The following is a 57,671-nucleotide window of genomic DNA, read 5'->3' on the forward strand; positions in this document are numbered from 1 at the left end:
CGGTCATCCGAATTCGCTTCCGGCACCGCGTATTTCTGCATGAAGAACTTCCAGTTGAAGTCCTGCATCCGGCGCCCGAAGCCGGCAGGTTCCGGGTCGTTGCGGATGACATCGGCGAGTGAGATGCGGCCGCCGGGGCGCAGCACGCGCATCGCCTCCCCGAAGAACTGTTCCCGCGTGTCGAAGTGGAAGGCGCATTCCACGCCCAGCACGGCATCCGCGCTGGCATCGGGCAGCGGCATGGCGGTGGCGGAGGCCTCCATCAGCGTGATGCGGTCCGCCATGCCCGCTTCCGCCACGCGCTTCTGGCCTGTCAGGACCTGGGATGTCGTGACGTTCAGCCCGGTGATGGACCGCGGCGCCAGGCGCTGCATCCACAGCATGTCCTGGTCCGCGAAGCCGAAGCCGACATCGACGACATCCTGGCCGGGCGCGACGCCCGCGCTTTCCGCCACCAGCATCGCCATGGCCTCGCAGGCCTCGTCGATCGTCGCCGCATCGCGCCAGTAGCCGAGGTTGAGGTAGAGGCCGCGCTTGCTGAAGGAATGGGTGGAGACGAGTTCGTAGATGTCCCGCGCGCTCATGCGCTTGAAGGGGGTGTAGAACCACAGGAGGTAGTCGAGCGCTTCGCGCAGCCTGCCGCGGGCGGGGATGGCGGTGCTCATCGGGCGGAGATCCGGAGCGCGAGGAGGGGGGCGTGGGTGGCATCGAGCGCCAGCGCGGCATCGAGCGCATTGCGGTCCCAGCCAGCGGGATCGCCGGCATCCTCCAGCGCCAGGCCTGCCTCGGCGGCCGCGTCTTCCAGCGCCGCGGTCATGTAGCCAGCCTCGAGCATGCAGAAATCCTCCGAAAGGGCGCCATAGACGGGCTCGATCGCGGCCATCCTGGCGATGAGCAGCAGCAGGGGCACGTCGCCCGCGGGATGGTCGGAGACGGGGGCGAGGGCATGGGCCTCCGGATCGTGGTAGTGGCAGCCCGGCGGCAGGCCATCCACGCCTGGCGCAGGCAGGGAGAGATAGGCCTGCACGGGATAGAGCGTGCCGGCGGAGGCATAGCGATATTTCGGCAGCACGCCTGCTCGGCTTGCCAGCACGCCGAGCAGGCGGCCGAGGCTGTCGGTGGAGAGGTCAGCCACGGCCGCCCTCCTCCATCGCCAGGGTGAATTCCTGGGCGATGAGCGCCATCATCTCATCCTCCGACATGCGCATGACGCTGGCCTCGATCTGATCGTCCGGCGGCGGCGGCGGCGGGGGCGCGCGGGGCGTAGCTTTGGGCGCGGGGGTGTCGAGGCCGAGCAGGCCGGCCAGATGCGCTTCCAGCGCCTCCACCGTCGGGTAGCTGAACAGCAGGGTGGCCGGCAGCGTCAGGCCGAGGCCATCGCCGATCCCCTTGCGGAGTTCGAGGGCCATGAGGCTGTCGAGCCCCGCATCGCTGAGGGGAAGATCGGGCGCCAGGTACTCCCCGGCACCGACGCGCAGCACGCGCGCGGCCTCCGCCGCGATGAAGGCGCCGAGCGCCGCGCGGCGGGCGCGGGGATCGGCGCCGGCCGTGGTCTGGCCAGCCTTTGCCTGGCGGGGTGGCGCGGCGCGCGGTGGTGCGACGGCGGCGAAGAAGCCGGGCACGGCGGCGCCATAGCCGGCCAGGAAGCGGGGCCAGTCGATGGCGGCGACCAGCAGGCGCGCCCTGCCGGAGGCGATGGCACGGCCCAGCGCCTGCAGGGCATCCCTCGGCGCCATCAGCGCGGCACCGGCGGCGGTCAGGCGGGCGCCTGCCGGGGTGGCGGCGACGGCACCGGCCTCCCCCCAGGCGCCCCAGTCGATGCAGAGGCCAGGCAGGCCGCGCGCCTGGCGGGCATGGGCCATGGCGCCGAGCACGGCATTGGCCGCGGCATGCGCGCCCTGGCCGGCATTGCCGATCAGGCCCGCGGAGGAGCCGAACAGCGCGAAGGCATCGAGCGGCCGGCCGATGGTCGCGGCTTCCAGGTTGAGGGCGCCATCGACCTTGGCGGCGAAGACCTTCGCGAGGTCGTCCCGCGACAGTCGCAGGATGGCGCCGTCGCTGAGGCTGCCGGCCAGGTGGAAGACGCCGCGAAGCGGGGGCAATGCCGCATCGATGGCGGCGATGATGCGCCGGACGGCGGCGGGATCCGCGACATCGCCCTGCATCACCGTGCATCCCGGCGGCAGGGCCGGGCCTTCATGCGCCCGGCGGGCCATCAGCACCACGCATTCGGCGCCCCGGTCCAGCAGCCAGGCCGCCAGCAGCGGGCCGAGGCCGCCGAGACCGCCGGTGACGAGGTGCGTGCCGGATGTGGCGAAGCCTGGCCCTGGCAGCAGCGTGACGCGTTTCAGCCGTGGCACATGCCAGGCGCCATCCCGCCAGGCGGCTTCGCGTTCGCCCTCCGGCGGGGGCGGCGGCGTGTCGCCGGGCGGGATGTCGAGCAGGCGGGCTTCGAGTTCGGGATGCTCCAGCGCGATGACGCGGCCGAGGCCGATGAGCGCGGCCTGGGCGGGTTGCGTGACGGGGCCGCCGGCGGGCTGCGCGCCATGCGTGACCATGTGCAGCGCGGGGGGCAGGGTTTCGCGGGCGGCGTCCTGCGCGGCGGCTAGGGCCTGGGTGGCGAGGGTGAGCGCATCGCTGCCGCTGGCTTCGATGGCGCGGATCGGGCGGGCGGGCCGGGGCCCGCGGGCGATGGCGACGGCCTGTGTGCCGCCCGGGGCGGGAACCAGGTCCACGGCGTCGAAGAACTCGGCCAGGATGGTCTGCCACGCATCCGGGGCCAGCAGGGGGTGATCGGTGCGCAGGCCCGTATCCCCGAAGCGCCACCAACCCGGGGTGGAGCCGAAGACAAGGTCGGCCCAGTTGCTCCGCCGGCAGGCTTCCAGCAGCAGCAGCGCGCCGCCCGGCGCCAGCAGGGACGCGGCGTGGCGCAGGCTCTCGCGGATGTCCCGCGTGGCATGCAGGACGTTGCTGGCGACGACCAGGTCGAAGCTGCCCGGCGTGAAGCCCTGCGAGTCCGGCGCGCGTTCGATGTCGAGCGGCAGCGCAGCGGCGATGGCCGCACCGAACCGCGCTGCCGCCGCATCGAGGAAACCGGCGGAAATGTCGGTGAAGGTGATGGCCAGGCGATCCGCCAGCCCGGCCTGGTGCAGCCCCGCGACCAGCGCCCCGGTGCCGGCGCCGATTTCCAGCAGGCGGAGCTTGCGGCCTTCCGGCAGCGCGGCGACCGCTTCCGCCACGGCGGCGACGAGCATGGCGTTCAGCATCCGCGCGAAGGGCGGGTCGGCGTAGATGGAGCCGCCATCGCCGAAGATTGCGGCCAGCGCATCCGCCTCCCCGCGCAGCACCGCCGGCAGGGCGGCGCCGGCGCGGCGGGCGAGGGCGATTTCCATGCGGTCGCCGTGGCGCGCGGCCAGGACGGCGGCGAGTGCGTCGGGGTCCGCCGCGGCGCCCTCGGCCATCCGGGGCAGATGCTGGTGCAGGCGGGCGAGGGCGGGGGTGACGGCGGCGGCGGGGACCTGGGTGTGCGCCCTGGCGGCGTAGCCGGCGGCGAGGGATTCCAGCGCCTCCGCGAAGCCGGGTTCCTCGGCTGGGGCGGTGGCCGCGCCGGCGCGGACGGCGGCCTCGCCGAGGGGCGGGACGCGCCATTCCGGTGATTGGGCGACCCACTCGACTTCATAGGTCCAGCGGTCGGCGGGATCGGCGGCGGGCCCGGCCTCGATGCGGCGGATGGTGAGGCCGGTGACGGTCATCACCGGATTGCCGTTGGGGTCCATGACCTCGACATCGCCGGTGGCGACGCCGCCGCCGGTGGCGGGCCGGGCGCGGACCCAGGCGCGGACGGGGCCCGCATGGTGCCGGTGGAGGGCGACGGCATCGATGGCGAGGGGCAGGAAGGCGCCGGCTTCCCCCTGGCCGCTGAAGGTGGCGCCCAGCGCCTGGAAACAGGCATCCAGCAGCGCGGGGTGCAGCGGCGCGATGGCGGGCGTGCCGTCCGGCAGGGCGACATCGACGATCGCCTCCCCCTGGCCGCGAAAGACCCGGTGGATGCCGCGGAAGGTGGGGCCGAGGGCGATGCCGCGTTCCGCCAGCATGGCGTGGAGGGAAGCGGCGCCGCCTTCCTCCTCCGTCCCGCGGGTGGCAAGGGCGTTGGGGTCCTGGGCCGCGGGGGCAGGCGGCGTGGGGGAGAGGGTGGCGGCGGCGTGGCGCGTCCAGGCGCCGCCGGCATCGGCGTGGAGGGAGACCTGGTCGCCCTCCACCAGCACCTGCACGGCGCAGCCGGTGGCGGGCAGCTTGAAGGGCGCGGCGAAGATGATGTCGCGCAGCGCGGTGCCGCCGCTAGCCGCCAGCATGGCGACGACATGGCTGGCGCCGGGTACGATGACGTCGCCCATCACGACATGATCCGCCAGGAAGGGCAGGCGCTGCGTGTCGAAGCGCGCGCGGCTGAGGCGCGTGCCGGTGGCGAGGTCGATCGTCTTGCCAAGAAGCTCTTGCGCTGTCTGCGCGAACCAGAATCGCTGGCGCTGGAACGGGTATGTTGGCGCTGATGTGGTGCGCGTCTTGTAGGGTTGGTGGAAGGCGGGCCAGTCGATCTCGGCGCCGTCCTGCCAGAGCCGGGCGAGGCTCTGCATCGCCGTCGTCCAGCCGAGTGTCGAGCCGTCCTGGCCTTGCCGCGCGCGGGCCAGCGACGGCAGCGCGACCAGCGCGGGCAGGGCGTTGCGCGCCAGGCCCGACAGCACCGGCATGGCGCCGAGTTCCACGGCATGCGTCACGCCCATCGCCGCCAGCGTGGCGAGCCCCTGCGCGAAGCGCACGGGTTGGCGGGCATGGGCGCGCCAATAGGCGGCGTCATGGCGCGGCACGACAGTACCGGCGAGGTTGCCGATGACGGGGATGGCGGGCGGCCGGTGCGGGATGGCGCGGGCCTCCGCTTCCAGCGCATCCAGCATCGGGTCGAGCAGGCGGGAATGGAAGGCGTGGGAGACGGCGAGCGGCCTCGCCTCCAGCCCCGAGGCGGTGAGCGCGGGATCGTCCAGCAGCGCGGCGATGGCGGCCTGCGGGCCGGCCACGGTGATGGCCTCCGGCCCGTTCTCGCCTGACAGTTCCAGCGCGGGATGGCGGGCGAGCGCTGCACGCGGGTTGGGCCCCAGCACAGCGGCCATGGCGCCGCCCTCGGGCAGGGCCTGGGTCAGGCGGCCGCGGGCGGCGACGAGGCGGGCGGCGTCCTCCAAGGTCAGCACGCCAGCGAGGTGCGCGGCGGCGTATTCGCCGAGGCTGTGGCCGAGCAGCGCCACGGGCTCCACCCCCCAGCTGCGCCACAGCGCGCCGAGGCCGGCGGAGAGCGCGAAGAGGGCGGGCTGGGCGATGTCGGCACGGGCCAGGGCGGCGCCATCCTCGAACAGGCGGGACAGCGGCGCGGGCAGGCCCATGACGGCGTCGCAGCGATCGAGCACGCGGTGGAAGACGGGGGCGATCTCGGCCAGGCCGCGGGCCATGCCGGGGAAGGCGGAGCCCTGGCCGGTGACGAGGAAGGCGATGCGCGGGCGGCCGGCGCTGGTGGGCTCGGCCCTGGACAGTGCCTCGGCGGCGGTGGGGGCGTCGCGGGCGGTGACGGCGATGCGGCGGGGCAGGGCGGCGCGGCCGGTGGCGGCGGTGCGGGCCAGCGCCGGCAAGTCGGCGCCGGGGGCCGCGAGCGCATTCTGCCAGCGGGCGAGGAGCGCCGTCAGCGCGGCTGGATCGCGGGCGCTGATCGGCAGGACATGCGTGGGGCGGGGGTCGGCGGCCGTCGCCGTCTCGGGCGCGGCGCCGAGGATGATGTGGGCGTTGGTGCCGGAGAAGCCGAAGGAGCTGACGCCGATATGGCGGAGCGGCGTGGGTTCGAGCCGCGTCGGCACTTCGATGCTGGCGCCGGCGAGGTCGATATGCGGGTTGAGGCGGGTGAAGTGGAGGTTGGGGGCGACCGCCTGGTGGCGGAGCATGAGGACGGCCTTGATGAGGCCGGCGATGCCGGCGGCGGCCTCGGTATGGCCGATATTGGTTTTTGCAGACCCTACCGACAAAGGCCGCGCGCGGTCGCCGGCGAAGACGCTGCGGAGCGCATGCATCTCGATGGGATCGCCAAGGGCGGTGCCGGTGCCATGGGCCTCGATGGCATCGATGTCCGATGGCGCCAGCGATGCATCGGCGAGGGCGGCGCGCAGCACGGCTTCCTGCGCGGGGCCGGAGGGAGCTGTGAGGCCGGCGCTGCGGCCATCCTGGTTCACCGCGCTGCCATGGATGACGGCGAGCACACGATCGCCGGCAGCCAGCGCATCCGACAGGCGCTTGAGGACGACGACGCCGCAGCCCTCGCCACGGACATAGCCATCGGCGGCCGCATCGAAGGGCTTGCAGCGCCCATCGCCGGCCAGCATGTGCGCCTTGGAGAAGCCGATGGTGAGTTCCGGCGACAGCGTCGCATTCACCCCCGCCGCCAGCGCCACGCGGCATTCCCCGCTGCGCAGCGCGCGCACCGCGAGATGCGTGGCCACCAGCGACGATGAACACGCCGTATCCACCACCATGGTCGGCCCCTGGGTGCCGAGCGCATAGGCGATGCGCCCCGCGGCGATGGAAGGCGCATTGCCGAGGCTGGCATAGGCGTCGATCCAGCCGAGGTCCCGCTGGCGGCCCAGCAGCGTGCCGTAATCCGCGGTGCTGAGGCCGACGAAGACGCCCATCGCCTGGCCCGAGAGGCGATCCGGCGCGATGCCGGCATCCTCCAGCGCGGCCCAGGCATTCTCCAGCAGCAGGCGGTGCTGGGGGTCCATCGCCTCGGCCTCCCGCCGGGAGATGCCGAAAAGGGCGGCGTCGAAGCGGTCGATCCCCTCGATGAAGGCGCCCCAGCGGCTGCTGGCGCGGCCGGGCGCGTCCGGATCGGCATCGAACAGGGCGGCCGCGTCCCAGCGATCGGGCGGCACTTCCGTCACGGCGTCGCGGGCGGTGGATAGAAGACGCCAGTAGGCATCAGGGCCTTCCGCGCCGCCGGGGAAGCGGCAGCCGATGCCGATCACCGCGACGGGTTCGCGCGCGGCGCGGCCGGCGGCATCCAGCTTCGCTTCCAGGTCCTGGATCATCGAAAGCGCGCGGCGGACGGCATTCGCCTCCCGCGCTGTGGGGTCAGTACCCGGCATGGGCGAGCTTCCGTTCCAGCAGCAGCAGGGCGTCGTCTTCGGTGCTGTCGGCAAGGGGCGGGGGTGGCGGGGCAGGCGGTGGGGCTTCGGCGGGGCGCGGGGCGACACCCAGGCCGAGTTCGGCGGCGAGATGCGCCACCAGCGCCTCCGCACTCGGGTGGTCGAAGACGAGGGAGGCGCGGAGCGGCTTGCCGATGGCGGCGGAGAGGGTGTTGCGGAGTTCGACGGCCATCAGGCTGTCCAGGCCGAGTTCCGCCAGGGGCCGCGCGCTGTCCAGCGGCATGTCGCCGAGGCCGAGGATGCGGCTGACGGCCTCCGCCACCGCATCCGCCAGCGCATCCCGCTTCGCGCTGCCGATGGCGGCGGCCAGCTTCTCCTGCAACGCCAGGCGGGGCGGGGGGGCGCCGGCGGCGGCGGCGGAGATCGCGACCTCTGCCAGGCCGGCGGAGAGGGCGGAATCCAGCGCGGCCAGGGCGGTGTCTGGCGACAGGCCGGCGCGGCCAACGCCCCCCTGGGCCATGCCGTCCCCCTGCCAGGCCCCCCAATGGACCAGCAGTGCCGGTTCGCCCCGGGCGCGGCGACGCTGCGCGATGGCGGCAAGGGCGGCGTTGGCGGCGGCGTAGTTGGCTTGGCCGGCGGAGCCATGCAGGGCGGCAAGCGATCCGAACATCACGAAATGCTCGATGGGATGGGCGGATGCGATGCGGTCCAGCGCCTCCGCCCCCGCCACCTTGGCCGGGAAGGCGGTGGCGAGCCGTTCGCGGTCCAGCCGTTCCGCCGTGGCGTCATGCAGCGCGCCGGCGAGGTGGAAGATGCCGCGCAGCGGGTGCTTGAGACCGGAGAGTGCGCGCCGCAGCCCGGCGGCATCGGCGATGTCGGCCGCGATTGTGCGGATGGTCGCACCGTCGATCGTCACCTCCGCCGGGCGGCGCGCCAGCAGCACCAGGTGGCGGGCGCCATTCGCCACCAGCCAGCGCGCCAGGTGCCGGCCCAGCGCGCCGGTGCCGCCGGTGAGGAGGTAGGTGGCGTCGGCCCGGAACAGGCTGCGCGCCAGCACCAGCTTGCCGACATGCCGCGCGGCCTGGATGCGACGGAGCGCGGGCGTCACCTCCGCGAACGGCCAGCGTTCCACGGGCAGGGGCGGCAGGCCCTGTGCCAGATCCTCGCAGAGCGTCGCCAGCATGTCGCCGACGCGGGCGGGGTTGGAGAGGATGAGGCTGTCGAGCGCCACGGGGCGGTAGCGGATATCCGGGCGGATCGCGTCGATGCGGGCGGTGTCCCAGATCTCCGCCTTGCCGATCTCGAGGAAGACGCCGCCGGGCTTTAGCAGGCCGAGGCCCGTGGGGATGGCGGGGCCCGTTAGGCTGTTGAGCACCACATCGACGGGGGCAGCGCTGGCGAAGCCGAGGCCGCGGCTGTCATGCACCTCCGCGATGCCAAGGGCGGCGAGGCGCGCGCGCTTTTCCGGGCTGCCGGCGGTGGCGACCACCACCGCGCCGGCGGCCCGCGCGACGGCGACCGCCGCCATGCCGACGCCACCCGTCGCCGCATGGACCAGCACGCGCTGGCCGGGGGATAGCCGCGCGACTTCCAGCAGCGCGAGGCGCGCGGTGAGCCAGGCGACGGGCTGGGCCGCGGCCTCCGCGAAGCCCATGCCGTCCGGCAGCGCGCGCACCAGGCGCGCATCGGCGCTGACATGGCTGGCGAAGCAGCCAGGCGCGATGGCCAGCACGGCATCGCCGGGCGCGAAGCTCGAAACGCCATCACCGACCGCGGCGACGCGGCCCGCACATTCCACGCCGGGGGCACCTCCATCGCCGGGATAGACGCCGAGCAGGTTCATCACGTCCCGGAAATTGATGCCGGTGGCGGCGACCTCGATCACCACCTGGCCGGGTTCCGGCAGCGGCGGCGCCGTGCGGTCCCAGCGCAGTGCCTCCAGCGACGCATCAGCGCCTCGCGCCAGCAGGAAGGGGGCGGGGGGCGGGGACGGGGTGGGGCGTGTTGCCAATTCCCGCGCCAGCAGCGCGCCGTCGCGGAGCGTCAGCACGGGCGGGCATTCGGCGGGGATCGGGGGCGGCGTGGCGCCAGCGGGCAGGTCCAGCAGCACGGGCCGGAGTTCGGGGTGTTCCAGCGCCAGGGTGGGGATCAGCCCGGCCAGTGCCGCCTGGGCCGCGCCTGCCTCCAGCGTGGTCAGCACCGCGAGGCGGGCAGGCGCGGCGCGGGCGGCTTCCAGCACGCGCCAACTGGCAGCGACGGCATCCGTTTCGGCCCGCAGGTCGATCCAGGCGGGGGTTTCCGTGCCGCCCGGCACCGCCCGCCAGGCCGTTTCCTGCACTACGGCGCCCCGGCGGGAGACGGCGAGGGCCAGGCCCTCGCACAGCGCGACGGGGGAGCCGGTGGCATCCAGCAGCGCGACCTCCGCGCGGTCCGGCGCGGAGAGGCGGAGCACGGCGAAGCGGGGTGTGCCGCCGAACAGGACCAGGCGGGCCAGGCCCTTCGGCACCAGCGCATCCCGGCTGCCTTCGGGCAGCGTCGCGGCCAGAGCCTGCCAGGCGGCGTCCAGTACTCGGGGATCGAGGCGATAGCCGGCCTGGCTGTCCCCGAGTTCGGCCACCGCCTCTCCATCGCCGGCCCACAGGGCGCGGAGGCCCCGGAAGGCCGGGCCATAGGCGAGGCCGGCTTCGGCGAAGCGGGCGTAGAGCGCGGCGACATCCATGGCGCGCGGGCAGCGGGCGCGGGCATCCACCAGGGACGTCACCGGCGCGTCGGAGAGGGCGCCGGCGCGGGCGGTCGCGACGGAGATGAAGGGCGCGTCGGGGTCCTCGGCGGCGGCGGCGAGGGTGAGGGCGCCGCCGTCATGCATCGTCTGCACCACCGGCGTCTCGGCGGGGGCGAGGAGGCGGTCGAAGGTCACGTCCTCCAGCACCGCGGGCGCCCCGGGCGGCAGGGCGGAGAGCATCATCTCCACCATGGCGGTGGCCGGCAGGACGACGCGGCCGGCCAGGGCGTGGTCGGCCAGCCAGGCGGGAGGCGTCGACGAGAACTCGGCCTCGAACAGCCGCTGGCCGCGCTGGGATCGCAGGCGACGGCCGAGCAGGGGGTGGGCGCGGGCGGGCGGGGTGGCGCGGGCCGGGGTGGCCCAGTGGCGCTGGCGGTCCCAGGGCGTCAGCGGCAGGGCGATGCGGGCGCCGGATTGCGGCGGCAGGTTCGGGTGCGGGGCGTTGCTGGGCGTGGCGGTGGCCAGGGCCTCCGGCGCCTCGGCCAGCACCCACCAGGCGTGGCGCGTCCGGCCCGTGGCGGCGCTGGCGCAGAGGGCTGCGAAATCGGCGCCCTCCGCCAGGCGGGCCCGGCAGGCGGCGATGAGGCGGCGCAGCCCGGCCTCGCTGCGGGCTGTGAGCAGCAGGCGCGGCGTGGTTGTCGGCGGTGGGCCGGGCGGCGACGCAGGGGGCGCTTCCAGCACTGCATGCGCATTGGTGCCGGAGAAGCCGAAGGAACTGACGCCCATGTGGCGCAGGGCCGCCGGCGCCAGGGAAGTGGGCACGCGGAGATCGGCGCCGCCGAGGTCGATATGCGGGTTCAGCGTGCCGAAATGCAGGCTCGGCGGCACCTGGCCATGGCGCAGCATCTGCACCGCCTTGATGAGGCCCGCGATGCCGGCCGCGGCCTCGGCATGGCCGATATTGGTCTTCACGGAGCCCACCATCAGCGGGCGGCCGCGATCCGGGCCGAAGACGTTGCGGAGCGCGTGCATCTCGATCGGGTCGCCGAGGGCGGTGCCGGTGCCATGGGCCTCGATCGCGTCGATGGCATCGGGGGGCAGGCCGGCATCGGCCAGCGCGGCGCGGATCACGCCTTCCTGCGCGGCGCCGGATGGCGCGGTGAGGCCGCTGCTGCGGCCATCCTGGTTGACCGCCGTGCCGCGGATGATGGCCAGGATACGGTCGCCCGCGGCCGTCGCCTCCGACAGCCGCTTCAGCACCACCACGCCGCAGCCATCGGCGCGGACGAAGCCATCGGCGCGGGCATCGAAGGCCTTGCAGCGCGCATCCGGCGCCAGCATCGAAAGCCCCTGCAAGGCGCTGGTGGTGCCGCTGCCCAGCGCCAGGTTCACGCCCCCCGCCAGTGCCATGCCGCATTCGCCGCGCCTGATCGCCTGCACTGCCAGGTGCAGCGCGACGAGGGAGGAGGAGCAGGCGGTATCCAGCACCAGCGCCGGGCCGTTGAGTCCGAGGAGATAGGCGATGCGGCCCGCCGCGATGCTGGGCGCGCCGCCCGTGCCGGCAAAGGCCTCGCCCCCTTCCGCATGGGCGGCCAGTTGGGCGTAGTCGTAGTTGCACAGGCCCACGAACACGCCGGTGTTGCTGCCCGTCAGCGTGTCGGGCGGCAGCAGCGCATCCTCCAACGCTTCCCAGGCGACTTCCAGCAGCAGGCGGTGCTGCGGGTCCATGAAGGGGGCCTCGCGCGGGGCGATGCCGAAGGCGAGTGGATCGAAGCCCGCGACATCGGGCAGGTAGCCGGCTTGCGGGCCATCGGTGTCCTGCGGGCCGAGGCTGCGGCCTTCCGGGCGCGCGACGATGCCGTCCCGCCCTTCCGCCAGCGCCTGCCAGAAGGCGTCCGGATCCTCCCCGCCCGCGGGGAAGCGGCAGCCCATGCCGATGATGGCGATGGGGTCGTCGCTGGCCGTGGCGCGCGGGGCGGCCTGCGCCGCGGCGGGCGCATCGCCGAGATGGGCGGTGAGCGCGGCGACGCTGCTGTGGTCGAAGAGCAGCGTGGCGCTGAGGGCGCCGCGGCCGAGGCGCGATTGCAGGCGGTTGCGGAGTTCCACCGCCATCAGGCTGTCGAGGCCGAGTTCGAAGAGGTTGGCGCGCCGGTCCAGCGCCTGGCCCAGCGCCAGGCCGAGCACGGCGGCGGCTTCCGCGGCGATGAGGTCCGCGAGGCCGGCGGCGGCAGGCGCCTCGGCAGCGGGGCTGACCGGCGTGGCGGCCGGTTCCGGCGCCTGCCAGCCGCGCAAGGAGGAAGGCGGGCGCATCGCCTCGAAACTCGCGAGGAAGCGGGGGCGGTCGATCGGCAGGATGGCGCTGGCGGCTTCGGGCGTGGCGAGGGCCCAGTCGAGCAGCGCCTCCCCGGCCTCCGACGGGATGGTGCCGAGGCCTTGGGCGCCGAGGCGGGCGACCAGGGCAGCGTTCCCGGCCTGCGAGCCGATATCGCGCCAGAGGCCGAAGCCGAGGCTGGTGGCGCGGCCGCCGCGGGCACGCCGGGCGGTGGCCAGGGCATCGATCGCACAACTGGCCGCCACATGCGCGGCCTGGCCCGCCTGGCCGAACAGCGCGACGGCGGAGGAGAAGAGCAGGAAGAAGTCGAGGTCGGGGAAGGCGGCGTCCAGGTCGCGCGCGGCTTCGAATTTCGGTGCCAGGGTGGTGGCGAAATCGGCGGCGCTGGCCTGGGCGAGCGTGGCATCGGCCAGCGTTCCGGCGGCATGGACGATGCCGCGCAGCGCGGGCAGGCGTGCGATCAGCGCCGCGCGGGCAGCGGCATCCGCCAGGTCACAGGCCTCCAGCGTGACCGCGACGCCGGCATCGCGCAGCGCCTGCACCCACGCAGGGTCTTCGGGCATGCGGCGGCCTGCCAGCACCAAGCGGCGCGCGCCGCGCCTGGCCAGCCATTCGGTGGCGAAGCGGCCGAGGCCACCGAAAGCGCCGGTGACGAGGATGGGCCCTTCCGGATCGATGCTGGCGGGAGGGCCATCGGCGGCCTGGCCGAGGCGCGGGACAAGAAGGGCGCCGTCCCGTAGCACCAGTTCCGGCTCCGCCAGCAGCAGGGCGGGCGGCGCATCGCCATCCCCGTCCACAAGGCGGATGTCGAGTTCCGGCCGTTCCTGCCGCAGCGTCCGCATCATGCCCCACAGGGCGGCGCCGGCGGGATCGGCGCCCATGGCGCCGCTGGTGCGGAGCGTGATGCGCCGCTGTCCCGGCTGCAGCGCCTGGATGCGGGCGAGCAGGCCGGCGCAGCGATCCGCGGCGGGGCCGCCGGGATCGGTGAGGGTCAAGGCCTCCGCCGCCTGGCGGGCGACCAGCAGGGTGTTGCCGGGCAGGCCCCGGATGGCCGTGACCTCCAGCCCCAGGCGGCCCAGCAGCGAGAGCCAGGCCTGGCGGGACAGCAGGGGATGATCGGGGCGGAGCGTGGGGTCGGCGAATCTCCACCAGCCCTCTGTCAGCCCGAAGACGAGATCGACCCAGCCGCCGGGTGTCGCATCTCCAGGCAGTCCTTCGGGATCGGTTTCCAGCAGCAGCAGCCGGCCATCGGGGGCGAGGAGTCGCGCGGCATGGCGGAGCGCGGCTTCCAGGTCCCGCGTGGCATGCAGGACATTGGCGGCGATCACCAGGTCGAAGCCGGCTTCGGGCATTCCCTGCGCGATCGGATCAGCCTCGATGTCCAGCACGGCGAAGTGCTGGGCGGGAATGCGGCCGCGGGCGCGTTCCACCAGCGACCGGCCGATATCGGTGAACCAGTAGTCGATGCGGGCGGCATCGAGCGCCGCGAGCACGGCCGTGGCGGTGGCGCCGGTGCCGGCGCCGATCTCCAGCACGCGCAGCCGGCCGGTGGGCGGGGCGGCGGCCTCCGCCAGCACGGCCAGGACCTGGTTGGCGGCGGCGTAGGCGGGGCTGTCGCGATAGACCTGTTCGGCGCCATCGCCTTCGAACAGCAGCTTCACCGGGTCGGCCAGGCCGCGCAGCACATCGGGCAGGGCGGCGCCGCAGCGATCCAGCAGCGCGGCCTCCGGCGGCGCCTCAGGCAGCGCGATGCCAGGTGCTGCCTCCGGCAGCGGGGGCGCGTCCGGCAGGTTGCGGGCGGCGAGGCGGGCGAGGTGGTCGAAGAGGCGGCGGTGGCGGGGCACGACCTCCTCCGCCGTCACGGCGGCGATGGCGGCGCAAGCGTGGCGGGTGGCGGCTGCTTCCAGCGCCAGGCGGCGGGCGGGATCCTCCAGCCCCGCGGTCTGGGCCGCTAGTTGCGCGCGGGGGTCGGGACGGGGCGTCCAGGTGATGGCGTGGCACCAGCCGCGCCAGGCTTCGGGCGCGCCTGCAAGGCGCAGCCCCTCCACCCGCGCCAGCACGGTACCGTCGGTATCCAGCAGGCAGATATCCGCGGTGGTGACGCCGCCGGAATCGCTGGTGATGACGGCGTGCGCCCAGCTTTCGGCGCCGGGCGCGCGCGCGGCGCGGGCGTAGCGCGCGGCGCCGGCGGGCAGGCGGGGCGCGCCGCTGCTGCCGAAGGCGATGGCCCCGGCGGTCCGCAGCGCGGCGTCCAGCAGTACCGGGAAGGGGGCGGCGGAGAGTTTCGCCAGCGCCTGGCCCTGGCCACGCCAGAGCCCGACGATGCAGCGGAAATGCGAGCCGAATTCGATGCCGGCCTCGGCGAGCCAGGCATGGAAGGCCGTGGGGTCCACTGGTTCCGCACAGGTGGCGTGGAGGGCTGGCAGCTTCTGGTCGGGCAGGCCATCGGCGGTGGCGGCGCGGGCCGTCGCATGGCGGTCCCAACCCGCGCCGGCTTGGGCGAACAGGCCGAGTTCGTCCCCGGCCACGACCTGCACCAGGCGCGGCACGGCGACGGGCAGGGCCCGATCCAGCGTGATGTCCGCCAGCGCATTGCCCTGGCCCGAGGCTTCCGCCGCGCTGCGCAGGCGTTCCAGCATGTCCGCGGCGGGCAGCAGGGCGGTGCCGCGGACGCGATGGTCCGCCAGCAGGCGGGCGCCGGGCATCAGCCGCGCCTCGAACACCGGGGCGGGGCCGGCTTGGGGCAGGCGGCGGCCGGGCAGCATCTCGGCCTCATCCAGCCAGAAGCGCTGGCGGTCGAAGCGATGGCCGGGCAGGTCCACGCGCCGGCCCGGCGGTGCGGGCAGGTCGGGGATGGGGGCGTCGGAGGGCTCGGCGGAAGCGAGGTTCTCAGCGCTGTCGGCGATGATCCACCAGGGCAGGCGCGGGCGCGCCACCGCGGCGGTGTGGCAGGCATCGGCAAAGGTGAAGGCGCCGTCGTGCAGTTTCGTCCGTGTCTCAGCCGCCATGGCGCGCAGCGCGTCTGGCGTGCGGGCGCTCAGCAGCAGGCGGGGCGCCTCGGCCGGGGCGATGGCGCGGGCGGGCGCTTCCGGTGCGGCTTCCAGGATCAGATGCGCGTTGGTGCCGGAGAAGCCGAAGCTGCTGACGCCGACGCGCTTCAGCGGCGTGGACGCGGTGGCGACCGGGATCTCGATCGCGGCATCGCCGAGGTCGATATGCGGGTTGAGGCGCGTGAAATGCAGGCTCGGCACCACCGCCTGGTGGCGCAGCATCAGCGCTGCCTTCACCAGCCCCGCGACCCCCGCCGCACCCTCGGCATGGCCGATATTCGTCTTGACGGAACCGACGCGCAGCGGTGCCAGCCGCGCGCCCCCGAAGACGCTGCGCAGCGCCTGCATCTCGATCGGGTCGCCGAGGGTCGTGCCGGTGCCATGCGCCTCGATGGCATCGACCTCCGCGGGCTTGAGCCCGGCATTGTCGAGCGCCGCGCGGATCACGGCCTCCTGCGCCGGGCCGTTCGGGGCCGTCAGGCCGGCGCTGCGGCCATCCTGGTTCACGGCGCTGCCGCGGATCACCGCCAGCACGCGGTCGCCATCCGCCAGCGCATCCGCCAGGCGCTTCAGCACCAGCACGCCGCAGCCCTCCGCGCGGACGAAGCCGTTGGCCGCTTCGTCGAAGGCGCGGCACTGGCCGTCGGGGGAGAGCATGTGCAGCCGGTCGAGCGTCGCCGCCCCCCAGGGCAACAGGGTGAGGTTCACGCCGCCGGCGAGGGCCAGCGAACACTCGCCAGCCCGCAGCGCCTGCACGGCCAGGTGCGTGGCGACGAGGGAGGAAGAGCAGGCGGTGTCCACCACCAGCGCCGGGCCTTGCAGGCCGAGCAGATAGGCAAGCCGCCCGGCCGCGACGCCGGGCGCGCCGCCGGTGGCGGCATAGCCTTCCTCCGACATCGCGGCTGGGTCGCCGATGCGGGCGTAGTCGGCCGTGCAGCAGCCGAGATAGACGCCGGTGCGCGTGCCCTCCAGCCGGTCCGGCGCGATACCGGCGTGTTCGAGGGCGCGCCAGGCGGCTTCCAGAACCAACCGCTGCTGCGGGTCCATGGCCGCGGCCTCGCGCGGCGCGATGCCGAAGAAGGCGGCGTCGAACAGGTCTATGTCATCGAGGAAACCACCCTGCGCCGTGCCGCCCGTGGCGGGGGCGGCCCAGCGGTCAGCAGGTACCGGGCACACGGCGTTCCGGCCCTCGGCCAGCAGGGTCCAGAATTCGTCGGCGCCCTCCGCGCCCGGGAAGCGGCAGCCCATGCCGATGATGGCGATGGGCGCGCGGAAGCGGGCCTCGGACGCGTCCAGCCTTTCCTGCATCCGCTGCAGCAGGCGGACGGCCTGTTCCTTCACCTGGCGGTCGGCGCTCATGGCGTCTCCTCCCCCAGCAGGGCCGCGAAGCCGGCCAGGGCGGCGTCCAGGTCTTCCTCCGTTGCGGTGGCGAGGTCATCGGGCGTCGCGGCTGCCTCAGGCTTAGCGGGTGCTGCTTCGGCAGCCAGGCCAAAACGCGTCACGGCCAGGCGGTCCGCGATGGCCGCGATGCTGGGATGGTTGAACAGCAGCGTCGCGGGCAGCGAAGCGCCGGCGATGCGGCCGAGCCGATTGCGGAGTTCGAGCGAGCCAAGGCTGTCGAGGCCGTATTCCTGCAAGGGCCGGCGCGGATCGATGGGCCCGGTCACGGAGAGCAGGCCCGCGCATTCCGCGGCGATCCGGTCCCGCAGCCAGGCGCGGCGGTCCTCCGGCGCGACATCTGGCACGGGTTCCGTGGTGGCAGGGCGCGGGGCTTCCGGCGCGGCGGGTGCATCGAGCAGGTCCCGCAGCAGGGGCGGCACGCCGGCCCTGCGCAGCGCGTCCGGCCGCAGCGGCAGCACGGCAGCCTGGGGCAGGCCCTGGGCGAGGATCAGGTCGAGCGCCGCGAAGGCTTCGGCCGGGCTGAAATCGCCCATGCCGGCCTCGGCGAGGTCGACGCCGCGGGCAGCCGCCGCGCCGATGCCGCGCCAGGCGCCCCAATCCACGGCGACGGCGCCGATCCCTTCCGCCCAGGCCGCGCGGAGCGCGGCATCCATCGCGGCGCTGGCTGCGGTATGGGCGGCCTGGCCGGAGGAGCCGAACAGCGCGCCGGCGGAGGAGAAGCCGACCAGCAGGTCGAGCCGCGGCCATTCCCGCCGGATCGCCGCCAAGCCGCCACCCTTGGGCGCGGCCACGCGGGCGAAGGCACTAGGCCGGAGTTGCACCGCCAGCCCATCCTCCAGTAGCCCCGCGGCATGGATGACGCCGCCGATGGGCGGCAGGCCAAGCGTGGCTGCCCGGGCCGTGACGGCGGCCAGGGCGGCGGGGTCCGTCACATCCCCGGTCACCAGGTCCGACGCCGCATCGCCGCGGCGCGCCAGGCGCAGCACGCCGCCCGCGCCGCGGTGGCGGAGCCATTCGACGATGGCGGGGCCGAGGCCGCCGGTGGCGCCGGTGACGAGGTAGCTGCGGTCGCCACGGATGCGGTGCGGCAGGTCGGGGATGGCGACCAGCTTGCCGCGGTGTTCGGCGCGCAACATCGATTGCAGTGCCCCAGGCGCGGCGGATAGCGGCAGGGCCGTCATGGGGGGCAGCAGCGACGGATCGGTTTCCACCGCTGCCAGCAATTCCCGCAGCAGCGCGGCGAAGACCGGGGCCTCCACCTGGTCCAGTGCCACGATGTGATAGGCGATGTCGGGCCGCCGCGCCGCGACCGTCTCCCCGGTTGCAATGCCGATGCGCCCGATCTCGACATAGCAGCCGCCGGGACGCAGGCGATCCAGCGCCGCATCGCGCAGCGCCGCGGGCAGCGCGCCGAGGACGACATCGACCGGGGCGATGTCACCAAATCCGGCGGCGCGGGAATCCAGTACCTCCGTGATGCCCCCCGCGCGCAGCAAGGCGCGGCGCGATTCGCTGCCGGCGGTCGCGACGATGGTGGCGCCGGCGGCCCGGGCCAGGCGCAGGGCGATGCTGCCGACACCGCCGGTGGCGGCGTGGATCAGCACGCGCATGCCCGGCCGCAGCGGCGCCAGGTGGCGCAGCGCATGCCAGGCGGTCACGCCCGCGATGGGGAGCGCGGCGGCCTCCGCGAAGGTCAGGGATCGCGGCAGCGGCAGCACCAGCCGCGCATCGGCGATAAGGTGCGTGGCCAACGCGCCCGGCGCTACGGCCAGCACGGCATCGCCCGGCCGCAGGCCCGGCACGCCCTCTCCGACGGCCACGACCTCCCCGGCCGCTTCGCCGCCAAGGCCCGGGCCCACCGCCGGCACATGGCCGGCCGCCGCCAGCGCGTCCTTGAAGTTGATCCCGGCGGCGCGCACCCGCACCAGCACCTGCCCGGGACCGGGCGGTGGCGGATCGAGCGGCGCGAGGTCAAGGGAAGCGGTCAGTACGGCCGGCCCGGCGATGGCGGCGGGCCGGGGGCGGGACAGCCGCGCCAGGTGGCGCTGGCCGCCACGCCAGGCGACCCGATCCTCGCCATCCGCCAGGGCACATTCGACCGCCAGCGCTGCATCGTCGCCGATGCCATCAAGGTCGACGGCGCGGGCGGCGAGGGAGGGGTATTCGCGGGCCAGTGTCCGCAGCAGGCCGCCCAGCGCGGCGGCATCGGGATCAGGCACCTCGCCGGTGACCGCTTCCGCCAGCCGCGTCGCCAACAGCAGGCGCGGTGCCTCCGGCCGAGCCGCGAGCGCATCGGCCAGGGCGGCGAGGTCTTTGGGTGGCATGGGTGCGGCGGCGATGATTCCGGTGATCGGTTCCGCCGGGAGGGCCATGCCTGGCGCCAGCCTGTGCCAGGGCAGGGCGCCGCTGGTGGCGGTGATGACCACCTGCCCGCCGAGTTCGGTGACGACGACCGGGTTCTCCAGCCCCGCTTCCCGCAGCAGATCGCACCAGCTCGCGGCTGGCAGCAGCGGGTGGTCGGGGCGGAGGTCGTGGTCGGTGCGGTGGGTCCAGCCCTCCGTCAGGCCGAAGGTGAGGTCGAGCCGCGCCAGCGGGCCCGTGCCTTCCACCAGCAGCAGCCGGCCGCCGGGGGCGAGCAGGGCGACGGCGTGGCGGATGGCCGCACGCAGATCCGGCGCGGCATGCAGGACATTGGCGGCGACCACGAGGTCATGCGCTGCCGGCGTGATGCCCTGCGCGGTGGGATCGGTGCTGATGTCGAGCCGCGCGGTGGCGACGCCGAAGCGGCGCGCGGCGGCATCAAGGAAGCCGGCGCCGATATCGGTGAACAGGTATTCCGCCTGCGGCAGCGCCGCGCGCAGCGCGGCGGTGGTGGCGCCGGTGCCGCCGCCGATCTCGATGACACGGCGCGCGCCGCGCGCCACGGCGGCGGCCATGGCATTGAGGTGTCGGGCCAGCGGGCTTTCGCGATAGGCGCCATCGGGCGCGCCTTCGCCGAACAGCAAAGCGAGCGGATCCTGCCGCCCGGCCAGCACATCGGGCAGGGCCGCGCCGCAGCACGCGACCAGCGCGATTTCCGCGGACTGGGCGGGGAATTGCCGCGCCAGGTCAGCGCAGCCCTCGGCGGGATCGCCGGTCGCCTCTGCGGCTGCCGCATGGGGCGTCAGCAACGCGGTCAGCGCCGGGCGCGCCGGCTGCGGCACAGCGGCCAGGCCATCCCGGATGAACCGCGCGGCGAAGCGTTCCAGCGCCTCATGTGGGGCGGTCAGGACGGGGTCGGCGGCCTCACGCCAGCCCAGGGTGAACACCAGGCCGGCGGCGCTGGCGACGGCACGGCGGCACTCCACCCCGCGCGCTTCCGCCAGCACGGCGCCGGCGGCATCGAGCCAGAGGACGTCGCCGATCTTGCCCTCCGCCGTTTCGTCCGTGAGGCGGGCGAGGATGCGGCGGCAGCCATCAAGGGCCGCGTGGCGGGCGAAGCGGGCGATGGCGGCGGGCCGGAAGCCGAGGGCGGCATCGCGGACGGCGGCGCCCAGCGTCTGCAACCCCGCATCGAGGATCGCTACTTCTTCAACATCCTCGTCGATTTCCGCCATCGCGGCGCGGCCTTCGCGGCCGAGGCGGAGGATCGGGCGGAAGGCGGGGCCGAAGACCAGGCCGGCCTGCGCGAGGCCCGCCGCCCAGGTGGCGCCATCCTCAAGCGTAGTGGGCGTGACGTCGAAGGGGGCGCCGGGCGGGGCGGCCGGCGCGGCCCGTGCCTCCGCGACCTGGCGCCAGGCGCCGGCGACCTCCGCCATCACGCGGAAACGGCCATCTTCATCCCGCCACAGCTGGATCGTCTGCGCTTCGTCCAGCGGCAGGGGCGCGGTGAAGGCCAGATCCGTCACGCTGGCGGCGCCGGCCTCCGCCAGCAGCGCCAGGTGCCAGGCGCCGGGCAGCAGGGGAATGCCGTCCACCACATGCTGCCGCATCCACGGCTCCGGCGTTGCGATGCGCAGCGTCTCCCCGGATGGAAGCGCGATGGGCGCGCCGAGGCGGGGCGTCGCGGCCCAGTGGCGGCGGCGCTGGAAGGGGTAGGGCGGGAGGTCCACCGGCACACCCGTGGCGGGCGGGGGTTCGGGCGGTGGGTCGCGGCTCGGCACCGCGGCGGCCAGGGCCGCCGCGCTGTCGGCCACCAGGGTCATCGGCAGGCGCGGCCGGCGCGCGGCGGCCGCGGCGATGGCGGCGAAATCGGCGCCGGGTTCGGCAAGGCGCGCCGCATAGGCGGCGCGCAGCGTTTCCAGCGCCGTCCCGTCCCGCGCTGAGAGGATGAGGCGCGGGCTCGCCTGGCGCGCGACACGGCCGCGGGCGGGCGCGGCCGCGATCACGGCATGCGCGTTGGTGCCGCCGATGCCGAAGGAGCTGACGGCGCCGATCCGCCGTTCCGTCCAGGGCCGCAGCGTCGTGGCCAGGCGGAAGGGCGTCTCCGCCCAGGCAATGCGGCGGGAGGGTTCGGCCGCGTGCAGCGTCGGCGCGATGATACCGCGTTCCAGCATCAGCACGGTCTTGATGAGGCCCGCGACGCCGGCGGCGGTCTCGGTATGGCCGATGGCGCTTTTCAGGCTGCCGAGCGCCACGCTGCCCGGCGCCGCGCCGCGAAAGGCGGCGGAGAGTGCCGCCACCTCGATCGGATCGCCGATCGGGGTGCCGGTGCCATGGCCCTCGACATGGCCGATATCGGCGGGGCTGACGCCGGCGACAGCCATCGCTTCCGCGATCACGGCGGCCTGGCGGTCCTGGCTGGGTGCCGCGAAGCCGACCTTGCTGCTGCCGTCATTGTTGACGGCGGTGCCGAGGATGAGGGCGCGGATGCGGTCCTGGCCCGCATCCTCCGCCCGCCGCAGCACCACCAGCCCGCAGCCGCTGCCGAAGACCGTGCCGGCGGCGCCTTCCGCGAAGCTCCGGCAGTGTCCGTCCGGGGACAGCATGCCGCCTTCCTCATGCCGGTAGCCTACCTGGTGGGGCACGCGGATGCTGACGCCGCCCGCGATGGCGATGTCGCATTCGCCGGACAGCAGGCTCTGGCAGGCCAGGTGGATGGCGACGAGGGAGGAGGAGCAGGCGGTCTGCACCGCGATGGCGGGGCCTTTCAGGTCCAGCCGATAGGCGAGCTGCGTCGCGGCATAGTCCTTGTCGTTGCCGGCCATGGCGAGGAGCTGGCCGGCGCGGCTCGGGCCCTCGATCTGCGCGCGCAGGCGGAACAGCAGGTAGGTGCTGATGGCGGAGCCGATGAAGACGCCGATCTGCGCATCGGTGCGGCGGGGATCGCAATGCGCGTCTTCCAGCGCATGCCAGGCGACCTCCAGCAGGATGCGCTGCTGCGGGTCCATCAGCGCGGCTTCATGCGGCGCGATGCCCCAGAAGGTGGCGTCGAAGCGGTCGATCCCCTCCAGCGCCGCGGCGGCGGGGACGTAGCGCGGATCATCGATGGTGGCGGCGGGGACGCCTTCCGCCAGCAGCGCGGCGCGGTCGAGGCGCGTGATGCCCTCCCGCCCGTTTTCCAGCAGGGACCAGAGGCCGGCGAGGTCCGGCGCACCGGGGAAGCGGCCGGCCATGCCGATGATGGCGATGCCGGTCATCGGCGCTGGGCCGCCCATGCCGATGCCGGTCATCGGCGCTGGGCCGCGCGGCGGCGGGCGGCACGGTCCAGCCCCCCCTGCACGGCGCTCTCCCCTGCCTCCCCGGCCAGGGCGGTGGCCAGGGCGGTGATGCTGGGCAGGCGGAACAGGTCCACCACCGTCAGGCGGCTGCCCATGCGGTCCGCCAGCAGGCGCTGCAGGCGGACCATGTGCAGCGAGGTCGCACCCGCATCGAAGAGGTTGCGCTGCGGATGCACGGGCTGGCCGAGCGCTTCGGCGACCAGCGCGGCGACGCCGGCTTCCAGCGCGCCGGCAGGGGCAGCGGCCTCAGCGGTCGGCGGCTTGAGGGCCGCGCGGTCCACCTTGCCGTTGGCGCTGAGCGGCAGCGATTCCAGCAGATGCAGGTGCCGCGGCACCATGTAGGCGGGCAGCACCGCGGCGCAGTGTTCGCGCAGCATGCCTGCGAGATCGACGCCCGAAACCTCGGTCGCCGGGATGCCGCAGGCGAAGGCGTGCAGCACCGGCGCGCCATCCCGGCGCAGCAGGCCGATGGCGCAGAGGCCGAGGCCGAGCGATTCCGCCGCCACCATCAGGCGTTGCCCGGCCCGCCCGGCGGCGAGCAGCGCGCTTCGGCTGCGCGGCGCGTCCAGCAGCAGCAGCGCGCCGGCGGCCTGGGCAATTCGGGCGGTGACGGGGTCGGGGATGTCGATGGCGGGCCAGGTGGCACCAGGCGCGGGGCGCGCCAGCACCGTGACCGGCATGCCGGCCGCGGCGACCAGCGCATCCAGCGCCCCGGGCGGGACGGGCGCATCGGTGAAGCGGCGCACGCTGCGGCGTGCATCGTAGCTTTCCGCCGGGGCGCGATGGGGCAGGGCCAGGCGCGGCGCATCGATGCGGCGGAGGCCGGGCTTCGACAGCACGCGCCGCGCGCGGTCCCACGACTCGCGCCGGGGCGCCACGAAGGCGTGCAGCGCCTTGCCGCCGGGGCCGTCCACTACCGTCGCGCAGCCCGCGGCCACTTCGGGATGGTTTTCCAGAGCGGCCTCGATCTCGCCCAGTTCGATCCGGTAACCCTGGATCTTCACCTGGAAATCCTCGCGGCCGAGGAATTCGATGGGCGTGGGGCCGCAAGCGTTGCCATGCGGACGGAAGCGGCCGAGATCGCCGGTGCGGTAGCGGCGTTCGCCGGTGAAGGGATTGGTGACGAAGCGCTCCGCCGTTCGGACCGGATCGCGCCAATAGCCGCGGGCGAGGCCGGCGCCGGCAATCTCGATCTCGCCCGTCACCCAGTCCGGGCATGGCGCGCCGCGGGCATCGACGACATGCAGCATCTGGCCGGCGAGCGGCAGGCCGTAGGGAATGCTGGGCCAGGCGGGATCGAGTGCCGCGACCTCATGCGCATTGGACCAGATCGCCGCTTCCGTGGCGCCGCCAAGCGCGACCAGCGCCGTGCCCGGCATCGCATCCTGCAGGCGCCGGACGAGTTCGATCGGCACCCAGTCGCCGGACATCATCACCAGGCGCAGCGCATGGCCCGGTGGCAGGCCGTGTTCCATCTGCATCGCCATCAGCGCGGGCACGCTGTTCCAGACCGTGACGCGATGGCGGGCCAGCAGCGCGGACCAGGCGGCGGGATCGCGCGCGGCGTCCGGCGGCGGCAGGACCAGCGCGCCGCCTGCCGCCAGCGGGCCGAAGATGTCCCAGACGGAAAGATCGAAGCCCAGCGCGGAAAGGCCGAAGGCGCGATCCTCCGTCCCGATGGCCCAGCGGCGATTGATCTCCGCCACCGTCGCGACGGCGGCCTGATGCTCGATCATCACCCCCTTGGGCTGGCCGGTGGAGCCGGAGGTGTAGATGACGTAGGCGAGGCGCGACGGATCCTCGACCACCGGCAGCGCGGGCGCGGCGCCCTGGCGCGCGGCGGCCAGGGCTTCGTCGATCTCGGCCGCGTCCTCGATCGGCAGGGCCTCCCCCTGCGCGATCAGGTGGCGGCGCCGTTCCGCGGGCAGGGCGGGGTCCACGGGCAGATAGGCGGCGCCGGCCTTCAGCACGGCGAGCACGGCCACGACCTGCCGCCAGCCCTTGGGCAGCACGATCGCGACCAGACGGTCTCGCGTCGCCCCGCCCAGGCGCGCGTGGAGGCGGACCGCGAGATGGCCGGCGGCGCCATGCAGCGTGACGTGGTCCAGCGTGACTTCGCCATCGATCACGGCGGGCCGGTCGGGCATGGCGCGGGCCGCTTCCTCCAGCGCCGTGTGCAGCAGGCGCGGCGGCGTGGCGGGGAGGAGGGCGGCGCGCGGCTGGGCGGGACGGCAGGCGCTGGCGTCACGGTCCCAGCCTGCTTCCGTCAGCAGCGCGGCCAGCAGGTCGGCATGGGCGCTGACCATCGCATCCAGCACGCCGGGCGGGAAGGCGGCTTCCACCGCATCCCAGCCGAGGATGAGCGCGCCCGTTTCCTCGAACACATGATGGTCCAGGACGACCTGGGGCGTCTGCGTCACGGCGAAGACCGTCTCGCCCAGCCAGGCGAGGGGCGAGGTGGCGCCGCCAAGGGAGGGATGGCCGATGGTGGAGGTGAAGACGACGGGGACCGCGGCAGCCTCCGGCCTCAGGCGCCGGATTTCCCGCAGCACGGCCACGCCGCTCATCGAGGCATGGTCGAGATCGGCGGCCAGGCGTCCCTGCAGGGCGCGGGCGCGGTCCTCGAACCGGCGCGGGGGGACATCGGCCTCCAGCAGCACGGTGGAGGTGAAGTCGCCGACCACGCCCTCCATCCCCGGCGGCGCGGCGAATTGAGTGAGGGTGATGGCGAAGCGCGCGCGACGGCTCCAGCCCGCCAGGACATCGGCCAAGGCGGTGGCGAGCAGGATTGAGGCGGTGATGCCGCGGGAGGCTGCCGCGGCGCGCAGGGCCTGCCAGTCGGGCGCGGGGATGCGATGCGTTCGGCGCGTGAAGCGTGGCGGGCCCGCAAGGGGCAGCAACGGCAGGTCGGGCCCTGGCGGGAAATCCGCCAGCCGGGCCTGCCAATAGGCGCGGTCGCGATCGGTCGGCTGCTTCAGGCGTCGCGCATGGTCGGCGAAGCGCGCGGGCAGGGGCGGCAACTCGGCCTCCGGCGCGGCATGGAGCGCGCCCCAATCCCGGAACAGCGTCACCAGCGCCGCGGCATCGGCCACCAGCAGGTCGATGCCGACGCAAAGCCGCACGCGCCCATCCGGCAGCAGCGTCGCCATCAGCGAGAACAGCGGCCATTGCGCGGGGTCGAAGACGTGGTGGGACCGCGCCTCCCGCTCCGCCGCCAGGATGGCGCCGGCGTCGGGTACCTGGCGGAGGTCGAGGCGTTCGATTCGGTACGGCGGCACCTCCGGCAGCACGCGCTGCAGGCCATCCGGCGTTACCACCGCGCGCAGCATCGGATGGCGCGCCACGAGGCGGTTCCAGGCGGTTTCGAGGCGATCGATGTCGAGCGCCGTCGCTTCGAATTCGCGATAGGCGTGGCAGCCGACACGCCCGAGTTCGAGTTCGGCGGAGCGCCCGACCAGATAGGCCTGCTGGATCTCCGTCAGCGGAAAGGGATCGCCCGGCGCCGCGTCCTCACCGCGCAGCAGCGCCAGGATGGCGGCTTTCTCCGCGCGAAGCCGGTCGCGGTCGGCCTCCGTCAGCACGCCGCGCGGTGCGCGCAGCGACAATTCCTCGCCGCTGGCGGAAAGGCTGACGCCCCGGCGTTCCAGGTCCTGCAGGAAGGCGGCGGTGGTCACAGTGTCAGCACCTCCGTCTCCTCCGCCTTGGCCTCGATCCGGGCGGCCAGGCCCTCCGCATCCGCGCCGCCCAGCAGGTCCGCCAGGCCGAGCGCGGTGCCGAAGCGGCGATTGATGCGGTTGCGCAGATCCATGGCCATCAGGCTGTCGAGCCCGCAGGCGACCAGCGCGCGGCCGGGGGGCGGAACCTCCCCCAGGATCTGCCGGAGGATATCCTGCAATTGGTCGCGCAAGGGGCCCTCGGCGCTGGCAAGGCTGGGCAGCAGGGCGGAGAAGGCGGGCGGGGCGGTTTCCGCGAAGCGTGCCCAGTCGAAGGCGGCGATCATTACGGCGGTTTCGCCGGACAGGATCGCGGCGTCGAGTGCGGCCATGGCGAGGTCCGGCGCCATCGGCAGCAAGCCGCGGCCGGAGACGCGCGTGGCGCGGGCGGTATCGAGCGCGGCGGCCATGCCGATCTCCGCCCAGCGGCCCCAGAGGATGGATTGCGCCGGCAACCCCTGCGCGCGGCGCCAGGCGGCGAAGGCATCGAGTGCGGCATTGGCGGCCGCATAGCCGGCCTGGCCGGCCGCGCCCACGAGGCTGGCGACGGAGCCGAAGAGGAGGAAATGCTCGGGCCGGGCCGGCAGCGCGTGCAGCGCCTGCGCGCCCCGCAGCTTCGGCGCGATCACGCGCTGCAGGCGGGAGGCCGTCTGGTCCTCGATCATCGCATCGTCAAGAACGCCGGCGGCGTGGATGACCATGTGCAGCGGCGGCAGGTTTTGCAGCGCCGCGGCGATGCGCGCGGTGGCGTCGGGCGCCGCGATGTCGCAGGCCAGTACTCGTGCCTGCGGGAAGGGGGCCTCTATCGGGTGTCGGCCGATCAGCAGCACGGCCTGGGCACCGCGTTCCAGCGCCCAGCCCGCCATCTGGCGGCCGATGCCGCCGAAGCCGCCGGAGATCAGGACCGTGCCGGATACGCGCACCCGCCCTTGTGTGGGTTCAAGCCGCGTCAACCGCGGCACGAAGCGCCCGGTGGCACGGAGTGCGACGGAAGGTTCCGCCCCGTCGCCCGCGAGTTCGGCCGCGAGCAGCGCGGGTGGTGCATCCGGTGCCACTTCGATGGCGCGGGCGCGGAGTTCCGGCCGCTCCGCCGCCAGCGCGGTGGCCATGCCATGCAGCAGGGCCTGGCTGGGATCGCCAACGGGGTGCACGGCGCCGCGCGTGACGAAGGCGACCGGTTCCCCGGCGGTGAGGCAACGATGTGCCAGGGCCAGAGCCTCCGCCAGATTGGCGCCGCCAGGCGTGATGTCGAGCGTGCTGGCCGCCTGGCCGGGCGCCGGCGGCGCTGCCGGCAGCCATGAGAGGGCGGCGAGCGTCGGCGTCGCGACGGGATCGGCCAGACGGCGGATGGCCAGGCCGTGGATGGAGGCCACTGGCGCGCCGGCTTCCGCCAGCAGGTCGATGGCATCGCCCCGCCGCTGCGCGGTGACGGAGAGCGGGCCGGCCAGCCTGCCATGCAGGTCGAGCCGCGCGATACCGATGGGCAGCACGGGCTCCGCCGGCAAGGTGCCGCCCGCGGCCTGGAGGATGGCGTCGAGCAGCGCGGGGTGGAAGGCCGCGCCGGGCAGGTCCGGCAGCGCATCGATCATCGCCGCCGTCGTCTCGCCGCGGGCAATGCGGGTGATCCCTTGGAAGGCGGGGCCGATCTCGATGCCGAGGGCGGCGAGATGCGCGACCCAGGCGGGGCGGGCATCCCAGTTGGCGGGGGCCGCGCCGGAGAGGACCAGCGGCGCTGCGGTGATGGCGATGCGTGCCGTCGCATGGGTCAGCCAGCCGGTGCCGGCGCGGGATGAGACGGTGAGCGTGCCGTCGGGCTGGCCGAGGGCGACCAGGCGGACGGGCGCGGCTTCCAGCACCACCGTTTCGGCAAAGGCGATGTCCACCAGCGCAGAGGTGCCGGGCGGCGCGGCGGCCAGCAGCAGCGCGATCATCACCGCGCCGGGCACGACGACGCGGCCCTGGACGCGGTGATCCGCCAGCCAAGGCAGCAGCGCCAGGTCGAGCACCGCTTCCACCTGCCGCGCCGCGATCGGGCTTTCGATGACCCGGCCAGGGAACAGCGCGGTTTCCGGTGGCGCGGCGCGCAGCCTCGGGAAGACCTGGCGGTTCAGCTTCGTGGGGCGCAGCGGAGCCCGGCGCGAAGGCAGCACGGGCGCGGCTTCGAGCACCAGATGCGCGTTGGTGCCGGAAAATCCGAAGCCGCTGATGCCAACCCGCTTCGGCGCATCCGCGACCATGGTCGTCGGCACATCGATCGGCGCGTCACCCAGATCGACATGCGGGTTCATGCGGCGGAAATGCAGGCTGGGTGGGACGGCGCCTTTCTCCAGCATCAGCACGGCCTTGATGAGGCCCGCGACGCCGGCCGCCGCCGCGGTGTGGCCGATATTGGTCTTGAGCGACCCGACGCGCAGAGGCCTGTTGCGATCCTTCCCGAAGACGGCGGCGAGTGCGTGCAACTCGACCGGATCGCCCAGCGCGGTGCCGGTGCCATGCGCCTCGATCGCGTCGATATCGGCGGGGGCGAGGCCCGCATCGGCCAGCGCCGCGCGGATCACCGCCTGCTGCGCGCCGAGGCTCGGCGCGGTGATGCCGGCGCTGCGGCCATCCTGGTTCAGCGCGCTGCCGCGGATGACGGCCAGCACCGGATCGCCGGCCGCTTCCGCATCCGCCAGGCGCTTCAGCACGACCATGCCCCCGCCCTCGCCCTGGCCGAAGCCGTCGGCGCTGGCATCGAAGGCCTTGCAGCGGCCATCGGGCGCCATCATGCGCGCACGGCTGAGCGCGACGGAGACCTGCGGCGCCAGCATCAGATGCGCGCCGCCCGCCAACGCCATGTCGCATTCCCGCGCCCGCAGCGAATGCATCGCGAGATGCGTGGCGACGAGGGAGGAGGAGCAGGCGGTGTCCACCACTAGTGCCGGTCCATTCAGCCCCAGCGCATAGGCGATGCGCCCGGCGGCGAGCGACGCCACCGCGCCGGCCAGCGCATGGGTGCCGAGCCGCGCTGGGTCCGTCATCACGGCCTGGAGGTGGTCGCCCGCATTCAGGCCGAGGAAGAGGCCGGCCCGCGTGCCGCCGAGCGCATCGGGTTGCAGCGCGGCGGCTTCCAGGGCGTGCCAGGCCAGTTCCAGCAGCAGCCTGTGCTGCGGGTCCATCCCCGCGGCTTCCCGCGCCGCGATGCCGAATCGTGCGGCATCGAAGGCGTCGACATCGCTGATGAAGCCGGCTTCGCTGAAGGCGATGCGGCCGGGCTGGTCCGGATCGGGGGAGTGCCACGCGTCGGAATCCCACCGGTCCGCCGGGATCGGGCCGATGGCGTCGCGCCCTTCCGCCAGCAGGTGCCACAGCGCGTCAGGCGTTTCCGCGCCGGGGAAGCGGCAGGCCATGCCGATAACGGCGACCGGCGTGTTGCGGGCGGCAGCCAGTTCATCCACGCGCCGCCGCAACGCCTGGATCGTGCGCACGGCCTCCCGCATCCGATCTTCCGGCGGGATGGTCATGCGCGGCCCCCGAGCGCTGCGTCGGCGGCGCCGAGTTCCGCTTCCAGCAGGCGGGCGAGTTCGTCCTCCTCCATCGCGTCCAGCGCATCGCCGCCGGCGGCCGGGAGAAGGTCCGCGAAGACGGTGCCGCCGAGGTGCCGGGCGAGGGCGGCGCAACTCGGGTATTCGAACACCAGCGTGGCGGGCAGCTTCGTCTCGCAGGCGGTGGCGAGCGCGTTGCGGAGTTCCACCGTCATCAGCGAATCGAGGCCGAGTTCGCGCAAAGGTGCCTCCGCCGGGGGCAGCGCGCCGGGCGAGAGGCCGAGGATGCGGGCGACGGTCCCCTGCACCGCGGACAGCAGAAACGCAGCGCGTTCGGCGGGCGGTGCCGATTCGAGACGGTCGCGAAGTGTCGCGGCGACAGCGGGGCCACGCGCTTCGGCCACCGTGCTGGAAGCGGGTGCGACGCGGAAGGCGCTGAAGACGGGCGGCACGGGATGCGGGGCGAAGCGCGCCAGGAAGCGACCCCAATCGACATCGAGGATGCCGAGCGTCGCCCGGCTGGCCGACAGCGCCAGGCCGAGCGCGGCGAGCGCCTGGTCCGGCGCCATCGGCAGCAAGCCGCGCCGCGCGACACCGGCGCCCGCCCGTGCCGCGGCGCCGACTTCGTCCCAGGCGCCCCATGCGATGCTGATCGCCGGCAGGCCTTCCGCGCGGCGTGCTTCCGCGATGGCGTCCATCGCCGCATTCGCCGCCGCGTGGTTGGCCTGGGCGGCGGAACCCAGCAGGGCGGCGGAGGAGGAGAAGAGGACAAAGTGGCAGATCGGAAACCGACGCGTCAGCCGGTCCAGCAGCCTCGCGCCTTGCAGCTTAGGACGCAGCACCGCGGCCATCTTCGCTGGGCTCTGCTGGGCCAGTAGACCGTCATCCAGCACGCCGGCGGCATGCATGATGCCGACCAGCGGCGGTCCCTCATGCTCGATCCGCTGCAGCAGAGTGGCCAGGGTTTCTTCATCCGCCACATCACCGATGACGATGGTGACATGGATGCCGGGCGGGAAGGCATCGATGTCGCGCCGCGTGCGGCCGAGCAGGACGATGTGCGTTGCGCCTTCGGCCGCCAGCCAGCGCGCCACGGCCAAGCCTACGCCGGCAAGGCCGCCGGTGACGAGCCAGGTCCCGGGTCCGCGAAGTGTCGGCGTCGCTTCCGGCGCGGCCATCCGGTCCAACCGCGCCAGGTGCCGTCTGCCCTGCCGCCAGGCGATGCGTGTTTCGGCGCTGCCGAGGGCAACCTCCCTGTCCAGCGCAGCGGGATCATCGGATTCGACCAGGGTGACGCGCAGCTCCGGCGCCTCGATCGCCAGCGCGTTGGCCAGGCCCCAGAGCGCGGCCTGGGCGGGATCGGGAACCTCCCCGCCTGAGACGTCGCGGGCGCCCTGCGTGCCGATCCACACGCGCGGCGGTACCGGGCTTGCGGCGGCCTGCTGCAGCATGGGCAGCGCCTCCGCCAGCACGGCCTCCGCCGTCGCGCCGCGTGGCGCATGCCACACCAGATCGGCGCGCTCCGCGCGCTGGCGGCGGGCGACGATCACGAACTGCCCGCTGAGCATGGCAGTGCGCGCATCGCCGGGTGCGTGGATTTCCGCCACGAAGCCGATTTCGTGGAGCAGCGACTGCCACGTCGCGGGCGGCAGCAGGGCGTGGTCGGGGCGCAGGTCGCTGTCGGCGAAGGCCCACATGCCATCGGTCAGCCCGAAGGTCAGGTCGCCCCAGGCGAGTTCGCCGGCATTCTCCAGCAGCAGCAGGGCCCCTTCCGGGGCCAGCAGCGCGGCGGCATGGCGCAGCGTGCGGCGCAGGTCCGGCGTGGCGTGCAGGACGTTGGCGGCGACGAGAATGTCGGCGACGCCAGGTGTGGCGGGCGGGACGGTGATGTCCAGCACCGTACCCTCCAGCCCGAAGCGCCGCTGAGCGGCCTGCACGAAGCCGGGCGAGACGTCCGTGACGCAGTAGCTGTCACCCGCGCGCAGGCGCGGCAGCAGCGCCTGCGTCGTGCCGCCGGTGCCGCAGCCGATCTCCATGACGCGTGCGGGGCCACGTCCTTCCAGCAAGGCGGCAAAAGCGGCGGCGGCAATGCCGTTGACGGCGCGGGCGGCCGGGGAGGCGGCGTAGAGCGCTTCCGCCGCCGCACCGCCATCGCCGAACAGCAGGTCCAGCGGATCGGCGCGGCCTTCCAGCACCGCGCGGAGATGCGGGCCGCTACGGGCGAGGAGGCGGGCCTCCGGCAAATCCGGCGCCGGCAATGCCGCGGGGTCCTCCGCGCTGGCGATGAGGCGTGACAGATGCGCGTGGAGGCGTGCGAAGCCGGGCGCGGGCACGCAATCCTGCAGCCGCGCGGCGCCTATCCAGGCGCGTGCCAGGCGATCCGTCGCGGCCGCGGCTTCCGCGGTTGCAGCCAGCAGTGCCGCGCCTTCCGCGACGGCCTGCGCGACCAGGTCCGCCTGCCAGGCCAGGGCGTGGAACCAGCCGCGCCAGGGCTCCGCCTGTTCCCAGCGATCGGGCGCCGCCAGGCGCGCACGGTTGGCGGCGAGCAGCCTTGCTACCGGCGCCGTCGCATCCTGCCGCGCGGTCAGCAGTACGTAGCGCATCACGCCGCGGCGAAGGGCCCGGCCGATATTGTCGTTGGACAGCAGATGGCGCCGCGTGAGGTCCGACAGGCCGTGCTGCGCGACCAGGCGATCGACCTCGCCCTCGAAGCCCGGATCATCGAGGAAATGCGCGACCTCCGCGCTGGTGTCCACGCAATCCGTCAGGCGCAGGCCGCGTTCCGCCAGCAGCCGCGCCCATTCCTCGGCGGTCGAGGTGAAGGAAGCCGTGTCGGGCGCCGCGATGCCGTCGCCGGCCGCGACGAAATCCGCGATGACGAGGGCACCGCCGGGTTCCAGATGGTCCCGGATATTGTCGAAGAGTGCGGCCTTGTCCTCGATCAGGCCGGAGACCTCGACGCCGAAAATCACGTCGTAGCGGCCGGGGAAGGGATCGCGGGCACTGTCGCGGTGGTGGATGCGCAGCCGGTCGGCGAGCCCCGCGCGCGCGGTGCGGGCGCGGCCCACCTGCACCTGTTCGGCGGAGATGGTGCAGCCATCCAGGCGGAGATGCGGGTGGCGGAGTGCGATGTCGCAGAGATCGGCGGCATGGCCGCAGCCGAAATCCAGCACGCGGCGCGCGCGGGTGAAGTCCACGGGCGCGAAGATCGCCTGCTTCAGCGCGTGCTGCGCGCCGCGGAGAAGCGCGTAGCCCTCGGGCTCCGACGGTCCGGCGAAAAGGGCACGGAGCCAGGAGAAGCCGGGACGCGATGCGGGCATCAGGCCGAAGGTGAGATGCCCTTCGCTGCCATCCCCGGGATCGGCGTAGTGCTGCGCGATGGTGGTGAGTTCGTCGTAGAAGCCGGTGACGCGTGCATCGCCGACCTCCGGCGCCGCGCGGTCGCTGGTGGTGGGGGTGGCGGGGCGTACCAGCGTCGGATCGGGAAGCCAGAATCGCTGGCGCTGGAACGGGTATGTTGGCGCTGATGTGGTGCGCGTCTTGTAGGGTTGGTGGAAGGCGGGCCAGTCGATCTCGGCGCCGTCCTGCCAGAGCCGGGCGAGGCTCTGCATCGCCGTCGTCCAGCCGAGTGTCGAGCCGTCCTGGCCTTGCCGCGCGCGGGCCAGCGACGGCAGCGCGACCAGCGCGGGCAGGGCGTTGCGCGCCAGGCCCGACAGCACCGGCATGGCGCCGAGTTCCACGGCATGCGTCACGCCCATCGCCGCCAGCGTGGCGAGCCCCTGCGCGAAGCGCACGGGTTGGCGGGCATGGGCGCGCCAATAGGCGGCGTCATGGCGCGGCACGACAGTACCGGCGAGGTTGCCGATGACGGGGATGGCGGGCGGCCGGTGCGGGATGGCGCGGGCCTCCGCTTCCAGCGCATCCAGCATCGGGTCGAGCAGGCGGGAATGGAAGGCGTGGGAGACGGCGAGCGGCCTCGCCTCCAGCCCCGAGGCGGTGAGCGCGGGATCGTCCAGCAGCGCGGCGATGGCGGCCTGCGGGCCGGCCACGGTGATGGCCTCCGGCCCGTTCTCGCCTGACAGTTCCAGCGCGGGATGGCGGGCGAGCGCTGCACGCGGGTTGGGCCCCAGCACAGCGGCCATGGCGCCGCCCTCGGGCAGGGCCTGGGTCAGGCGGCCGCGGGCGGCGACGAGGCGGGCGGCGTCCTCCAAGGTCAGCACGCCAGCGAGGTGCGCGGCGGCGTATTCGCCGAGGCTGTGGCCGAGCAGCGCCACGGGCTCCACCCCCCAGCTGCGCCACAGCGCGCCGAGGCCGGCGGAGAGCGCGAAGAGGGCGGGCTGGGCGATGTCGGCACGGGCCAGGGCGGCGCCATCCTCGAACAGGCGGGACAGCGGCGCGGGCAGGCCCATGACGGCGTCGCAGCGATCGAGCACGCGGTGGAAGACGGGGGCGATCTCGGCCAGGCCGCGGGCCATGCCGGGGAAGGCGGAGCCCTGGCCGGTGACGAGGAAGGCGATGCGCGGGCGGCCGGCGCTGGTGGGCTCGGCCCTGGACAGTGCCTCGGCGGCGGTGGGGGCGTCGCGGGCGGTGACGGCGATGCGGCGGGGCAGGGCGGCGCGGCCGGTGGCGGCGGTGCGGGCCAGCGCCGGCAAGTCGGCGCCGGGGGCCGCGAGCGCATTCTGCCAGCGGGCGAGGAGCGCCGTCAGCGCGGCTGGATCGCGGGCGCTGATCGGCAGGACATGCGTGGGGCGGGGGTCGGCGGCCGTCGCCGTCTCGGGCGCGGCGCCGAGGATGATGTGGGCGTTGGTGCCGGAGAAGCCGAAGGAGCTGACGCCGATATGGCGGAGCGGCGTGGGTTCGAGCCGCGTCGGCACTTCGATGCTGGCGCCGGCGAGGTCGATATGCGGGTTGAGGCGGGTGAAGTGGAGGTTGGGGGCGACCGCCTGGTGGCGGAGCATGAGGACGGCCTTGATGAGGCCGGCGATGCCGGCGGCGGCCTCGGTATGGCCGATATTGGTTTTTGCAGACCCTACCGACAAAGGCCGCGCGCGGTCGCCGGCGAAGACGCTGCGGAGCGCATGCATCTCGATGGGATCGCCAAGGGCGGTGCCGGTGCCATGGGCCTCGATGGCATCGATGTCCGATGGCGCCAGCGATGCATCGGCGAGGGCGGCGCGCAGCACGGCTTCCTGCGCGGGGCCGGAGGGAGCTGTGAGGCCGGCGCTGCGGCCATCCTGGTTCACCGCGCTGCCATGGATGACGGCGAGCACACGATCGCCGGCAGCCAGCGCATCCGACAGGCGCTTGAGGACGACGACGCCGCAGCCCTCGCCATGCGCGAAGCCATCGGCCCCTGCGTCGAAGGCACGGCAGCGGCTCGTCGGCGATGCGGCGCCAAGCTTCGCGCTGGCGACCAGTGGCAGCGGCGAGAGGATCAGATGCACGCCCCCGGCCAGGGCCACCGTGCAATCACCCGCGCGCAGCGCCTGCACGGCCAGGTGCACGGCGACGAGGGAGGATGAGCAAGCGGTATCCAGCGCCACCGCCGGCCCCGTCAGCCCGAGGCGGAAGGCGATGCGGCCCGGCGCGATGGAGGTGTGCGTGCCGGAGGCCGACCAGGCGCCGATCAGCGACGGGTCCGGCGACCCGCGGCCGATCATGCCGTAGTTGCTGTTGTAGAGGCCGAGATAGACGCCGCCCGCGACGCCATCCAGACGATCGGGCGGAATCGCCGCATCCTCCAGCGCTTCCCACGCCACTTCCATGACGAGGCGCTGCTGCGGGTCCATCGCCTCCGCCTCCCGCGGCGCGATGCCGAAGAAGCCGGCGTCGAACTCCTCGATGCCCTCGATGAGCGCGGCTTCCCGCTGGGTGGTGCGGCCAGGCTGGTCGGGATCGGCGGAATGCCACGCGGCGTGGTCCCAGCGGCGAATCGGCTGCACCGCGTTGCCGCCGCGGGAGAGCAGGGACCAGAGGGCAGCGGGATCGGCGGTGCCGCCGGCGAAGCGGCAGCCCGTGCCGATGATGGCGATCGGCTCACGCCCAGCGTTCAAGGTTGCTGCCCTCCCCACCCTGCCATCATGCGGGAGCCGCGCGGCGGCTGCCAGCCTGAACCCACGACCACCGGGTTGCGTGCCTCACTGGCCATCGCAGCATCGAAGGCCTGCAGCGCCACGGATCCCGGCAGTGAGGGGGCGCGCCCGTCGTTCCACAAGCTCTCTTCCGCCGCCATGCCGATCCCCTGCCAGGCGCACCAGGCGATGCAGCGCGCCGGCAGGCCTGCCTGCTGTCGCGCGGCGGAAACCGCCGCCAGCGCCCCGTTGGCCGCCGCGTAGCCGGCCGTGCCTGCCAGCCCGAACCAGGCGGCGGTGGAAGAAAATAGCACCAGTTCGACATCGCCCATCGATCGCGTCGCAAGATCGAGCCACTGCGCCGCATCGGTCTTCGGCGGGAAGGCTTGCGCGAAGCTGGACCACGGCGTGGTCGCCGCGCGTCCATCGGCGGTGATGCCCGCAGCGTGGACGATGCCGCGCAGGGGTGGCGAGGCATGGCGGAGTTCCTCGATCAGCGCCGCCACCGCGGTGCGGTCGGTCAGGTCGATCGCGCGCGTTTCCACCACCGTACCCGGCAGGTCCTGCGCCACGGGGCGCCGGCTGGCCAGGATGATCCGCCGGATGCCGCGCCGGGCGAGGTCCGCGGCGATCAAGCGCCCGATGCCACCGCTGGCGCCGGTGATCAGCCAGGTGCCGTCGGGATCGGGCTGCCAGGTTCCGGCGTGCTGGATGATGCGAAGCCGCATGGCCTGGCGCTGGCGCGGCAGAAGCCGCAGCTGCGTCTCGCCATCCGTTATCACCAGTTCGCGCCGCAGCGCCTCCGCCGGATCGGGCAGAGCGGGGTCGAGGCGTATGGTGCGCAGCGTCCATGCGGGTTCCTCGGCCGCCAGGGCGGTGATGAAGGCCTCGATCAGCGGCGTGATGGGCGACGTGGCCGGCAGCGCGATCGCGATCCGCGCAGGCTGGCCGGCAAGGCGCTGAAGCCGCGCGAGCAGTGGCGGCATCAGGGCTTCCCGCAGCACCGCGGGGTCAGCGTGCGTCATGGCGAGCGCCGTGACATCGACCAGCGCGGCCGGATCGGCGGGGCCGAGGGATTCGCGAAGGGTGTTCGCGACCGGACCCTCTCCCGCCACCGTCCAGCCACGGGCCACCCCGGCCGCCGCCGTCACCGTTTCCCATTCCGGCGCTAGCAGGGCGAAGCCGCCCAATGCGCGCGGTGCTGGCGCCCGCGTGGCGGAGAGCGCCTTCGCCGCCTGGGCCAGGTTGGCGTGGCTATAGGCGAAGTCCGGCCGGATGGCGCGGCCGAGGTGCCGCGACAGGGCGCGGGCAAATTCCACCGCGGCCAGCGAATCCATGCCGAGCGAGGTCAGCGGCGCCCGCGGATCCAGCATCGCCGGATCGGGCGTGCCGAGCAGGGGCGCCAGCATGCCCTGCAGCAGCGGCACGTCGATCGTGACCGCGCCGGGCGCGGGCGGCGCTGCGGGCGCGGCGGCTTCGACCATGTCGGCGACCAGGCAGCGTGCCTCCGGCGAGGCCAGCAGGACGGGCAGCGCGCGCAGGCCCATCGCGGGCAGGATGGGCGTCACACCGAAGGCCTTCCAGGTGGCCGCCGCGCGTGGGCCCATGCGGGCGCCGATCCCGGCCGCCCAGGGGCCCCAGGCGATGGCCAGGCCCGGCAGGCCATCCCGTCGCCGTGCTTCCGCGACCTGGTCGATGGCGGCATTCGCCGCCGCATAGGCCGCCTGGCGCGCGGAGGGCAGGACGCCGACGACGGAGGAGAACAGCACGAAGGCGGAAAGCCGGACCTCGTGGCGCCGCGTCGCTGCATCCAGCGCCCGCGCGCCGCCGAGCTTGGCGTGCAGTACGGCCGCGAGGCGATCCGGTGTCAGTACCTCCAGCGCATCGTCATCGGTGATGGCGGCGGCGTGGATGATGCCGCGGAGCGGCGCGTCGCCGGATGCCAGCCTTGCCACGAGCGGATCGACGCAGGCGGGATCGGCGATGTCGCCCTGTACAGTGCAGGCGCCCTCGCAGGCCAGCAGGTCCGTGCGGCAGGCGATGGCGCCGCGGTCTTCCAGCCAGTCCGCGACCAGCCGGCCCAGCCCGCTGGCGGCGCCGGTGACGATCCAGGTCGTGCCTGGCTCCACGATGAAGGGCGGGGGCGGGGCCAGCAGGATGATGGCGCGGCCGGGGGGCGATGCAGTGGACAAGGCCTCCTCCAGCCTTGCCCGCGCGACCGGATGGCGTGGCAAGGGCGGCAGGCCCCTGAGCTTGGCGAACAGCGCGGGCAGGCGTTCGGCTGGCAGCGCTTCCAGGTTGAAATGACCGTCCGCCCGCTTGTCCAGGTTCACCAGCGGCAGCGGTGCCAGGCGTGCGGCGAGGTCCGGCGCGAAGGCACCGAAGCCGAGTGTCACGCCGCGGAGGTCCCAGTCCTCCGGCGCGCGGCTGTCCAGCACCCCCTCGACGCCCTGGCGGGCCAGCCAGGCATGGCGGGGCCGGCTGGCCGTGGCGATGATGATGGCGCCGGCGCGGCGCAGCACCTCCATCGCCGCGAGCCCCGTGGCGCTGGTGGCCTGGTGCACCAACACGCGGTCGCCGGGCCGGATCGCCGGCAGCGCCGCCAGCGCGGTGAGGTAGGGCACCGGCATGGTCGCGGCATCGATCAGGTCGGCGCAAGGTGCAGGGGCGGCGTACAGCGCCGGCACCGTCACGCGGTCCGCGATGGCGCCAGGGGCCAGAAGGATGACGGCATCCCCGGCCGCTAAGCCCTGAACGCCGGGGCCGACATCCTCCACGATACCCGCGCCATCGGCGCCGAGCGGGCTGCCGGCCGGGGCGAGACCGCTGGCCAGCAGCCGGTCGCGGAAGGTCAGGCCCGCGGCGACCATCGCGATCCGCACCTCGCCAGGCCCGGGCGGCGGTGCCGAGGCCGGGTTCCAGGCCACCTGGCCATTGCGCAGCGTCGCCGCCATCGGCTGTGCGGGAAACCTTGGCAGGGCCTCGAGCCGGCGTGCCAGGCGCTGCCCGCCGCGCAGCGCGACGGCGGCTTCGTCATCGCGCGCCAGTTCCGCCGCCAGCGCGGCCTGCTGCGCGGCCTCCGGCACGTCGGGGTCCAGGTCGATCAGGCGGCAGGCGCGGCCCGGGCGTTCGGCCATGATCGCCATGGCAAGGCCCCAGAGGGCGGCCTGATCGGGGTCGGGGGGCGTCATTTCCCGCCCCGTGGCCTGGGCGCCGCGGGTGACGATGCGCAGCGGCCGGTCATCAGCCTGGCGGAGGTGGTCGATAAGTGTGGCGCACAGCGTGGCAGCCGGGCCGGAAGGGGCGATCCAGGCAGCGGCCCGTGGAACGGTGCCGGCGATATCCGCGGCGGGATGCCAGGCGATGCGCCGGGTCCAGGCCGCGGCGCGGTCGGGCAGTGGCGCGAAGCGGGCGCCCTCCGCGACCAGCACCGGGCTGCCCGCCGCATCGACCAGCCCGAAATCGGCGATGAAGCCCCCATCCGGCGCGCTGCCGGTGCGGCGCAGCCAGGCCTCCTCGGGGTGCTGCCCCGGCCCCGGCACCAGGCGCGGGATGGCGGAGAGCATCACCGGCGGGGCACCGGGCGGGAGCAGCGCGTAGGAGAGTTGGGCGGCGGCCTCGACCAGCCCCGGGCCCGTGCCGTCCAGCGTGCCGCGGAGGGTATCGCCGGCCTGGCCGATGCGGCGCAGTCGGCGTGCCGCGTCGCCATAGTCGAAGCCCGCGGCGGCAATGCGCCGGTACAGGCCGGCGGCATCGGTCGTGACGGGCGGCAGCACGGGGGGCGCGCCTGGCGTCGCGGGCGCCGGGGCCTCCCGGGCCGCCAGATGGGTGGTCCAGCCTTCCTCGCCCTCCGCGCTGCTTTCCAGGGCAAGGCCGCCGGCATCCCGCCTTACGCGGATGCGGCGCGGGTTGGTGACCACCAGGCCAGCGGGAAAGACCACATCCGCCAGGGGGCCGACCTGGCCCAGCAGGGCCAGCAGCACGCCGAGATGCGCGAAGCCGCCGGTGCCGGCGAGCAGCGGATCCTCGGCGGCGAGGAGGCGGTCGGACGGCTCTGCGGCACCGAGGGGTGGCAGAGGCAGGCGTTCCCGCTGGAACATGGGTGATGGGAGCGCCGCGCGGGCGGGGGTTGCCCGCGCCGGCGGTGCCTCAATCACCACATGGGCATTGGTGCCGGAGAAGCCGAAGGCGCTGACGCCGGCGCGGCGAACGCCATTCACCGGTGCCGTTGCTACGCTGATCGGGGTCGCGCCCTCGGTGATCGCGGGGTTGCGTCGCGCATGATGCAGGCTGGGCGGCGCCACGCCGTCCCGCACCGCCAGCGCGGCCTTGATCAGCCCGGCGATGCCGGCCGCCGCTTCGGTATGGCCGATGTTGGACTTCACGGAACCGAGCGTGAGGGGCCGGCTGCGTCCCGCGAAGGCCGCGGCCAGCGCGTGCCATTCGATGGGATCGCCGAGCGGCGTGCCCGTGCCATGCGCCTCGACATAGTCGATGTCATCGGGCGTCAGGCCGGCGTCGCGCAGCGCGTCGCGGATCAACGCGGTCTGGGCCGGGCCGTTCGGTGCTGTCAGGCCGGCGCTGCGGCCATCCTGGTTGATGGCCGATCCGCGCAGAACCGCGACGATCGGGTCCGCCGCGCGCTGCGCGTCATCCAGCCGCTTGAGCACCACGACGCCGCAGCCTTCCCCGCGGCCATAGCCATCCGCGCCAGCCGCGAAGGATTTGCACCGGCCGTCGGGGGACAGCATGCCGGCTTCCTGGAAGCTTCGTGTCAGCGACGGCATCAGCATCAGCGCCGTGCCGCCGACGATGGCGGCATCGCAATCGCCTGCCCGCAGCGCCCGCATCGCCTGGTGGATGGCGACGAGGGAGGAGGAGCAGGCGGTGTCGATGGTCATCGCCGGCCCGCGCAAATCCAGCAGATAGGCAATGCGCCCTGCCGCGACCGCGGGGCTGCTGCCGCTGCCGAAGAACCGATCGAGGCCCGCTTCCGGCACGCGGCGCAGCCAGTCATGCGTCGCGAGGCCGATGAAGATTCCGGTGCGGCTGCCGCCCAGCGATTCCGGCGCCAGCGCGGCATCCGCCAGCGCTTCCCAGGCGACTTCCAGCAGCAGGCGCTGCTGCGGATCGATGGCGGCGGCCTCGCGGTGCGAGAGGCCGAAGAAGCGCGGATCGAAACCATCGACATCGGCCAGGAACCCGCCGGGCGGATCGGCATCACCCTCCCACCGGCCGGGCGGGCGGGGGCCGATGGCATCCCGGCCTTCCATCAGCAGGCGTGCATAGGCCGCGACGTCCGGCGCGCCGGGGAAGCGGCAGGCCATGCCGGTAATGGCGATGGGTGCGCGCGTCGCATCGCCGCCGCGTTCCGCGCCGGCCAGGCGTTCCTTCAGCGCGCGGATCTCCAGCAGTGCGCGGCGCAGAACCTCCTTGGGATCAGTTCCGCTCATGCCGGCGCCGCCAGTTCCTGCGCGAGCAGCGCGGCAAGCTCGGCCTCATCCATCGCGTCCAGGTCATGGAAGCCGAGGGCGCCGAGCAGGTGGTCCGCCAGCGCCGACAGCGTCGGGTGGTCGAACAGCAGGGTCGATGGCAGGTCGAGCGCCAGCGCGCCGGCAAGTTCGTTCCTGAGGCTGACGGAGAGAAGCGAATCCAGGCCGAGGTCACGCAGCGCCCTGTCAGGCGCCACCGGCGTTTCCGGCGGCAGTCCCAGGGTTCCGAGGATGCGGCGGGACAGCACGGCCTGCAGCAGCAAGGCGCGGCCTTCCGCCGGTGCCGCATGGAGTTCGGCGCGCAGGTCGGCGGCTTGCGGCTGCCGGCGCTCTGCCATGCGGTCCATCACCAGGCGATGCACGGCGCCCGACCCTATGGCCTGGCCGAGCGCGGCGGCGGCACGGCGGGGCGCCATCGGCCGGAACCCCTGGCCTTCCAGCCTGGCGCGCTGCGCCGCGGGCAGGGCGGCGAACATGCCCCCCGCCCACGGGCCGAAAGCCACGGATAGGGCGGGAAGCCCGGAAGCACGGCGCGCCGCCGCCAGCCGGTCCAGCCAGGCATTGGCCCCGGCATAGGCGGCCTGGCCCGGCGCCTCCAGGCTGGCCGCGGTGGAGGAGACCAGGAGGAAGTGGTCCAGCGCCAGCCCGCGGGTCAGCGCATCCAGGTGCCGCGCGCCATCGACCTTGGCGGCCAGCGTGGCCTCGATATCGGCGGGCGATAGGCTTCCGATAATGCCATCCCGCACCACGCCGGCGGCGTGGACGATGCCGCGGAGGTCGGGCAGGCTGGCCAGCAGCGACGCCAATGCGGCACGGTCGGAGACATCGACCGAAGCGGCCTCGTGCCGCGTGGCGGTGGCGGAGCGGGAGGCGATGACGATGCGCGTCGCGCCCTGAGCGGCCAGCCAATCCGCGATGGCGGTGCCGACGGTGCCGCCGCCGGTGACGAGCCAGGTGCCCGCGATGCGGGGCGGTTGCGGCGGCCGCAGCACGATCCTGCCGATGACGCGGCCCTGGGCGAGGGACTGGAACGCCTCCTCGGCCAGCGCCATCGGCATCACACTCCGCCGTGGCAGGGCGATGGCGCCATCGCGCAGCAGCGCGAGGATGCGGGCCATGCGATCCGCGAACCAGCCCGGATCGGCGGCGAGGGGCGCTTCCAACTCATAGGCGATGTGACGGATCGGGTGCGGCGCGGCGGGCGCCGCGGCGCTGCCGATCTCCAGGAACACGCCGCCCGGCCGCAGCAGGGCGGCGGAGGCCGCGGCCATTGCGGGCGACAGCGCGTGCAGGACGATGTCGAAGCCCTCCGCCCCCGCCCACTCCCGCGCCGCCACGGCGAAGTCGGTGGAGCGGCTGTCCGCCACGGCTTCCGCCCCCGCCGCCAGCGCGGCCGGCCGCTTGCCCGCGCTGGCGGTGGCGAAGACCCGCGCGCCTGCCTGGCGGGCCAGTGCGATGGCGGCGGCGCCCACGCCACCCGCCCCGGCATGGACCAGCACCCGCATCCCGGGCGCCACGCCCGCCAGGTCATGCAGCCCGCGCCAGGCGGTCAGGGTGGCGACGGGCAGGCTGGCGGCGGCATCGGGGGGGAGCCAGTCCGGGCGCATCACGACGCGATGTGCGGGCACTACCGCCTCCCCGGCCAGGAGACCAGGCGCGAAGGCGATGACGGGGTCTCCCGTTGCGAAGCCCTCGACGCCGGGGCCCATCGCCAGCACGCGGCCAGCGGCTTCCAGGCCGAGCGTATCGCCCTCGACCCGTCCCAGCGCGACGAGCGTGTCCTTGAAGTTCAGCCCTGCGGCGTCGATGGCGATCGCGACCTCTCCGGCGCCGGGCGGGCGCGAAGGCACCGGCAGGCGACGAAGGGCGGTCAACGCGTGATCCGGCGCGGGCGCGATGCGTTCCGCCGTGGCGGCGGGTGGGGCTGTGCGGCTGATCTCCGGCGCCAGCAGCAACCCATGGCGCAGCGCGAAGCGGCCCGGCGGGCCCGCCAGCGCGGCGGGGATCCCCGGTTCATCCGGGTCGATGTCGATCCAGCGGCACCGCAGCGCCGGATGTTCCGCGGCGATGCTGCCCAGCAGGCCGCCGAGGATTGCAGCAGCCGGCACCGCGCCGGGCGCGAGGGGCGGCGCCGTGGCGGCGCCACGACTGACCAGGATGAGTTGCGGCGGCGGTGAGAGTGCCGCCGCATCGCGGACCAGCGCGACGACGGCGGCGATGCAGGCGGCGGGATCGGTGGCGGCCAGTGGGCGGAGGTCGATGATGCCGTCGCAGGCGGGCAGGGGCGCGCTGCCTTGGGCATCGACGCTCCCTGTCCCGAGGGTCGCAGCCTCGGCGCCGATGGCGTGCCAGTGTCCCGCCAGGGGTAGCGCTGGCTCAGGTGCCGGGCGCCAGGCGATGTCATGCTGCCACGCCCCGGGGGTGGCGGCGGCGCGACGGAGGGTGATGCCGCGCAGCATCGCCACCACCGCCCCATCGTCGCGCAGCAGCGCGGCATCGCCGGTCGCGGCCCCGTCCTCCAGCGCCGTCAGGCGGGCGCGGGCCAGCAGGGCGCCTTCGGGCGGCGCGCCGCGCCAGGCGCTGGCGATGGCCTGCGGAAGCCAGGGCTGGTCATCCATGGGCAGCAGCGCCGTCAGCGTCTGGATCGCTGCATCCAGCAGCATCGGGTCGAGCGCATCCGCCGGCGCCAGTCTCGCCTCCGCGGCATCGGTGCCGCGGCGCAGCGCCGTAATGCGGCGGTAGAGCGGGCCGAAGCGGAAGCCGCGCGCGGCGAGTTCCTGCGCGATGGCGTCTCCATCGTCCCAGGCCGCGGCGCCGGCCGGCGGAGCCGGGGCCTCGCCATCCCGCGTGCCGGTCCGTGCGCTGGCGGTCCGTGCGCTGGCGGTCCTGGCGCTAGCGGTCCGTGCGCTGGCGGTCATCGTCCAGCCGTCCGGCAGTTCCGCGTGCAGCGACAGCGCGCCGTCGCGGTCCTGCACGAACTGCGCCTCCAGCCCACCAGGCGGGACGGGCAGTGGGCGCAGCAGCGTCACATCGTCCAGCGCCTGCGCACCGGAGGCGAAGGCGAAGGCCAGGAAGGCCGTTGCCGGCACCAGGATGGCGCCGTCCACGACATGATCGGCCAGCCAGGGCGCGGCGGCATCCAGGCGGATCGCGGAGACCGCTTCGCCGCTGCGGGCGGAGCGGACGGGCGGCGGCAGCAGCCAGGATGGCGCCGCGGCGGCCTCATCCAGCCAATGCCGTTGCGGCGTGAAGGGCGTGGGGGGCAGGGCCACGCGGCGACCGCGTGGCAGCGCGATGGCGGGTGGCGTCCCCTGCTGCAAAGGCGCGGAGGCCAGGGCGGCGGCACTATCCGCCAGCAGCCAGTGGCGCAGGCGGGCACGGCCGATCCAGGCGGTATGGCAGGCATCCTCGAAATCGAACGTGCCGTCCCGCAGCCGGGCTAGCACGCTCTGCCGCAATGCCTCCAGCGCCGCCGGGGTGGCGGCTGACAGCAGCAGGCGCGGCGGGCCCTCACCCCGCGCTGTCGGCGGCGGCGGCGGCGCTTCCAGCACCAGATGGGCGTTGGTGCCGCTGGCGCCGAAGGCGCTGAGCCCGGCGCGCGGCCGTGCTGCCGCGAAGCGCGTTGCCGCCGTCGGCACCAGCAGCCTTTCCATGGCGGAGGCGTGCTGGTTCGCGCGCCGGAAATGCGGCTGCGGCGGGATGGTGCCGCTGCCCAGCATGGCCGTGACCTTGGCCAGGCCTGCGATGCCGGCCGCGGCTTCCGCATGACCGATGCTGGCCTTCAGCGCGCCGATCGGCAGGGCGGTGGCACGGCCGGCGAAGACCTCGGCCAGCGCATCCATCTCCACCGGGTCGCCCAGCGCGGTGCCGGTGCCATGCGCCTCGACATAGTCGATGGCGGTGGCATCGAGGCCCGCATCCGCCAGGGCGGCGCGGATCACGGCGGACTGCGCGGCACCATTGGGCGCGGTGAAGCTGGAGGAGCGGCCATCATGGTTGACTGCGCTGCCGCGGATGACAGCAAGCACGCGGTCGCCATCCGCCAGCGCGCGCGCCAGCGTCTTCAGCACGGCGATGCCCACGCCTTCCGCCCGCACATAGCCATCGGCGGCCGCATCGAAGGTGGCGCAACGGCCGGTCGGCGAAAGCAGGCCGGCCCGCGCCAGCATCGCGGAATCCTCCGGCGCCAGGATCAGGTTGACGCCCCCGGCCAGCGCCATCTCCGCCTCTCCCCGCCGCAGCGACTGCACCGCGAGGTGAAGTGCGACGAGGGAGGAGGAGCAGGCGGTATCCACCACCAGCGCCGGCCCATGCAGGCCGAGTTGATAGGCGATGCGGCCGGCGAGCGTGTTGCTCGGCTGCCCCGTGAGGCTCAGCGCATCCAGCTTCTCCGCCTGGCGCCGGGCAAGCGCGGCGTAGTCGCTGCCGGTGGCGCCGAGGAACACGCCGACGCGACCGCCCGCGACGCTGTCCGGCGCGATGCCCGCCGCTTCCAGCGCGTGCCAGGCCGCTTCCAGCAGCAGGCGCTGCTGCGGATCCATGGCGGCGGCGTCGCGCGGCGCGATGCCGAAGAAGGCGGCGTCGAACAGGTCGATCCCGTCCAGCCATCCCGCCACATGCGGCGCACCCGGACGGCCGGCGGGCAGCGGGCGCACGGCATCCTGGCCAGCGAGCAACTGGGCCAGCAATGCATCCGGATCCTCCGCGCCGCCGGGGAACCGCCCCGCGAGGCCGATGACGGCAATCGGGCCGCCGCCTGCATCCATGGAGGCCGGCGCGTTCGGAACCGCGCGGGCCTGGCCGGCGAGCCAATCGGCCAGCCTGGCGATGGAGGGCTGGGCGAAGAGCAGCGCGGCGGGGATCGGGACGCCGGCCGCTTCCTCGATCCGTCGCCGCAGCGACACGGCCAACAGGCTGTCCAGCCCCTGTTCGAACAACCCCGCCTCGGGATCGAGGCGCCTGGCATCGGCATGGCCGAGCAGATCGGCCACCAGCGCCGCCAGCCCATCGCGGTCCAGCCGCGTACTGCGAGGCGGCGCCTGCACCGGGCGCGGTGCGGGCGGGGCGGATCGCGGCAGCAGGTGTTCGAACAGGGCGGCGTCCCGGCGGGCGGCATAGGAACCGGCGAAGCAGGACCAGTCGATGCGGGCGACGACGCGCAGGGCCTCGCCCGCGGCCAGGGCTTCGAGCGCGGCGGCGAAGGCATCGGCGGGGGGCATGGCCAGCATTCCGGCGGCGTCCAGCGCGGCATCCTCGGTGGGGGACAGCAAGCCCTTTTCGGTGAAGCGGCCGAAGGCGATGCTGGTGGCCGGCAGGCCGCGCGCGCGGGCGAGCCTGGCCCATTCATCCAGCGCGTGGTTCGCCGCGGCATAGGCCAGGCGATCCCGCACGCCCCAGATGCCGGCGGCGGAGGAGAACAGCAGCAGCCCGTCTGGATCGGGGATCGCGGCGGCCAGCACGTCCGCGATGCCGATCTTGGCCATCATCACGGCTTCCGCCGAGCCATCGGCGATGCCCGCGGCATGGATGACGAGGCCGGGCCGCCGATCCATCGCTGCCGCGAGGCGCGGCGCGGCATCGGGGGCGGTCAGGTCGAGCGCAAGATACCGGGCGCCCGGTGGCAGCGTCGCGGGGTCGGGGCTGCGGCGACCCACCAGCAGCAGGTGCCGCGCGCCCTGGCGCGCCAGGCCATGCGCGAAGGCGAGGCCGAGGCGACCCGTGCCACCCGCGATGACGTGCAGAGCTTCGATGTCTGGCCGCAAAGCCCGGCCGGCAGCTTCCACGCGGAGGAGGCGCATCGCATCCAGCCTGCCCGCGCGGGCGCGGAGGTCGCCGCGCGCCGTGCCCAGCGATGTGCCCAGGATGGAGAGGGTCTCGGGCGCGGTATCGTCGAGGTGGATGATCGCGGCGATGCTGCCGGGCTGGTCGAGCGCGATGCCGCGCGCGGCGCCGATCGCCGCGGCACCGGCCAGACCGGGGCGGGCAAGCAGCGTGATGGGCAGGCCCCGTGCCGCCAGCGCCTGCGCCTCCTCCACGATCTGGGCCGGTGGCGCTTCCACAGGGCACCACAGGATGGCAACCGCGTCGGGTGCATGGGCGATGCCGAGCGTGCCGGCCAGCGCAGCGTCGCCCTGCACCTGGAAGCGGGGTGCGGCAGCCGGCGCCCGGGCCAGCACCAGCAGATGCGCATCGCCATCCGGCAGTGCGGCGACGGGCGCGAAGCCGGCATCCGACAGCGCCGCCAGCCAGGCCTCGGCGCCCAGCAGCGCATGGGCGGGCCGCAACTCATCGCCGCGGAAGCGCCACCAGCCCTCCGTGATGCCGAAGACCAGATCCACCCATCGTGGCGCCCGCGCCAGTTCCGCGAGCGCCAGCAAGCCGCCCGGCGCCAGCCGCGCCCGCAGCGCTGCCAACGCCGGGCCCAGCCGCGCCGCCGCATGAACCGCGTTGGCGGCGACGATGACGTCGAATGGGCCTTCGACGCCGGCGGGATCGTCCAGGTCGAACACGCCGGTCGATAGGCCGTCCCCGAAGCGGCGGCGCAGCGCGGCAAGGAAGGCGGGCGTCACGTCGGTGGCCGTAACCTGGCTGCCGGCGGGCAGGCGCGGCAGCAGCGCCGCCGTCAGCGCGCCCGTGCCGGCGCCGATTTCCAGCACGCGAACCGCTCGGCCGGCGGCATGGGACGCGACGGCATCGGCCAGGGCGTGTTGTGCTGCGGCAAAGGGGGGCGAGGCGTAGACGGCGGCGGCAGCCTCCGTGTCACCGCCCGCGAACAAGGCCTCCACCGCCCCGGCCCGGCCGGCCAGGATATCCGGCAGCGCGGCGCCGACCTGGCGGAGCAGCCTTGCCGCGGGGCCGTCCGCGGCACGCAGCGGTGGCAGCGGCGACCAGGCGGCGAGGCGGGCGGCGAGGTCGCGATGCGCGGGGGCGATGGCGGGCGTCGCGGCCAGGGCCTGCCGCGCGAAAACGGTGGCCTCCGCCTCCAGCCCCTCATCGGGCGGCGGGGCGGTGATGGCGGGGTGGGGCAGGGCTGTGGCCGTAGTGGGGATGGGGGCGGGCAGGGGCTGCCACGCCAGGGCGTAGGACAGGCCGCTGGCGGGGCGTGGCAGCCAATGGGGCTCACGCTCGAAGGGGTAGGTCGGCGCGTCGGCGATGCGCCCGCCTTCGTTCAGCGCGGCCTCGATCTCGGCGCCGGTGACGAAGGCCGCCGCGCAGCGATCCAGGAAGGCTTCCCGGCTTTCCGTCGCATCCCGCCTGGCGGCGAAAGGGGGCGTGGCGCCGGCGGGGACGATGCCGCGCCGGAATCGCCCCGTCCGCAACCTCTGCGCCGCATCCGCCGCGTCGCTAGCCTGCAGGGCGAGGCGATGTGCGAAGCGGTCCCGGCCGACCAGCGCGGTGTGGCAGAGATCGGGGAAGGCAGTTGCGGCGGCGCTGTCCAGGTGATCGGCCCAGCGTTGGGCCAGCGCCTCCAGCGCCATGGCGCTGCGGGCCGAGAGCACCAGCAGGTGGGGGCCGTGCCGTTCCTGCACCGGTGTCCCGATAGCCGACCGCAAGGTGGCCTCATCCGCCGTACCGCGGCGCAGCGGTGCGGCGACGGTGGCATCGGGCACCGTCTGGCGGATGGGCAGCGCCAGCAGGGGATGCGGGCCCAGTTCCAGAAAGTGGCGATGGCCGGCGGCCGCCAGCGCGGCGATGCCCTGCCGGAAAAGCACGGGCTGCCGGAGGTTGCGGCCCCAATAGCGGGCATCGAGGGAAGTGCCCGGAACGACCGTGCCTGTGACGGTGGAGATGAACGGCACCGTGCCGGCCTGCGGCGACAGCCCCGCCAGGGAAGACACCAGCCGCGGCACCAGGGGCTCCATCTGGGCGCTGTGGTAGGCGACCGGCACGCGGACCGGCAGGGCGGTGATCCCCTGCGCGTCGAGCAGCGCCATCGCGGCCTCGATACCGGCGGCGGGGCCGGAGAGCACGGTGCTGGTCGGGCCGTTCTCCCCGGCGATCTCCACATCGCTTGGCAGCAGCGGCCCCAGCGCCGCCGCCGATGCAGCGGCGACGGCCATGGTACCCTGGCCCGCGCAGCCCGCCTGCAGGGCGCTGCGCGTCATGGCGAGGTGCAGCGCCTGCTCCCGCGTCAGTGCGCCGGCGATGCAGGCGGCGGCGACCTCCCCCAGGCTGTGGCCGATGACCGCGACAGGGCGGATGCCGAGGCTGGCGAGGAGATCCGCGAGCGCGATCTGATAGGCCGTGTGCGCGGGCTGGCCGAGCGCCACTTCCTCCACCCGCGCATCGGCCAGCACATCGACCACCGAGGCTGGAAACCCGAGGCCGCGCAGCAGCGCATCGGAAGCGAGGAGGGATTCCGCAAAGGCGGCCGAGGCCATCAGCCCCCGGGCCATGCCGGGCCAGGCCGCGCCGTTGCCGGCGAAGACGAAGACGGGCGGGCTTGCAGCGGCTGCTTCGGGGGGAGGGCCTTCCAGCAGCAGGTGGCAGTTGGTGCCGCCGAAGCCGAAGGCGCTGACGCCGCCGATGGCGCGCCCGTCGGCGCGGGAGGGCCAGGGTGTCGCTTCCGACTGGATCGCGATGCCCGTCATGTCGATGGCGTGGTTCGCTTCGTGGAAATGCAGGCTGCGCGGGATGCGGCGATGACGCAGGGCGAGGGCCAGCTTCGCCAGCCCCGCGGCGCCCGCCGCGGCTTCCAGATGGCCGATATTCGTCTTCACGGAACCGATGCGAAGCTTCCGGCCGAGGGCGCGCCCCTGGCCTAGCACGGTGCCGAGCGCATTCGCCTCGATCGGGTCGCCCAGCGCGGTGCCGGTGCCATGGGCTTCGACATAGTCCACGTCCTGCGGCGCCAGGCCCGCATCGGCCAGGGCATCGCGCAGCATGGCGCGTTGCGCGGCCGGGTTGGGCGCGGTCAGGCCGTTGCTGGGCCCGTCATTGTTGATGGCGCCGCCGCGGATGATGGCGAAGACCCGTCGCCCCGCGGCGCGCGCGGCGGAGAGCGGTTCCAGCACCAGGATCGCGCCGCCTTCGCCGCGGACATAGCCATCGGCCGCCGCATCGAAGGCCTTGCACCGCCCATCCGGCGCCATGGCGCCGAACTTGGTCATGGCGATGGAACTCTCAGGCGAGAGCACGAGGTGGACGCCGCCTGCCAGCGCCACGGTCGATTCGCCGGCGCGCAGGCTGCGGCAGGCCTGGTGCACGGCGACGAGGGCCGAGGAGCAGGCCGTATTCACCGTGATGGCCGGCCCCATCAGCCCCAGCGCATGGGCGATGCGCGCGCTGATGATGCTGGTGTCCTGTCCCGTCGCCGTATGCGCGGCGATGCCCGTGGCGTCGGCGAGCAGCCGGGCGTAGTCGCTCCACATCGCGCCGAGGAAGACGCCGGCGCGGCTGCCATTGAGGCGGGAGGCGCGGATGCCCGCATCCTCCAGCGCCTCCCAGGCGAGTTCGAGCGCCAGGCGCTGCTGCGGGTCCGCCTGCGCGGCTTCGCGGGGGGAGAGGCCGAAGAAGGCGGCATCGAAGCCCGCGACATCGGCCAGGAAGCCGCCGCGGCTGGTGCGCATGCGGCCGGGCGCACCGGGGTCTGCATCCGTCAGCCCTGCCGCGTCCCAGCGATCCGCCGGCACTTCCCCGACGGCATCGATGCCATCCAGCAGCATCGACCAGAAGGCGGCGGGGGAGGCAGCGCCGGGAAGGCGGCAGGCGAGGCCGGTGATGGCGACCGCTTCGCCGGCCGGCATGGCGCAGGGCGGCGGCGGACCTTCCTCCTCCGCCGCGCCATCCAGCCAGGCGGCCAGGCGATCCAGGGTAGGGTGGTCCCAGACGAGGGTCGGCGGCAGCGCACGGCCCGTCATCGCCGCGATGTCGGCGACCAGGCCGGCGGCGAGGAGCGAGGTCAGCCCGTAGCGATGCAGGCGCTCGGCCGGGTCGATCGTGGATGCCGCGATGCCGAGCCGCGCGGCGGCCAGATCGCGCAGCCGCGCGACCCCATCAACGGCGCTGGCGCCGCCGGGACGCCCTGGTTCAGCCCGCGCCAACCAGCACCCCGAGATCGTCTGCCAGCGCGGTGGCAAGCGCTTGGCGCTGGGGCACGAGATAGAAGTGGCCGCCGGGGAAGACGCGGCGCGTTGCGGGGCCGGCACAGAGATCGGCCCAGCCATCCATTTCCGCCGTCTGCGGATCGGCATCCCCGCCATAGATGGCGATCGGGCAGGGGAGGGGCGGGCCCGGCGCGTGCTCATGCGTCTCGAACACGGCGAAGTCCGCCTTCAGGATCGGCAGGAAGAGCGCCATCAACTCGCGTTCCGCCAGGATCGCCTGGGGGATGGCATCGTAGCGCCTGACGAGTTCGGCGACGAAGGCATCGTCCGGCAGCGGATGCAGCGGCGCCTCGGTGCCCTGAAAGGTCGGCGCACGGCGACCGGAGACGATCAGCGAGACCGGCGACGCCTGGCCGCGCCGCACCATTTCGCGCGCAAGCTCATAGGCCAGCAGCGCGCCCATGGAATGGCCGAAGAACGCCGTTGGTTGCCGCAGCACGGGGGCCAGCGAATCCGCCATCGCGGCGATAAGGGGCTTCATGCGGGTGAAGGGCGCCTCCGCGAGCCTCGCTTCACGCCCTGGCAACTGGATGGCGCCCATCGTGACGGAGGAAGGCAGCAGCGAGGCGAGCGGGTGGAACATGGAAGCGCCGCCGCCCGCATGCGGGAAGCAAAGAAGCTGCAACGGCGCGCTTGGCCGCGGCTGAGGAAAGGTCAACCAGTCAGAACGCACCGTCCCACCCCATTCGCGTTGCCACCAATGGCGCAAGAATGGTGGTGTCCTGTCAACCCAAGAGCTGTTTCGGGTACTGAGACTCGCGAGACGCCATCATGAGGTTGCAGCGCGGAAGGCTGGTGCGAGGCACTGAAGACGGCTCTTCCCTCGGGGCGGGATTTTTCGCTATAGAATTGTCCCGCGTAGTCCAAGGGTGGATACGGCATGGAAACGGCGCCGATGGCGGGATCGTTTCATTGCCCGGAAAGGGAGCACGTCGCCATGCGCGTACGGATGATTTCGGGCGTGAAGCGGATCACCGTCCTGAAGCCCGGCCAGGCCGCGACTATCCGCCTGTCCAAGCCTTCCCTCGATGATGAGACCGGTAGCGCGGAGCGGCTGAAGGTCTGGACGGTGGCGGGCAGCCGCGTGACGCGGGATGACGTCCATCTCGACCTCGGCCCGCGCAAGAAGCAGACCGGCATCCTGAAGGCCGTCGAGAAGAAGATCCGGAAGCTGGCGCGGCGCGAGCAGAAGGCGCTCGGCCAGTATCTGGCGCTGCATGAGCAGTCGAACCGCAAGCGCCGGAACGGTTGGGCCCGCGATATCGGGCGCAACCTGGTTCGCGTCATCCGGCGCGGCTGAACCAGCCTGCCCGGACCGCCGTCGCGCGATCCGGCTTCCGCATCCATCCGGCAATCGCGAGGGAACAGCATGAGTGAGGCCAGTGCGGACGTGAAGGACGCGAAGGGCGTCGTCTGCGTCCTCGATCTCGGGGAGCATTCCCGCAAGCGCGTGCGGCGGCTTCGCCGTGGCGAAGGCAAGCTGATGGACAAGGTGGAGGACGCGATCGCCGCCCTTCACGACGAAGGCGTCCTGGATGGCGCGGTGCAGACCGTGGTCGTCGTGGTCCGGCAGGAGCAGCGCCTGGGCGACATGTTCCGCGACGACGACGATGACGATGATGACGATTGATCGTTAGCCTGGCCTGTTGAGATCCTGCCGGGCCCGGTCATGCCGGGTCTGGACATGCCGGCTGCCACCGCCGCGGCAGGCCGCCTTCGTCTGGGAGAGCGCCTCCATTCTGGTCAAGCGTATCGCCGGGGTCCGGTTGGATGTCATCCGGCACCGCCGGAATGCCGCGACCAGGCTCGTGGAACTGGAACCGCGGAAGCCAGAGCGCGAATTCCCGCCTGACCTCGATTCCATCGTCCCGACGCCGCTGGAATCAGGCCGATCTTCCGCCCCGATCAGGATCGAACCGCTGTCGCCGTCGTCCCGCTTCCGCGGGCTGGCGGTGTTCACTGCGCTGGCGCGCTTCATCTGGATGCGCTTCTGGCTGAGGATGACCGGCCGCATGACGGCGGCCCGCGATGCTGCCCTGGCCCGGGCGTTGTTCGAAGGCCTGGGGGGTATGTGGATCAAGGCCGGGCAGTTGCTGTCCCTGCGCACGGACCTGCTGACGGATGAGATGTGCCAGGCGCTCTCCAGCCTGCAGCACCAGGTGGCGGGTTTCCCGCCGGAGGTGGCCCTGGGGGTGGTGGAGGAGGATCTGGGCGTCCCCATCGCCCGCGTCTTCTCCTGGTTCGACCCCATGCCCTTCGCGGCGGCCTCGATCTGCCAGGCGCATCGGGCAACGCTGCTGACCAACAATCGCGCCGTCGTCGTGAAGATCATGCGGCCGGACGTGTCCCGCAGCTTCGCGCGCGACCTCGGCCTGCTGCGGGGGCTGGTCGCGGTCTTCAGCGTGCTGGGGATCGGCAGCCGCTTCCACCTGGTGGATGGGCTGCGTGAACTGCGCGCGGTGCTGAGCGAGGAGACCGATTATCGCTTCGAGGCGGTGAACCTCAAGCGGATGCGGCGCAATCTGCGTCGCCACAAGGTTTCCGTCCCCCGCGTCCTGTCCCGCTATTGCGGGCCGCGGATCCTGGTGATGGACGAGATACCCGGCGTCCTGATGTCGCAATACATCCAGATGCGTACGGAGAATGTCGCTGCCGTCCGGCGATGGGAGCATGAGAACAACGTCGATCCCCTGAAGCTGGGCAAGGGATTGATGGTGACGGTGCTGCGGCAGATCCTGGAGGACAATGAATTCCACGCGGATCTCCACCCCGGCAACATCATGGTCATGGCCGATAACCGCATCGCGCTGCTCGACCTCGGCAGTGTCGGGCGGCTGGATCGGCGGACCTGGCAGCTGTATCGCTACACGATGGTGGCGCTGGCGACCCGGGACTTCGAACGCGCGGCCGACTACACCCTGTTGCAGCAACCCGGGCTTGGCGTGGTGGATCACACGCGGCTGCGCAGCGACCTGGCGGACGCGCTGCGCCGATGGGAATTGCGGAGCGAGTTTCCGAACACGTCCTATGCCGACAAGTCGGTCGGATCGATGGGCGATGAGATCACGCGCGTCATGGCGCGGCACAACGTGCCGGTGGGCTGGGGGCTGATGCGGGTGGGGCGGGCGCTGTCCACCCTCGATGCCTCGCTACAGGTCCTGGTGCCGGATGGCAATTTCATCGAGTTCACGCGCGCCTATTTCAAGGATCGGCAGCGCCGGCAGCGCACGCTGAAGGGGGCCATGCGGCCACTGCGATCCGCCTTGCAGGATGTGATGGGGCTGGCATCGGACGCGAATGTGGTGCTCGGCTCCGCCGTGCGTTTCCAGGGCCTGCGTCTGCAGGGCATGGCGGACCGCGTGCAGCAGTTCCGCCTGGCGGTGCTGCGGGTCTTCAACCGCGGGATCTGGAGCCTGATCCTCGGCACGCTCGGCGTGATGCTGCTCAATCGATACATCGACTACCTGCCGCCGACCTGGCAGCCATCGGCGCAGCGCCTGCTGCAATTCGTGCTGGAGCCGCTGCCGGACCTCGACGGGATCTACTGGCTGATCTTCCTGGCTGTCGCCCTGTTCATTTCCAATGTATTGCGAACGGCGCGGAAATCACTTTCGGCAACGCAATGACCGATGCGGGCGTGACGCTGGCGGGGGTGATGCTGGCAGGGGTGCAACGCCCTACACTCCTCTGTTATTTGTGATCGACAAGGCGCGAGCCTGACTGCCGCGCAGGGGATTGGTCGCCATGGCATCGCGATTGCTCATCGCAAGCCTATCCGCTGTCGCCGGGCTTGTCGGCGGCGCCGCCATCGCGCGCTATGCCTTGCCCGCCATCGGCGGCGCTCCCGCGGCGCAGGCACCCGTCGCCGCGGCGGAACCCGCCCCGGCCACGGTCGAAGTCGCCCGTGCGACGCAGGGAAGGGTGGACCAGGCCCTCAATTCGCTCGGCACGCTGCAGGCGCGTGAAAGCGTGCCGCTAGCGTCGCTCAACCCCGGTGTCGTCACGGCCATCCATTTCCAGGAAGGCACGCGGGTCGAAGCCAATGCTCTGCTGGTCGAACTCGACCAACGCATCGCCCGCGCGAACCTTGCCTCCGCCGAGACGGAACTGCGGGCCGCCCAGGTCCGGTTCGAGCGAAGCCAGCAGCTTTCGGGGTCCGGCTTCCGGTCCCGGCAGCAACTGGACGATGACCGCGCGGCGATCGACCGTGCGGCCGCCGAGGTGGCGGTGCGCCAGACGCAGCTGGCGCAGCTCAGTGTCCGCGCGCCCTTCGCGGGGGTGCTGGGGCAGCGCGACTTCGGCGTGGGCGAGTATATCGAGGCCGGCAAGCGCCTGGTGACCCTCGAGGACCGGTCGGTCCTGCGGGTGAGCTTCCGGGTGCCCGAACGGTTCCTGCCGAAGCTGGCGATCGGCCAATCGGTGGAGTTGACGCTGGATGCGGTGCCGGGCCGCCGCTTCACCGGACGGGTCACGCTGCTCGATCCGCGGCCGGGTGGCAACGACCGGGACATCCAGGTCCGGGCAGAGATACCGAATGACGCACCGATGCTGCCATCGGGCCTGTTCGCCCGCATCCGCCTGGTCATCGAAAGCAGGCCGGATGCGATCGTGGTGCCGCCCTCCGCCGTCTCCTACATGCTGACCGGCGCCTATGTGTTCAAGGTGGTCGAAGGGCGGGCCCGCCGCGTGCCCGTGCGCGTCGGGCTGCAGTTTCCCGACCGCGTGGAGATCCTGGAGGGCGTTGCCGCCGGGGACCAGGTCGTGACCGCGGGGCAGTTCAACCTCGATGACGGAAGGCGGGTGACCACGGTGTCCCAGACTCCGGGGCAGCGCTGATGTCGATTTCCGACCTTTTCATCCGGCGGCCGGTCTTCGCGATCGTCATCAACCTCATTGTCGCGCTGGTCGGCCTGCTCGGCCTGTCGCGGCTCGCCATCCGTGAGCTGCCGCAATTCGACCTGCCCTTCGTCTCCATCACCACGATCTACAGCGGCGCCGCGCCCGATCTGGTGGAGCGGACCGTGACGGCGCCGATCGAGCAGGCGGTGTCCGCCGTCGGCGGGATCGACACCATCGTGTCCAGCAGCAGCGAGGGCAGCAGCCAGATCCAGATCGCCTTCCGCGCCGGGACCAATCCGCTGAATGCGGTGACGCAGGTGCGGGACAAGGTCGGGCAGCTCACGAATGTGCTGCCGGCCGATGCCCTGGCGCCGACGGTCGCGCAGCTCAGCCTCGATGCCGTGCCGGTCATCTACCTGTCGCTGACCGATCCCTCCCGCAGTTCGATGGAGATCACGGAGATCGTCTCCCGCGTCGTCAGGCCGGCGCTGGCCTCCGTCGATGGCGTCGCGGCGTCGCAGACGCTCGGGGAACGTCGATACGCCATCAGGGTCTGGCTCAATCCCTGGGCCCTGGCGGCGCACAACGTCACGGCGCCGGAGGTGCATGACGCAATCATCTCCCAGAACCTGTCCGTGCCGTCCGGGACGCTGGAGCGCGATGGCCGCAAGGCGCTGGTTTACACCGACACCGCGCTGCTGCGGCCGGAGCAGTTCGCGGAGGTCGTGGTCAGGCGTGGCCTGGGCGACGATGGAATGGTCAAGCTGGGCGACGTGGCGCGCGTGGAAGTGGGGCCGGAGAGCATCACCAACGCCATCCGCCTGAACGGCCGGGACGGCGTCGCTGTCGGCGTGCTCGCGCAATCCGCCGCCAACCCGCTGGAGGTCGCGCGCGCGGTGCGTGCGCTGGTGCCGGGCCTCCGCGGCCTGCTGCCGGCGGGCATGACATTGGATGTGGTGTTCGACCGGTCGGAGGCGATCGAGATCGCGGTGAAGGAAGTCGCGGAGACGATCATCGTGGCCGTCGGCCTCGTGACGGTCGTGATCCTGTTGTTCCTCGGCTCCTTCCGGTCCTCGATCATCACGCTTGTCACCATCCCGCTGTCGCTGCTCGGGATGCTCGGCTTCATGTATGCGGTGGGCTACAGCATCAACACCTTCACCCTGCTGGCCATGGTGCTGGCGATCGGCCTGGTGGTGGATGATGCCATCGTCGATGTGGAGAATGTGCAGCGGCATATCGACATGGGCACCGATCCCGTGGCCGCGGCCTTCATCGGAAGCCGCGAGATCGGCTTCGCCATCGTGGCGACGACGCTGACCCTGGCCGCGGTCTACCTGCCGATCGGGTTGATGCCCGGGCTGCTGGGAAGCCTGTTCTCCGAATTCGCCTTCACGCTGGCCGCCGGCGTCGTGATTTCCGGCTTCGTGTCCCGCACGCTGTCGCCGGCCATGTGCTCACGCATGCTGCGCGCGAAGCGCCCAGGCGGCGTCGCGATTCGGATCGACCACGCCTTCGCCAGCCTGGCGAGGGGGTATGCGCGCCTT

Annotated in this window: 16 protein-coding genes (2 of these 16 running past the window's edge); 5 read left to right on the top strand and 11 right to left on the bottom strand. The window is 73.6% G+C overall.

The annotated features are described in order from the left end of the window. The 11 genes in view from ACTIE5_RS19660 to ACTIE5_RS19710 are tightly spaced (each overlapping or abutting the next) and all read right to left on the bottom strand, a layout consistent with a single transcriptional unit that may run on beyond the window. Positions 1-665, bottom strand: partial view of an SAM-dependent methyltransferase gene (locus ACTIE5_RS19660; RefSeq protein WP_439551413.1) — the 5' portion only. The gene continues 232 nt to the left of window position 1, outside the view; the window shows 665 of its 897 coding nt (coding positions 1-665); it begins with the start codon at positions 663-665; the stop codon falls past the left edge of the window. Then, on the bottom strand, positions 662-1,135 hold the full coding sequence (locus ACTIE5_RS19665; RefSeq protein WP_439551414.1) for a hypothetical protein: 474 nt from the start codon (positions 1,133-1,135) through the stop codon (positions 662-664). The genes ACTIE5_RS19660 and ACTIE5_RS19665 overlap by 4 nt, the downstream gene beginning before the upstream one ends. Further along, positions 1,128-7,175 (bottom strand): type I polyketide synthase, encoded by a 6,048-nt coding sequence (locus tag ACTIE5_RS19670; protein ID WP_439551415.1) that lies wholly within the window; start codon positions 7,173-7,175, stop codon positions 1,128-1,130. The genes ACTIE5_RS19665 and ACTIE5_RS19670 overlap by 8 nt, the downstream gene beginning before the upstream one ends. Then, positions 7,162-16,638, bottom strand: coding sequence for an SDR family NAD(P)-dependent oxidoreductase (locus tag ACTIE5_RS19675; RefSeq protein WP_439551416.1), 9,477 nt, complete (start codon positions 16,636-16,638; stop codon positions 7,162-7,164). Before ACTIE5_RS19675 ends, ACTIE5_RS19670 begins: the two co-directional genes overlap by 14 nt. Next, the gene (locus ACTIE5_RS19680) at positions 16,635-22,331 is read right to left on the bottom strand and encodes a beta-ketoacyl synthase N-terminal-like domain-containing protein (protein WP_439551417.1); all 5,697 of its coding nucleotides are present in this window, start codon (positions 22,329-22,331) and stop codon (positions 16,635-16,637) included. The genes ACTIE5_RS19675 and ACTIE5_RS19680 overlap by 4 nt, the downstream gene beginning before the upstream one ends. Beyond that, positions 22,328-26,053 carry an amino acid adenylation domain-containing protein gene (locus tag ACTIE5_RS19685; RefSeq protein ID WP_439551418.1) on the bottom strand — a complete coding sequence of 1,242 codons (3,726 nt, stop codon included), beginning with the start codon at positions 26,051-26,053 and terminating at the stop codon, positions 22,328-22,330. The genes ACTIE5_RS19680 and ACTIE5_RS19685 overlap by 4 nt, the downstream gene beginning before the upstream one ends. Further along, entirely contained in the window at positions 26,050-29,595 is a 3,546-nt protein-coding gene (locus ACTIE5_RS19690; protein WP_439551419.1) for an SDR family NAD(P)-dependent oxidoreductase, read from the bottom strand. Before ACTIE5_RS19690 ends, ACTIE5_RS19685 begins: the two co-directional genes overlap by 4 nt. Further along, a complete protein-coding gene (locus ACTIE5_RS19695; protein ID WP_439551420.1) occupies positions 29,592-35,669 on the bottom strand; it encodes an SDR family NAD(P)-dependent oxidoreductase in 6,078 nt (2,025 codons plus the stop codon). Before ACTIE5_RS19695 ends, ACTIE5_RS19690 begins: the two co-directional genes overlap by 4 nt. After that, a complete protein-coding gene (locus ACTIE5_RS19700; RefSeq protein WP_439551421.1) occupies positions 35,666-41,140 on the bottom strand; it encodes an SDR family NAD(P)-dependent oxidoreductase in 5,475 nt (1,824 codons plus the stop codon). Before ACTIE5_RS19700 ends, ACTIE5_RS19695 begins: the two co-directional genes overlap by 4 nt. Further along, the gene (locus ACTIE5_RS19705; RefSeq protein ID WP_439551422.1) at positions 41,137-51,222 is read right to left on the bottom strand and encodes a beta-ketoacyl synthase N-terminal-like domain-containing protein; all 10,086 of its coding nucleotides are present in this window, start codon (positions 51,220-51,222) and stop codon (positions 41,137-41,139) included. Before ACTIE5_RS19705 ends, ACTIE5_RS19700 begins: the two co-directional genes overlap by 4 nt. Beyond that, positions 51,209-51,958, bottom strand: a complete 750-nt coding sequence (locus tag ACTIE5_RS19710) for a thioesterase II family protein (RefSeq protein ID WP_439551423.1) — start codon at positions 51,956-51,958, stop codon at positions 51,209-51,211. Before ACTIE5_RS19710 ends, ACTIE5_RS19705 begins: the two co-directional genes overlap by 14 nt. 264 nt (positions 51,959-52,222) lie before the next feature. On the opposite strand from ACTIE5_RS19710, the gene ACTIE5_RS19715 reads away from it, so the two are divergent. From ACTIE5_RS19715 to ACTIE5_RS19735, 5 genes are all read left to right on the top strand, one after another. Next, positions 52,223-52,585: a hypothetical protein gene (locus ACTIE5_RS19715; RefSeq protein ID WP_439551424.1), complete on the top strand. Its 363-nt coding sequence runs from the start codon at positions 52,223-52,225 to the stop codon at positions 52,583-52,585. Between the two features lie 69 nt (positions 52,586-52,654). Beyond that, positions 52,655-52,915 (top strand): hypothetical protein, encoded by a 261-nt coding sequence (locus ACTIE5_RS19720; RefSeq protein WP_439551425.1) that lies wholly within the window; start codon positions 52,655-52,657, stop codon positions 52,913-52,915. A gap of 136 nt (positions 52,916-53,051) precedes the next feature. Further along, positions 53,052-54,911 carry an ABC1 kinase family protein gene (locus ACTIE5_RS19725; RefSeq protein ID WP_439551426.1) on the top strand — a complete coding sequence of 620 codons (1,860 nt, stop codon included), beginning with the start codon at positions 53,052-53,054 and terminating at the stop codon, positions 54,909-54,911. Positions 54,912-55,029: 118 nt separating this feature from the next. Next, positions 55,030-56,121, top strand: a complete 1,092-nt coding sequence (locus ACTIE5_RS19730) for an efflux RND transporter periplasmic adaptor subunit (RefSeq protein ID WP_439551427.1) — start codon at positions 55,030-55,032, stop codon at positions 56,119-56,121. Further along, positions 56,121-57,671, top strand: partial view of an efflux RND transporter permease subunit gene (locus tag ACTIE5_RS19735; protein WP_439551428.1) — the 5' portion only. The gene runs 1,521 nt beyond the window's last position; 1,551 of the gene's 3,072 nt are visible here — the first part of the coding sequence; it begins with the start codon at positions 56,121-56,123; the stop codon falls past the right edge of the window. Before ACTIE5_RS19730 ends, ACTIE5_RS19735 begins: the two co-directional genes overlap by 1 nt.

This window comes from Falsiroseomonas sp. (assembly GCF_051859025.1).
Lineage (GTDB): Bacteria > Pseudomonadota > Alphaproteobacteria > Acetobacterales > Acetobacteraceae > Falsiroseomonas.

Coding starts and splice junctions, on each gene's coding strand:
- ACTIE5_RS19670 (WP_439551415.1), bottom strand. CDS start 7,175: ATGCCGGGTACTGACCCCACAGCGCGGGAGGCGAATGCCGTCCGCCGC.
- ACTIE5_RS19675 (WP_439551416.1), bottom strand. CDS start 16,638: ATGAGCGCCGACCGCCAGGTGAAGGAACAGGCCGTCCGCCTGCTGCAG.
- ACTIE5_RS19680 (WP_439551417.1), bottom strand. CDS start 22,331: ATGACCGGCATCGGCATGGGCGGCCCAGCGCCGATGACCGGCATCGCC.
- ACTIE5_RS19690 (WP_439551419.1), bottom strand. CDS start 29,595: ATGACCATCCCGCCGGAAGATCGGATGCGGGAGGCCGTGCGCACGATC.
- ACTIE5_RS19700 (WP_439551421.1), bottom strand. CDS start 41,140: ATGAGCGGAACTGATCCCAAGGAGGTTCTGCGCCGCGCACTGCTGGAG.
- ACTIE5_RS19715 (WP_439551424.1), top strand. CDS start 52,223: ATGCGCGTACGGATGATTTCGGGCGTGAAGCGGATCACCGTCCTGAAG.
- ACTIE5_RS19720 (WP_439551425.1), top strand. CDS start 52,655: ATGAGTGAGGCCAGTGCGGACGTGAAGGACGCGAAGGGCGTCGTCTGC.
- ACTIE5_RS19730 (WP_439551427.1), top strand. CDS start 55,030: ATGGCATCGCGATTGCTCATCGCAAGCCTATCCGCTGTCGCCGGGCTT.